General features: G+C 33.1%; 53 protein-coding genes and 3 tRNA genes (2 of these 56 running past the window's edge). 32 read left to right on the top strand and 24 right to left on the bottom strand.

Annotation, left to right across the window (positions count from 1 at the left end; all coding sequences use genetic code 11):
* From ettA to C8N41_RS12275, 6 genes are all read right to left on the bottom strand, one after another.
* Positions 1-685, bottom strand: the beginning of a protein-coding gene (ettA, locus tag C8N41_RS12300) for an energy-dependent translational throttle protein EttA (protein WP_092447449.1). The gene continues 1,007 nt to the left of window position 1, outside the view; the window shows 685 of its 1,692 coding nt (coding positions 1-685); the start codon lies at positions 683-685; its stop codon lies off the left edge, out of view.
* A 34-nt stretch (positions 686-719) separates the two neighbouring features.
* Positions 720-902: a CAL67264 family membrane protein gene (locus C8N41_RS12295; RefSeq protein WP_092447448.1), complete on the bottom strand. Its 183-nt coding sequence runs from the start codon at positions 900-902 to the stop codon at positions 720-722.
* 145 nt (positions 903-1,047) lie between these two features.
* Positions 1,048-1,485 carry a MarR family winged helix-turn-helix transcriptional regulator gene (locus C8N41_RS12290; protein ID WP_092447447.1) on the bottom strand — a complete coding sequence of 146 codons (438 nt, stop codon included), beginning with the start codon at positions 1,483-1,485 and terminating at the stop codon, positions 1,048-1,050.
* A 15-nt stretch (positions 1,486-1,500) separates the two neighbouring features.
* Positions 1,501-1,782, bottom strand: coding sequence for a GNAT family N-acetyltransferase (locus C8N41_RS12285; protein WP_115839455.1), 282 nt, complete (start codon positions 1,780-1,782; stop codon positions 1,501-1,503).
* A 2-nt stretch (positions 1,783-1,784) separates the two neighbouring features.
* Entirely contained in the window at positions 1,785-2,315 is a 531-nt protein-coding gene (locus C8N41_RS12280) for an NADPH-dependent FMN reductase (RefSeq protein ID WP_092447445.1), read from the bottom strand.
* A 16-nt stretch (positions 2,316-2,331) separates the two neighbouring features.
* Entirely contained in the window at positions 2,332-2,769 is a 438-nt protein-coding gene (locus tag C8N41_RS12275) for a DoxX family protein (protein WP_317124578.1), read from the bottom strand.
* Positions 2,770-2,829: 60 nt separating this feature from the next.
* Here C8N41_RS12275 and C8N41_RS12270 point away from each other — a divergent pair, with 60 nt between their 5' ends.
* Together C8N41_RS12270 and C8N41_RS12265 are read left to right on the top strand one after the other, a co-directional pair.
* Positions 2,830-4,458 (top strand): acyl-CoA carboxylase subunit beta, encoded by a 1,629-nt coding sequence (locus tag C8N41_RS12270; RefSeq protein ID WP_092447444.1) that lies wholly within the window; start codon positions 2,830-2,832, stop codon positions 4,456-4,458.
* A gap of 1 nt (position 4,459) precedes the next feature.
* The gene (locus C8N41_RS12265) at positions 4,460-5,764 is read left to right on the top strand and encodes an MFS transporter (protein ID WP_115839454.1); all 1,305 of its coding nucleotides are present in this window, start codon (positions 4,460-4,462) and stop codon (positions 5,762-5,764) included.
* Between the two features lie 13 nt (positions 5,765-5,777).
* Here the strand turns inward: C8N41_RS12265 and C8N41_RS12260 are convergent, their stop codons facing one another.
* The 6 genes from C8N41_RS12260 to C8N41_RS12235 all read right to left on the bottom strand — a co-directional run bounded on the left by C8N41_RS12260 (position 5,778) and on the right by C8N41_RS12235 (position 13,882).
* On the bottom strand, positions 5,778-5,960 hold the full coding sequence (locus C8N41_RS12260; protein ID WP_092447442.1) for a hypothetical protein: 183 nt from the start codon (positions 5,958-5,960) through the stop codon (positions 5,778-5,780).
* Positions 5,961-6,063: 103 nt separating this feature from the next.
* Positions 6,064-6,426, bottom strand: a complete 363-nt coding sequence (locus C8N41_RS12255) for a methylglyoxal synthase (protein ID WP_092447843.1) — start codon at positions 6,424-6,426, stop codon at positions 6,064-6,066.
* 1 nt (position 6,427) lies between these two features.
* On the bottom strand, positions 6,428-7,291 hold the full coding sequence (locus C8N41_RS12250; RefSeq protein WP_092447441.1) for an N-acetylglucosamine kinase: 864 nt from the start codon (positions 7,289-7,291) through the stop codon (positions 6,428-6,430).
* A 78-nt stretch (positions 7,292-7,369) separates the two neighbouring features.
* Positions 7,370-8,371: a type I glyceraldehyde-3-phosphate dehydrogenase gene (gene gap / locus C8N41_RS12245; protein ID WP_115839453.1), complete on the bottom strand. Its 1,002-nt coding sequence runs from the start codon at positions 8,369-8,371 to the stop codon at positions 7,370-7,372.
* A gap of 32 nt (positions 8,372-8,403) precedes the next feature.
* Positions 8,404-9,390, bottom strand: coding sequence for a 6-phosphofructokinase (pfkA, locus tag C8N41_RS12240; protein WP_115839452.1), 987 nt, complete (start codon positions 9,388-9,390; stop codon positions 8,404-8,406).
* 136 nt (positions 9,391-9,526) lie between these two features.
* Positions 9,527-13,882: a translocation/assembly module TamB domain-containing protein gene (locus C8N41_RS12235; RefSeq protein WP_170137122.1), complete on the bottom strand. Its 4,356-nt coding sequence runs from the start codon at positions 13,880-13,882 to the stop codon at positions 9,527-9,529.
* Positions 13,883-14,161: 279 nt separating this feature from the next.
* Here C8N41_RS12235 and tsaD point away from each other — a divergent pair, with 279 nt between their 5' ends.
* From tsaD to C8N41_RS12195, 8 genes are all read left to right on the top strand, one after another.
* Positions 14,162-15,184 carry a tRNA (adenosine(37)-N6)-threonylcarbamoyltransferase complex transferase subunit TsaD gene (gene tsaD, locus C8N41_RS12230; RefSeq protein ID WP_115839451.1) on the top strand — a complete coding sequence of 341 codons (1,023 nt, stop codon included), beginning with the start codon at positions 14,162-14,164 and terminating at the stop codon, positions 15,182-15,184.
* Between the two features lie 191 nt (positions 15,185-15,375).
* Positions 15,376-16,008: a peptidylprolyl isomerase gene (locus C8N41_RS12225; protein WP_092447437.1), complete on the top strand. Its 633-nt coding sequence runs from the start codon at positions 15,376-15,378 to the stop codon at positions 16,006-16,008.
* Entirely contained in the window at positions 16,008-16,712 is a 705-nt protein-coding gene (locus C8N41_RS12220; protein ID WP_115839450.1) for a 16S rRNA (uracil(1498)-N(3))-methyltransferase, read from the top strand. Before C8N41_RS12225 ends, C8N41_RS12220 begins: the two co-directional genes overlap by 1 nt.
* A gap of 4 nt (positions 16,713-16,716) precedes the next feature.
* Complete coding sequence (locus tag C8N41_RS12215; protein ID WP_092447841.1) at positions 16,717-17,358, top strand: DUF4159 domain-containing protein; 642 nt, start codon at positions 16,717-16,719, stop codon at positions 17,356-17,358.
* A 9-nt stretch (positions 17,359-17,367) separates the two neighbouring features.
* A complete protein-coding gene (locus C8N41_RS12210; protein ID WP_115839449.1) occupies positions 17,368-17,700 on the top strand; it encodes a hypothetical protein in 333 nt (110 codons plus the stop codon).
* A 237-nt stretch (positions 17,701-17,937) separates the two neighbouring features.
* Positions 17,938-18,444: a TrmH family RNA methyltransferase gene (locus C8N41_RS12205; RefSeq protein WP_115839448.1), complete on the top strand. Its 507-nt coding sequence runs from the start codon at positions 17,938-17,940 to the stop codon at positions 18,442-18,444.
* 132 nt (positions 18,445-18,576) lie between these two features.
* Positions 18,577-19,665, top strand: coding sequence for an AI-2E family transporter (locus C8N41_RS12200; protein ID WP_115839447.1), 1,089 nt, complete (start codon positions 18,577-18,579; stop codon positions 19,663-19,665).
* A gap of 7 nt (positions 19,666-19,672) precedes the next feature.
* The gene (locus tag C8N41_RS12195; RefSeq protein ID WP_115839446.1) at positions 19,673-20,851 is read left to right on the top strand and encodes a THUMP-like domain-containing protein; all 1,179 of its coding nucleotides are present in this window, start codon (positions 19,673-19,675) and stop codon (positions 20,849-20,851) included.
* Positions 20,852-20,865: 14 nt separating this feature from the next.
* On the opposite strand, the gene C8N41_RS12190 is transcribed toward C8N41_RS12195, so the two are convergent.
* Entirely contained in the window at positions 20,866-21,471 is a 606-nt protein-coding gene (locus C8N41_RS12190; RefSeq protein ID WP_092447431.1) for a hypothetical protein, read from the bottom strand.
* A 222-nt stretch (positions 21,472-21,693) separates the two neighbouring features.
* On the opposite strand from C8N41_RS12190, the gene C8N41_RS12185 reads away from it, so the two are divergent.
* From C8N41_RS12185 to C8N41_RS12170, 4 genes are all read left to right on the top strand, one after another.
* A tRNA-Ser gene (locus C8N41_RS12185) sits at positions 21,694-21,782 on the top strand.
* 54 nt (positions 21,783-21,836) lie between these two features.
* Positions 21,837-21,911, top strand: a tRNA-Pro gene (locus C8N41_RS12180).
* Between the two features lie 35 nt (positions 21,912-21,946).
* Positions 21,947-22,020, top strand: a tRNA-Arg gene (locus C8N41_RS12175).
* Positions 22,021-22,202: 182 nt separating this feature from the next.
* Positions 22,203-22,826, top strand: coding sequence for a LysE family transporter (locus C8N41_RS12170; RefSeq protein ID WP_115839445.1), 624 nt, complete (start codon positions 22,203-22,205; stop codon positions 22,824-22,826).
* Between the two features lie 16 nt (positions 22,827-22,842).
* On the opposite strand, the gene C8N41_RS12165 is transcribed toward C8N41_RS12170, so the two are convergent.
* Complete coding sequence (locus C8N41_RS12165) at positions 22,843-24,894, bottom strand: HD family phosphohydrolase (protein WP_092447429.1); 2,052 nt, start codon at positions 24,892-24,894, stop codon at positions 22,843-22,845.
* 114 nt (positions 24,895-25,008) lie between these two features.
* Here C8N41_RS12165 and C8N41_RS12160 point away from each other — a divergent pair, with 114 nt between their 5' ends.
* Together C8N41_RS12160 and C8N41_RS12155 are read left to right on the top strand one after the other, a co-directional pair.
* On the top strand, positions 25,009-26,187 hold the full coding sequence (locus C8N41_RS12160; RefSeq protein WP_092447428.1) for an acetyl-CoA C-acyltransferase: 1,179 nt from the start codon (positions 25,009-25,011) through the stop codon (positions 26,185-26,187).
* 9 nt (positions 26,188-26,196) lie between these two features.
* Positions 26,197-26,946 (top strand): C40 family peptidase, encoded by a 750-nt coding sequence (locus C8N41_RS12155; protein ID WP_115839444.1) that lies wholly within the window; start codon positions 26,197-26,199, stop codon positions 26,944-26,946.
* A 51-nt stretch (positions 26,947-26,997) separates the two neighbouring features.
* Here the strand turns inward: C8N41_RS12155 and C8N41_RS12150 are convergent, their stop codons facing one another.
* Both C8N41_RS12150 and gyrA read right to left on the bottom strand, forming a co-directional pair.
* The gene (locus C8N41_RS12150; RefSeq protein WP_092447426.1) at positions 26,998-28,284 is read right to left on the bottom strand and encodes a tetratricopeptide repeat protein; all 1,287 of its coding nucleotides are present in this window, start codon (positions 28,282-28,284) and stop codon (positions 26,998-27,000) included.
* A gap of 26 nt (positions 28,285-28,310) precedes the next feature.
* On the bottom strand, positions 28,311-30,857 hold the full coding sequence (gene gyrA, locus C8N41_RS12145) for a DNA gyrase subunit A (protein ID WP_115839443.1): 2,547 nt from the start codon (positions 30,855-30,857) through the stop codon (positions 28,311-28,313).
* 262 nt (positions 30,858-31,119) lie between these two features.
* Between gyrA and C8N41_RS12140 the strand changes: the two genes are divergently transcribed.
* Both C8N41_RS12140 and C8N41_RS12135 read left to right on the top strand, forming a co-directional pair.
* Entirely contained in the window at positions 31,120-33,669 is a 2,550-nt protein-coding gene (locus C8N41_RS12140) for an ATP-dependent Clp protease ATP-binding subunit (protein WP_115839442.1), read from the top strand.
* Between the two features lie 36 nt (positions 33,670-33,705).
* The gene (locus C8N41_RS12135) at positions 33,706-34,125 is read left to right on the top strand and encodes a hypothetical protein (RefSeq protein WP_249033271.1); all 420 of its coding nucleotides are present in this window, start codon (positions 33,706-33,708) and stop codon (positions 34,123-34,125) included.
* 247 nt (positions 34,126-34,372) lie between these two features.
* On the opposite strand, the gene C8N41_RS12130 is transcribed toward C8N41_RS12135, so the two are convergent.
* Complete coding sequence (locus tag C8N41_RS12130; protein WP_115839441.1) at positions 34,373-34,660, bottom strand: hypothetical protein; 288 nt, start codon at positions 34,658-34,660, stop codon at positions 34,373-34,375.
* Between the two features lie 13 nt (positions 34,661-34,673).
* Positions 34,674-36,203 carry a histidine ammonia-lyase gene (gene hutH, locus C8N41_RS12125; protein WP_092447422.1) on the bottom strand — a complete coding sequence of 510 codons (1,530 nt, stop codon included), beginning with the start codon at positions 36,201-36,203 and terminating at the stop codon, positions 34,674-34,676.
* Between the two features lie 126 nt (positions 36,204-36,329).
* Here hutH and C8N41_RS12120 point away from each other — a divergent pair, with 126 nt between their 5' ends.
* Entirely contained in the window at positions 36,330-37,682 is a 1,353-nt protein-coding gene (locus C8N41_RS12120; protein ID WP_115839440.1) for a TlpA family protein disulfide reductase, read from the top strand.
* 131 nt (positions 37,683-37,813) lie between these two features.
* Complete coding sequence (locus C8N41_RS12115) at positions 37,814-38,851, top strand: TlpA family protein disulfide reductase (protein ID WP_115839439.1); 1,038 nt, start codon at positions 37,814-37,816, stop codon at positions 38,849-38,851.
* A gap of 56 nt (positions 38,852-38,907) precedes the next feature.
* Here C8N41_RS12115 and C8N41_RS12110 read toward each other — a convergent pair whose 3' ends face one another.
* Positions 38,908-40,461 carry an NAD(P)H-hydrate dehydratase gene (locus C8N41_RS12110; protein WP_115839438.1) on the bottom strand — a complete coding sequence of 518 codons (1,554 nt, stop codon included), beginning with the start codon at positions 40,459-40,461 and terminating at the stop codon, positions 38,908-38,910.
* Between the two features lie 385 nt (positions 40,462-40,846).
* Between C8N41_RS12110 and thrA the strand changes: the two genes are divergently transcribed.
* The 12 genes from thrA (at position 40,847) to C8N41_RS12050 (ending at position 51,528) form a co-directional block, all read left to right on the top strand.
* A complete protein-coding gene (thrA, locus tag C8N41_RS12105) occupies positions 40,847-43,318 on the top strand; it encodes a bifunctional aspartate kinase/homoserine dehydrogenase I (RefSeq protein ID WP_115839437.1) in 2,472 nt (823 codons plus the stop codon).
* A gap of 4 nt (positions 43,319-43,322) precedes the next feature.
* Entirely contained in the window at positions 43,323-44,249 is a 927-nt protein-coding gene (locus C8N41_RS12100; RefSeq protein WP_115839436.1) for a homoserine kinase, read from the top strand.
* Positions 44,246-45,535 carry a threonine synthase gene (gene thrC, locus C8N41_RS12095; protein ID WP_115839435.1) on the top strand — a complete coding sequence of 430 codons (1,290 nt, stop codon included), beginning with the start codon at positions 44,246-44,248 and terminating at the stop codon, positions 45,533-45,535. The genes C8N41_RS12100 and thrC overlap by 4 nt, the downstream gene beginning before the upstream one ends.
* A 35-nt stretch (positions 45,536-45,570) precedes the next feature.
* Entirely contained in the window at positions 45,571-46,407 is an 837-nt protein-coding gene (locus tag C8N41_RS12090) for a DUF6503 family protein (RefSeq protein WP_115839434.1), read from the top strand.
* A gap of 172 nt (positions 46,408-46,579) precedes the next feature.
* On the top strand, positions 46,580-46,873 hold the full coding sequence (locus tag C8N41_RS12085; RefSeq protein ID WP_115839433.1) for a GNAT family N-acetyltransferase: 294 nt from the start codon (positions 46,580-46,582) through the stop codon (positions 46,871-46,873).
* A gap of 18 nt (positions 46,874-46,891) precedes the next feature.
* Positions 46,892-47,242: a ribose-5-phosphate isomerase gene (locus C8N41_RS12080; RefSeq protein ID WP_115839432.1), complete on the top strand. Its 351-nt coding sequence runs from the start codon at positions 46,892-46,894 to the stop codon at positions 47,240-47,242.
* Positions 47,243-47,362: 120 nt separating this feature from the next.
* Entirely contained in the window at positions 47,363-47,857 is a 495-nt protein-coding gene (locus C8N41_RS12075) for a TlpA family protein disulfide reductase (protein WP_115839431.1), read from the top strand.
* Between the two features lie 8 nt (positions 47,858-47,865).
* A complete protein-coding gene (locus tag C8N41_RS12070; RefSeq protein ID WP_092447412.1) occupies positions 47,866-48,633 on the top strand; it encodes a thioredoxin family protein in 768 nt (255 codons plus the stop codon).
* A gap of 14 nt (positions 48,634-48,647) precedes the next feature.
* Positions 48,648-49,637, top strand: coding sequence for a helix-turn-helix domain-containing protein (locus C8N41_RS12065; RefSeq protein WP_249033270.1), 990 nt, complete (start codon positions 48,648-48,650; stop codon positions 49,635-49,637).
* An 87-nt stretch (positions 49,638-49,724) separates the two neighbouring features.
* Positions 49,725-49,925 carry a hypothetical protein gene (locus C8N41_RS12060; RefSeq protein ID WP_115839429.1) on the top strand — a complete coding sequence of 67 codons (201 nt, stop codon included), beginning with the start codon at positions 49,725-49,727 and terminating at the stop codon, positions 49,923-49,925.
* A 2-nt stretch (positions 49,926-49,927) separates the two neighbouring features.
* Positions 49,928-50,794, top strand: a complete 867-nt coding sequence (locus tag C8N41_RS12055; RefSeq protein ID WP_211318199.1) for an SDR family oxidoreductase — start codon at positions 49,928-49,930, stop codon at positions 50,792-50,794.
* Between the two features lie 5 nt (positions 50,795-50,799).
* Complete coding sequence (locus tag C8N41_RS12050) at positions 50,800-51,528, top strand: siderophore-interacting protein (RefSeq protein WP_115839427.1); 729 nt, start codon at positions 50,800-50,802, stop codon at positions 51,526-51,528.
* Between the two features lie 117 nt (positions 51,529-51,645).
* Here C8N41_RS12050 and guaB read toward each other — a convergent pair whose 3' ends face one another.
* The 5 genes from guaB to C8N41_RS12025 form a co-directional block, all read right to left on the bottom strand.
* Entirely contained in the window at positions 51,646-53,118 is a 1,473-nt protein-coding gene (gene guaB, locus C8N41_RS12045) for an IMP dehydrogenase (protein WP_115839426.1), read from the bottom strand.
* A gap of 140 nt (positions 53,119-53,258) precedes the next feature.
* Positions 53,259-53,621, bottom strand: coding sequence for a DUF6686 family protein (locus C8N41_RS12040; protein WP_115839425.1), 363 nt, complete (start codon positions 53,619-53,621; stop codon positions 53,259-53,261).
* An 11-nt stretch (positions 53,622-53,632) separates the two neighbouring features.
* Positions 53,633-55,831 (bottom strand): PepSY domain-containing protein, encoded by a 2,199-nt coding sequence (locus tag C8N41_RS12035; RefSeq protein WP_211318198.1) that lies wholly within the window; start codon positions 55,829-55,831, stop codon positions 53,633-53,635.
* Positions 55,832-55,841: 10 nt separating this feature from the next.
* The gene (locus tag C8N41_RS12030) at positions 55,842-56,327 is read right to left on the bottom strand and encodes a DUF2271 domain-containing protein (RefSeq protein WP_115839424.1); all 486 of its coding nucleotides are present in this window, start codon (positions 56,325-56,327) and stop codon (positions 55,842-55,844) included.
* A 12-nt stretch (positions 56,328-56,339) separates the two neighbouring features.
* On the bottom strand, positions 56,340-57,671 hold the 3' portion of the coding sequence (locus tag C8N41_RS12025) for an ankyrin repeat domain-containing protein (RefSeq protein WP_115839423.1). The gene runs 147 nt beyond the window's last position; the window shows 1,332 of its 1,479 coding nt (coding positions 148-1,479); its start codon lies beyond the right edge, outside the window — the gene reads right to left on this strand; it ends in the stop codon at positions 56,340-56,342.

Raw genomic sequence — 57,671 nt, 5'->3', positions numbered from 1 at the left:
ATCTATCGTGCGTTACAGCAATAACGGTTCCTTTGTATTGCGCTAAATGATGCTCTAACCAATGTACAGATTCTGCATCTAAGTGGTTGGTTGGCTCATCTAAAAGTAAAACGTCTGGCTCTTGTAATAATAAACGACACAATGCCACACGACGACGTTCACCACCAGAAAGCACTCCAATTTTTTTATCGCCATCAGGAGTACGTAACGCATCCATAGCAATTTCTAATTTAGTGTCTAGTTCCCAAGCATTAGACGCATCAATTTGATCTTGCAATTCTGCTTGACGGTTCATTAATTTTTCCATCTTATCAGCATCGCTGTAGACTTCTTCTAATCCAAACTGATCATTAATACTATTATATTCATCTAGAATTGCAACAGTTTCAGCAGCTCCTTCACGGACAACTTCCATAACCGTTTTCTCATCATCTAATTGTGGTTCTTGCTCTAAATAACCTACAGAATAACCTGGTTGAAACACCACATCACCTTGATAGTTTTTATCAACTCCGGCTATAATTTTTAATAAGGTAGACTTACCAGAGCCATTAAGTCCAAGAATTCCAATCTTAGCTCCATAAAAGAAACTTAAATATATATTTTTCAATACTGGAGTATTAGCACCAGAAAAGGTCTTTGTAAGACCCGACATTGCGAAAATTACTTTTTTATCATCACTCATAATATATCGTAAAGTTATATTTTAAAATCGTTAATTATACTCTTCCTTTTAGAGCGTTAAACACCCATGCAATACAAAAAAATCCACCTCCAACAGCAGCAAATCCCCATCCTGCAACATCATCATAACGAAATGCTCCAAGGGCAATTAACCCAAATCCTACAAAAATCATAATCCATGTAGCCCAAGCTAACACAGTATTTTTATTCATTGCCATACTCAATCTTAGTTTTATTAGTTAGTAAATACAAATATCGTGAAATAAACCAAAAAAGCCCTTAAAAGTAGAAATGCTTTTAAAGGAATTATGCCCGAAAAATAAAGATTTTTAGTTTTTATAAATACTATTATCTAAAATAATATTAACGCATTTTATCTAAGAGGTTACTTAACTGTTCTGCTTCAGCTTCACTTAAATTTTCAATTAAATCTTTATTTAAATCGCTCGGAATTGTATCTAAAAGGTCTAATCCTTGTTTAGTAATTTCAATTTTAACCACACGTCTATCGTGTTCTGAAGGTAATCGCTTAATGAGATGTTTTGCGCAAAGTTTATCCATTAATCGTGTAGCATTTGGAGACCGCTCTAACATTCTATCTTTAATTGTTTGCACTTTTAAAGGTTGATTTGCGCCTCTTAAAATCCTTAAGACATTATACTGCTGTTGAGAAATACCATAGGCCTTAAAAGCTTCACTTTGACGACTCGAAATCCAATTGGCGGTGTAAATAATATTTAGAAGCGCCTTAACTTTAAAATTAGCAAATTTTGAATTAATATCCTTAGATAAATCTCCCATAGTCTCAATGTTTATTTATGCAATGATATCATTGTAGTCATTAGATTTTTCAAACACTTTAGCTACATATGGGCAACTTGCCTTAGCTTTTAAGTGATGATTTCTTGCATATGACGCAAGCTCGTCTATTAATTTTTGCCCAAGGTTTTGCCCTCTGTAGTTAGAGTCAATTTCGGTATGGCTAATATCAATAAGATGGTCATTCAGATAGGTGTATACTATTTCACCTATCTCTTTATCCTCATCAACGAGATAAACTCTGTTGCGATTTTTTGAAGTGTGGTGTTTAAGTTCCATGATTACAAATTGTCTTTAAATAGTTTTACCTTATTTAATAATTGTGTATTTAGAGTCGCATCAGTGATTTTACCATCAGCAAAATTTTCGTAAAATGAAGGTAACGAAAACTGTCCTACAATTTGCGCATCGTGTCTAGGAAACCGTTCAGCAGCCAACTCTAAAACAGAAGCTCCTCCTCTAGCTCCAGGTGATGTTGCCATAAGTAATAAAGGCTTGTTTAAAAAAGTCTTTTGTTCTACTCTAGAAGCCCAATCAAATATGTTTTTAAAGGCAGCCGTATAAGCACCATTATGCTCAGCTAAAGAAATTATAAAACCATCAGCTTCCCTTAAATGATTTATAAAATCTACAGCTTGCTTAGGAAAACCTTGGGCTTGTTCTCTATCGGAACTATAAATAGGCATTTCAAAATCGTTTAAATCTAACACCGTTGTACGTACACCTTCTGCCAATTCTGAGGCATAAATGGCTAACTGTTTATTAATTGAAGTACTACTATTACTTCCGGCAAATACGATAATGTGTTTCATATCTATTCTTTTAAATTTAATTATTCTTTTTATAAAAAATGTAAGATAAAATCAGTAAAATTAGAGCTATTAACGCTGCCATATGTTCACCATCACCAATCATAAAGTGTGCAAAAAAAGCAAGAATAAATGCAAATAAAAATCCAGAATATGCCCATTCTTTTAACGTTTTAAAGCCTGGTAACCACAACGCTATTAATCCTAATAATTTAGCAATTGCATAAGGATAAATAATGTAGGTTGGATATCCAAAATTTGTGAATGCGATTTCTATTTCATCATGCTTAAAAATATACATACTAATAGAAAATAACATTAATAAAGTTAATAAGCCTGTAGCTGCGTAATAGATAATTTTGTTCGTTTTCACTTTTAGGTTGTTTTTAGAAAACAAACGTAACACATTATCAAATAGTTTCCAAGGAAAATAATCCCATGTAATATTATTTAACAAAACATTCACTTTCCAAACATGGATTCGTTTCGTAAATTCGTGCAAAACAATTCTCTATTAATGGATATCAAATTCAACCAAAACGAAGACCACAATAAACTCCTAGTATCTGACTTAAAAAAACGCTTTGCAAAAGTAAAATTAGGTGGTGGCGAAAAAAGCATTGAAAAACATCACTCAAAAGGTAAAATGACAGCTCGAGAGCGTATTGATTACCTCTTAGACCCAAAAGCGAAAGCGATAGAAATTGGTGCTTTTGCTGGTGAAGGTATGTATGAACAATACGGAGGCTGTCCTTCTGGAGGTGTAGTGGTTAAAATGGGTTATATTAAAGGAAAACAGTGTATTGTTGTGGCTAATGACGCTACAGTAAAGGCAGGTGCTTGGTTTCCGATTACAGGAAAAAAGAATTTACGCGCACAAGAAATTGCAATTGAAAATAAGCTTCCTATCATTTATTTAGTAGATAGCGCTGGAGTCTTTTTACCTATGCAGGATGAAATTTTTCCGGATAAAGAACACTTTGGACGTATTTTTAGAAACAATGCCGTAATGAGTAGTATGGGAATTACTCAAATTGCTGCAGTTATGGGTAGTTGCGTTGCTGGTGGTGCTTATTTACCTATTATGAGTGACGAAGCCTTAATTGTTGATAAGACAGGTAGTATTTTCTTGGCTGGAAGCTATTTAGTAAAAGCTGCAATTGGCGAATCTATTGATAATGAAACTTTAGGAGGCGCTACTACCCATTGTGAAATTTCTGGTGTCACAGATTATAAAGCTAAGGACGATAAAGCCGCGTTAGATAAAATAAAAAGTATCATTGATAAGATTGGTGATTTTGATAAAGCAGGTTACAATAGGGCTGAATCTAAAAAACCAAAAGAAAATCCTGAAGACATTTACGGTATACTTCCTAAAAGTCGTGCTGACCAATACGATATGAAAGAGATCATTAAGCGTTTGGTTGATAATTCTGAATTTGACGAATACAAAGAGGATTATGGAAAAACCATTATTACAGCCTACGCACGCATTGAAGGTTGGGCTGTAGGTATTGTAGCAAATCAACGAAAATTAGTAAAGACAAAAAAGGGAGAAATGCAATTTGGTGGAGTAATTTATAACGACTCTGCAGATAAGGCTACACGATTTATTGCAAATTGTAATCAGAAAAAAATTCCATTGGTATTTCTTCAAGATGTAACAGGATTTATGGTAGGCAGTAAATCGGAACATTCCGGAATTATTAAAGATGGAGCTAAAATGGTAAATGCAGTGAGTAATTCTGTGGTACCTAAATTCACAATTGTTTTAGGAAATAGCTATGGTGCCGGAAACTATGCAATGTGCGGAAAAGCGTATGACCCAAGATTAATTGCAGCGTGGCCAAGCGCTGAATTAGCCGTAATGAGTGGTAACTCAGCTGCTAAAGTGTTGTTGCAAATAGAAACCGCATCTCTTAAGAAAAAAGGAGAAAAAATTACTAAAGAAAAAGAAGAAGAATTATTTAATAAAATTAAATCGAGATACGACGATCAAGTCTCGCCATATTATGCTGCATCGCGTATTTGGACAGATGGTGTTATTGATCCTCTAGATACTAGAACATGGATTTCCATGGGAATAGAGGCTGCCAACCACGCTCCTATTGAAAAACCGTTTAATATGGGAGTATTGCAAGTTTAATATGCAGAATAACACTACAAAAAAACAGCCTCTATATGTTATAATATTACTGATATTAGCAGCAGAGGCTGTTTTTATTTTACCCTTTGTCCTTCAACGTATTTTTAGAACAACATTTCTAGAATCTTTTTCTATAACCGACACCGAACTAGGTAGTTGTTTTGCTGCATATGGAATTGTAGCACTAGTTTCTTATCTTTTTGGTGGTCCTTTGGCAGATAAGTTTAAGCCTCATGTTCTAATGTCTTTTGCTCTTATGTTAACGGCCTTAGGCGGGTTTTATTTAGCGACCTACCCTAACCTTTATAATTTACATATTCTGTATGCTTTCTGGGGATTTACAACCATCTTTCTTTTTTGGGCGGCCATGATAAAAGCTACTAGAATATGGGGAGGAAGCAATAAACAAGGCATAGCATTTGGGTTCTTAGATGGAGGCCGAGGTTTAGTGGCTGCACTTTTTGGTTCTGTTGGAGTCATAATTTTCTCTCTATTTATTACCACAGACATAGAAATAACTACAATTGCAGAGCGTCGTTTAGCTTTTAAAGAAGTTATATCATACAGTTCCATTGCGGTTATGGGAATAGCTGTTATTACTTATTTCTTTTTAAGGTTCTCAGAAACGGAAAGCACAACATCTGAAAATCCATCTAAATTATTAACCTTAGAGAATTTTAAACTAGTGATGCAATATAGAGCCGTTTGGCTGCTGATGGTTATTATACTATGTGCTTATTATGGGTATAAAATGACAGATCTCTTCAGTAAATATGCAGAGGACGTTTTGGGATATAATAAAATTGAAGCCGCAAAAGTTGGCACTTACTTATTATACTTACGTCCTGCTATTGGAGTTGTCATTGGTTTGCTCGCAGATAGAACTAAAGCATCTCTTTGGATTATTATCGGTTTCCTTTTAATGACTGCGACAAGCGTTATATTCTATCTCGGAATTATTAATGACTCAACGACTCTTTTATTTATATTATCTATAGGAACTATGGCTTTAGGTGTCTATTCTACAAGAGTTTTATATTTTGCAACCTTAGAAGAAGCTAAAATACCATTGGCTGTTACAGGAACAGCAGTTGGTTTTATTTCTGTTGTAGGCTATACTCCAGATATTTTTGCAGGATTGGTAATGGGTTATTTTTTAGATGCCAATAAAGGTGCCGTTGGATTACAACATACCTTTGGTGTTATGGCATTAATTGCATTGGTAGGTCTAATTGCCGCAATATTGTTTTATACATTTACTACAAAAAAAGAGCGTAAAATACGCTCTTTAAATAATATGATATAACAAAAGTGAAGTTTTAAGCAACTCTACCTTCGCGTTTTGCTTTCTTTTCTTCTTTAATTTCTTTAAAACGCTCCATAGCTGAACCAAATACCCAGTACGGAATTACAAAAGTTAAAAGGAAAATCATTAACCAAAATCCTATAGTTAATATGGTTAAAAATGCTAAAAATCCTAAATATTGATCAAAGTCGAACATAATTCTTGTATCGTTTTCGTTTTGTTAGTACAAAGATATAACCAAAATATAAGTTTTACAATAGCCTTGCCCAGTTTTATTAACAGGTTATTAAAAAAAAGTACTAGATAGCCTTCATTAATAAATCTGCAGTAGCCGGATTTGTAGCTAAAGGCACATTGTGCACATCACATAAGCGCATTAACATTAATATATCGGGTTCATGAGGATGGCGATCTAATGGGTCTCTAAAAAATAGAACCATACCACATTTACCTTCTGCAACTCGTGCAGCGATTTGAGCATCACCTCCTAATGGACCAGACAGCAACGCATTGACATCAAATCCTGCCTTTGACACCTTTTCTCCTGTGGTACCTGTAGAAATTAAGTTAATATTTTTTTGACGTAAAATCTCGCGATGTTCATTTAAAAACTGAACCATTTCAGCCTTTTTACCATCGTGTGCGATGATTGCTATTTCCATATTACAAGTTTTTAACATGATAATCTACTAAACCTTCTATAGGTCTTCTTACAAAGTTACCGACTTTAAAGCCATATTCGTCTGCCACTTTCTTAATTTCATCTTGTCCAAAAAACGCAATAGAACCTGCAAAGTGCACTGGCACACCTGCATCTAATTCTTCCTTAAACTGAAGAATCATGTTCTCGGTAAACAAACGAATTCCCTTTGTTATAATATTACTAATGTATTCTGAATCTTTATTGATAAACATAAATTCTGCATGGTCTGCTAAATATGCACTTGGATTGGTTTGCTTATACAAATTGTATTTAATAAAATCTGCATCTAAATTATGCTTGTGAGCAAATGCGACACTAATTGTATCTGGCATTTTATTAAAGTAATAATCTCTAATTAATTGTTTGCCAAAATAATTTCCGCTGGCATCATCCATTAAAATAAACCCAAGACTATCTACACGCTGATGTAAATCCTTACCGTCATAATAACTACAGTTAGAACCGGTTCCTAATATGCATACAACAGCAGCTTCATCGTTGGTATCAATACATGCTCTTACCGCTGCATAGGTGTCTTCTCTAACTTCAACTTTAGCATTTACAAAATAAGACTCAAGGATTGATTTTAATAACAGCCTTGGCTTTTCTGTTCCGCAACCTGCTCCATAAAAATATATATGAGTAACCTCATCTGCAAGAGTCATCAATTCACTACTCTTACGAATTGTTTTATTCAGTTTTTTTTCTGCTACAATCGCAGGATTTAAACCTTTGGTTCTTATTTTATCGACAGTTTGATTTCCGTTTGAATCTATAGCTATCCAATCGCATTTTGTAGAACCACCATCTGTAATTAAAATCATAATAATCTATATAATAAAAAATTCCGTAGCCTATGACAATTCATAATTCTACGGAATTTTCAGAATTAATAATAAGTCTTATAAGCTATTTGCCTTTTGAGCTAAATCAATTAATTTGTTTGAATATCCAAATTCATTATCATACCAAGATATTAATTTGAAGAATGAAGCATTCAATTCTATTGAAGCATCAGCATCAAAAACACTCGTTCTTGTTTCGCTTACAAAATCTTGAGATACTACAGCATCTTCAGTATATCCTAAAACACCTTCCATAGATCCTTCAGCAGCTTTTTTCATTGCAGCTTTGATTTCTTCTAAAGACGTTTCTTTTTTAGTTTTAACTGTTAAATCTACAACAGAAACATCTACAGTAGGAACTCTAAATGCCATTCCTGTAAGTTTTCCGTCTAATTCCGGAATAACTTTACCTACAGCTTTTGCAGCACCTGTAGAACTAGGAATAATGTTATTTAAAGCAGAACGTCCTAATCTGTAGTTTTTACGAGAAGGCGCATCTACCGTAAATTGTGTAGACGTTGCTGCATGAATTGTTGTCATTAAAGCTTCATCAATTCCGAAGTTATCTTCAATTACTTTAGCAATCGGAGCTAAACAGTTTGTTGTACAAGATGCATTAGACACAATTGTATCGCTAGCCTTTAATGTATCATCATTAACGCCCATTACAAACATCGGTGCATCTTTACTTGGTGCTGAAATAACTACTTTTTTAGCACCACCATCTATATGATATTGCGCAGTCTCTAAAGTTGTAAAAATACCTGTACATTCTGCAACTACTGAGGCTCCTGCTTCATCCCACTTTAAATTTTTAGGATCTTTTTCTGCTGTTACACGGATTGTTTTTCCATCTACTACTAAGTGTCCGTCTTTTACCTCTACGGTTCCATCAAATCTACCGTGTACTGAGTCGTATTTTAATAAATATGCTAAATGTTCTACATCTAATAAATCATTAATTGCTACAACATCAACGTCATTACGCTTTACTGTTGCTCTAAACACTATTCTTCCTATTCTACCGAATCCGTTTATTCCTAATTTTAAATTTGCCATTTCTCTATTTTTAGTTTAATTTTTATTCTTATTTATATTGACATAATATCCGAAACTCTTAAAAGTTCCTTATTAATTTTTGATTTTCCTTTTACGGCCTGATCAAACGGTGTTAATTCTATAAGGTCATTTTTCATACCAACCATATAATTACTTTTTCCAGTAATTAAACTTTCTACAGCTTTAACTCCCATTCTACTCGCAAAAACTCTATCGAAACATGATGGCGGACCACCACGTTGCATATGACCAAGTACAGAAACTCTTACGTCGTAATCTTCCATGTTTTGATCGACGTAATCCTTAAGTTCGAAAACACTTTTACCTATTTTATCACCTTCTGCAACGACTACGATACTCGAAGATTTTCCAGATTTTTTACTTCGTCTTAATGATTCTACTAATCGGTCTAAACCTAAATCTTCTTCAGGAATTAAAATTTCTTCAGCACCACCAGCAATACCTACATTTAAAGCAATATGCCCAACGTCGCGTCCCATCACTTCAACGAAGAACAATCTGTTATGCGAACTGGCTGTATCTCTAATTTTATCGATAACATCTACAACCGTATTTAAGGCTGTATCGTATCCTAATGTATGAGTTGTACCAAAAATATCATTATCAATAGTACCAGGAATACCCATTACCGGAAATTCAAATTCTTTATTAAAGATCATTGCTCCTGTAAAACTACCATCACCACCAATTACTACCAAAGCATCAATACCCGCTTTCTTTAATTGATCGTAAGCCATTTGCCGACCTTCTTTAGTTCTAAATCCTTGCGAACGTGCCGACTTTAATATTGTACCGCCTTTGTTTATGATCCCTTTTACACTACGTGCGTCCATCTCTACAAAATCTCCTTCAATCATTCCTTGGTAACCTCTATAAATACCGTAGCATTTTATGTCATGGAAAGCACAAGTTCTTACTACAGATCTAATTGCAGCGTTCATTCCCGGTGCATCACCTCCAGAGGTTAAAACACCTATTTTTTTTATTGTTTGTAGCATTATTATAATTATTTACAGTAAAATTAAGAAACTATATATATATAAAAGTGACTATTATCATAAAAATAACAGGTAAAAAACAATTCAAACGTTTTCGTTAATAAGTATTTAATAATTATGAGAAAAAATCAAGAATTTAAGACTTTGATTTAGATTTTTTCTCTTTCATAGACATATAATCTGGTAATAAATCATCTTCACTATCCTTCTTTTTAGAAGGCTCTTTTTTCTCACTCTTAACGTTTTTGTTTTTACCCGAAAAGATAATTTGAAGGAATTCTTTAAACGAATCAAATTCAACATTGTAAGACAGACCGACACCTTGTGTATACCCTATTTCTTCACCAAAGTTTCTAATGCTGTTTTCCCTGTTAAACACTTTGGCTCTTAAGGTACCGTCTTCGTTTAGTAGTAAATCGATTTGTACATCTCCACTTATTACGGTTTGACTAGCGCTTCCGAATGGTACACCCACCTTACCATTTACCAAAATTTTATCACTTATTTTAGTTTGCAGTGTTAAACCAAATTTATTGTTTGTTTGCAGTTCTGGTGTGTCTTGTCCCAATTCAAAATCAATACCAATATCTAAATTGCCATTATTAGCACCAAAGAGATTATTTACGATACCTGTAAGACGTTCTGAAATCGTTCCTGTAAAATTCGCACCTCCTAGGCTACTTGAAAATCCTCCTGTCGCTAAAAATATTAAAGCTTGGTTATCGCGCTCATCTTTAGAAGACAATCGATAATCTAGCTCTGACTTTACCGTTGAGCTAACATTTGGAAATCTAAAATCGAATTGTGGATCTGGTTGTTCTAATTTGCCTGTAAGATGAATTTCAACTTCAACATCAATACTTTGATTTATAGGATTATCTAATAATACCGAAGGATTGGCATTACCTGCATATAATGCTTTCAGATTAATTTCGGCACCCATAGGGTCTCCTTCCCAAACAATACTTCCTCCTTGTTCTACAATAAATTTCTTTTCTACAAAGCCACCGTATTTAAAATTATATGTACCATCGTAAACCACAAAATCTCCCCACATATCAAAGGTTCCGTTGGTGTTTATTAGAAAGTTTAGTCCACCTACTCCACGACCTTTAATGGTGCTTCCGGCTTCTTTATCTATTACTATTTCTATGGTTGCATTTTGATTTATATTTAAATCAAAATCTAATACCAAACCTTTCACTTCAATGGTTTCGGATATTTCTCCTTTTAATCTTGTTGCTTTTTCTTCAGGACTTAAAAAATGAATAAATGAGTTATCACCAAAACTTTCAGAATCATTAAGTGGAATAAAAAATTCCGTTCCGGCTTCAGTTCTTCCATTAATAACTTTAATAGTTAGTTGGTCTGTTGGTCCTTTTATTTCTGCTTTTCCAGAAATAAAGCCTGTACCATAATATAACTCGTCCTCAGATTCTTCCGTGTTTAAAACTAAAAGTCTGTCTGTATTTAACTCTAAACCTAGTTTCCAATCCGAAAAATTATTATGCGCTATAAAACCATTTAAACTGCCTTTGGAGAAGTATTCAGAATCAGTCATGGAGACATCATTAAAGATAAACTGCTGACCTCTAAGCGATACTTTAGAATCAAAATCAAAACCGTAATCCACATTGAGATACGGAATAGATAAACCAGCTCTATCTAATAACAACTCACCGTAAATAGCCGGTTTATTTAAGCTTCCTGTTACATTGGCATACCCAGAAACCAAACCTCTAATATTGCTTATAACACCTTCGCCTAAGGGATTTAAAGGATCTAAAAGAAACTCTTCAAAATTAACGTTTAAGTCTATTTCTGGATTATTTTGAGCCACGTCTATAGTGCCTTTGGCATCTAAGGACTTTAAATTATCATTAACCAACGTGACATCTACATTATAATTTGTGATGGAATTATTCCCTTCAATAGCTGCTTTAAGGTTTCCTAAGTCGTAATCATTAACGAAAAAACCACTAATTTCTACATTAGATTTAGGTAAATAAACTCCTTCATTTTGTACAACATCTAATTTACCGTTTACTATACCTCTCAGTGCCAAACTATCTATACGTGGAGTAATCTTCACCAGTTCTACATCTTTAAAATCGACATTAAAAGTTTTATTGGTAGAATCTATGACTTTTCCAGAAACTAAGATTTCTTCATCTTCGTGTGTAATACTGATAGGAAAAATATCAAATGTTTTAAAATCCCTATCAAAAGTGACCTTATTTAAAGTATCCTTTTCAGAATTTAGAAGCCAATCGAAACCTTTAAATTTCACTTCAGATTTTCTTAATCCTACGACAGATTTATTGAATTCATCTATGGTGTAAAACATGCTTAGATTAAAATCATCGGCATTATTTGTTCCTCCTTTAAATTCAGATTTAATTAATAAAGTATCGCGTTTGGTAACATTAATTAGACTAAACTGAGAAGCATTATACACACCTGCACTTAGGCTATCTATTTCAACATAGGTGTTAAATAAAGGGTTACTATTATCAATATTAACATTGATGTTATTTGCAAAATAATCTTTGAATTTAATTTCTGGTGAATTAAATGTGAGTTCAAAACCTTTTTCATCTGTTTCAATTCTCCCTTCAATAAAGGTGTTTTTTCCTAATATTAAATCCTTAAAAAAAACTGTTGCGATTTTTGAATAAATATTAAATCTGAAGTCAATATACTGTCCTTCACTTACAGTATTAGGCACAAAATTGGTGTAAATACTTCCTACGGAATTCTCTACCAATCCTAGTATATCTTTTGTTTTAAATTGCCCTGTAATTTTACCATCAATAATATCTGGCGAGTCAATAGCTATTGTACGTTCATTATCTTTAAACGACGACACAATATCAAAATCCTCAAAAACATAATCATTATCTTGATTTTTATAAGTAGTGTTTTTTATATTAATCGCTCCGACAGCATTATCTAATGTAGTGCCTGTAGCGGTCATTGTAACCAAACCTCTAAATTCTGAAATGCTATCTCGCTTAACAAAATTTAAGTTGCTAAGATTAGCATAACCTACATTAGCTTTAAAATCGAATTTTTTAAGATCTTCGGAAAAATCGGCAAGTCCATTAAAATCGAGTTGAAGATTAAGATCTTCAACTTTTACAACTCCATTAAAAATACTATTTCCAAGGTCTCCAGAAAGCACAATATCTCTATAGGTATAATCATTATAATCGAGAACAAACACATCGCCTTTAACGTCTGTATTTAAATTTTCTAGAGTAAAACCTTTTCCATCAACATCTAAATTTAACGACGTTGTTTTCACTAAAGGGTCATTAATAAGTTCGCCGATATTAAATTCGTCTAATACAATATTTCCAACATAACTCGCATTGTCTATATTATCAATATCGGTAAGCTCTAGATTAGACTTAATAAACCCTAAATCTGTATTAATTTCAATATCTGCATCTACGCGCTTAGCCGTAATAAAGGAGGATCCTTTAATTTTAAAATTACCAACCTTAGAAATTACACTAGGAATAGAATTCCCTAACAATCGAGGCATTAAAGCGGTAAGGTCTCTATAATTAGAGGCTAAATTTTGAAAATCTCCTTGCAACGCAAAACTATCTTCTTCTTTACTGAATAAATTTTTGAATGTAATATCTCCAATAATTCTAGTATTAGAAGTGGTACTAATATTTAGATTTTTAGCCTCTAAATTATTTAACGTACCCGATAAATCGGCATTAAAATCTGCGTGTTGACCCGTTCCAAATTCATCAAAAAACACATTTAATTCCGTTAATGAAATGTCTGAGTCTCTAAAACTCGCAACCACATCGACTTTATCTGTAAAATATTTAAAATCTTCACGCTTATAATTAAATCTTAAATCACCTTTTAATTCTGACAACTCAGTAGAAATGTTTAAATCTCCAAACGTCATATGATCTAGCGTGTATTCAAAATTTGACATTAAATTCTTTACGGCAATACCTCTACTATCAATAAAACTAAATTTATTAATCCGAGCACTCACTTCTGGTCCATTAATTAAAAAATTAGTGGTGTTTGCATTTAAATCTGAGAATTCGAAAATTTTTGGAGTGTCTAAATTTTCATCAGTTAATCTAAATATACCTCCTTCAATTGAAACATCACTAGAAGAAAACAAAAACTCACTAGGACCAACTCTTGGGTTATCATTATCAAACTTGGCAACAAATACATCGAGATTGGTATCGGTTTCTCCTTTGTAAGTTTTTAAATTAAACATGACATTTTGAAGGTCAATATCACCAAAATTGAGTTTACTATTCAATAAATTCTGAAAACTGATAATAGAACTATTGAGTTCTCCAACACTGATTAGTGTATCTTGCTTATAATCTCTAATCAGTATTTCCTTTAATTCAATATCTCCATTGAGCTGAAGACCCACACGACCAATATTTATATCCGTTTTAAAGTCGTTATTAATTCTATCCGTTGCATATCTTCCCAATTTTGTTTGCACGGCCGGAATAGAGAGCACCAGAAACAAAATAAAAAACAGCAACAATATAATTGCTACTATTTTACTTAGTATTTTGAGAATTCGTTTGATAGATTTTATGAGATTTACTTTTTACACTAATAAACTTTAAAATGATCAGTTAAATTTGAAATATTTTAAAATTCATTTGGTACGATTTCTTATTACCTTTGCCTATACAATACGTTGTTAAATGCAGTAATGGACTTTAACTCGTAAAATTAACAATTATTGTGCCTAATATCGACTATGGAAAAAGAAAATATTTATATCCTAGGAATTGAATCATCTTGCGATGATACTTCAGCTGCTGTACTTTGTAACGATACAATTTTAAGCAATGTTGTAGCAGATCAAAAGATACATACTGAATATGGTGGAGTTGTGCCAGAATTAGCCTCGCGTGCGCACCAACAAAACATAGTTCCTGTGGTCCACCAAGCATTAGAAAAAGCAGGTGTAAAAAAAGAACAGTTGCATGCTGTTGCTTTTACTAGAGGTCCTGGTTTAATGGGCTCTTTATTGGTAGGAACATCTTTTGCCAAATCTTTAGCCTACGGCTTAGATATTCCCTTAATAGATGTTAACCATATGCAAGCTCATATTTTAGCTCATTTTATTGACGAAGAAAACCACAACAAACCTCCATTTCCTTTCTTAGCAATGACGATCTCTGGCGGACACACTCAAATTGTAAAAGTGAGCAATTATTTTGAAATGGAAGTCTTAGGCGAAACTATAGATGATGCTGTTGGTGAGGCCTATGATAAAAGTGGCAAAGTGTTAGGGTTAGGTTATCCTGCAGGACCAGAAATTGATAGACGAGCACAATTAGGAAACCCTAAAGCATTTCAATTTACAAAACCTAAAGTGGATGGTTTGAATTTTAGTTTTTCGGGATTAAAAACAAACATCCTCTATTTTGTACAGCGAGAAGTAAAAGCGAATCCTAATTTTATTACTGAGAACCTCAATGATATTTGTGCCTCTATTCAATATACTATTATTGGCATTTTAATGTCTAAATTAAAACTAGCCGTTAAACAAACAGGTATAAAGCATATTGCAATTGGTGGAGGAGTTTCTGCAAATTCTGGCATAAGAAAGGCCTTAAAAGATGCTGAGCAAAAATTTGGTTGGACAAGTTATATTCCAAAATTTGAGTACACTACTGATAATGCTGCCATGATCGCAATTGTGGGTTATTTGAAGTATTTAGATAACGATTTTTCTGATTTTGATGTCATGGCTACTGCACGATTAAAAATATAATATTTCAACTTAAAAGTAGTCACGATATAAACTTCTAAGTAGGACATAAACAAGCATTTTCTATAAAAAACAGTAAATAACATCAATTGTTAAAACATCTGTTAACATTCTTACCTTCTTTATTTCTATGCTATCTTAAAATTTAGTTGTTTTGTAGTAACCCTAAATCTAACTAAATTCAATTCTTAATTATGAAACACTTATTTGTCCTTTTACTTTTCATTCCTTTTTTTGGCTTAAGTCAGGAGTCTTTTGAAAAACAACTCGATTCAATTACAACTTCTGAGCAAGCTCAAACCTTTTTAAAAGAAAATAAACCCACGCATGGCAAGTTATTTACCTTTAACAAAGCAAAACATAAAACCAGACTAGCCAACGACCTTTTTAAGCTCTCAAAAGGAGGCAAAAAAGTTACTAGAACCGATTTTAAAAAAACCTTTTATAAAATTGTAGATAAAGGGGAGGTGGATTATTATAAATTCAACATCATTGTGATTGATGCTTCAAAGACATCAGATGAAGATGCCATATTAAAACGAGAAAAAGTTCTTTCCTTATATAAACAAGGATATCGATTTACAGATTTAGCAAAGCACCACTCTACCGGAAGTTCAGCAAAAACAAAAGGTGACACAGGTTGGATAAAAGCCGGTGATATGTCTGTAGCTTTTGATGACATTGCCTTAAATGAACACCATGCTATAGGTGATATTTTTTCTATAGATGACGTAGAAAACAAAAAATACTACTTGGTTGTTAAAACCGAAGACCGAACACCTATTGAAGAGATTACAGTATTAAAATTCACTGAAGATATTGAGTAATGCAACTATTTTATAATCCAAATATTTCGGAAAACGACGTTAATTTTAGTTTTGATAAAGACGAAAGTAGACATATTGCAAAAGTTTTGCGTAAAACTATTGGAGATACATTGCATATCACTAACGGAAATGGTTGGTTATTTGAAGCTGAAATCACTTTAGCAGATCAAAAGCATTGTAACGTTTCTATCTTATCTAAAAGCCTACAACCTAAACGCGAATACCGTTTACATTTGGCTGTAGCACCAACCAAAATGAATGACCGTTACGAATGGTTTTTAGAAAAAGCAACTGAAATTGGAGTTACAACCATCACCCCTATTATTTGCGATCATAGTGAGCGCAAAGTTGTAAAAATTGAACGTTTTGAGAAAATTATTCAGTCTGCTATGAAACAGTCGTTACAGTGCTATCTACCAAAACTTAATACTCCTGTAGCTTTTAAGGATTTTATAAATAAAGATTTCAATAGTCACATGTTTATAGCACATTGCGAAGAAACTGATAAAACATCTTTAAAATCTCAATTAAAACCAGGTTCAGATGTTACTATTTTAATTGGTCCAGAAGGAGATTTTAGCGTTAAAGAAATTGAAATGGCCTTGCAGCACCATTATATTCCTGTAACTTTGGGTGAGACACGCCTACGAACAGAAACTGCTGCTATTGCGGCTAGCCATTCTGTAGCGTTTTTAAATGAATAACTATATGAGACTTATTTTAACGCTATTTTTTTCACTATTTTCTATTGTACTATTTTCACAAGAAGTTGCTATTTTAAAATATAAAGGTGGTGGAGACTGGTACAGTAACCCAACAGCTTTACCTAATTTAGTAAAGTACTGTAATGATAATATTGATACTAATATCAATGAAAATATTCAAACTGTGGAAGCAGGAAGCATTGATATTTTTCAGTTTCCGTTTTTACATATGACAGGTCATGGAAATGTGTTTTTCAGTGAAGATGATGCCGAAAATTTAAGAAATTACCTCATGTCCGGAGGGTTTCTTCATATCGATGATAATTATGGAATGGAACCTTATGTAACGAAAGAGCTTAAAAAAGTATTTCCAAATAAGTCGTTAATTGAAATTCCTAAAAACCATAAAATATTTAGTTCGGCTTTTAATTTTCCAAATGGCTTACCTAAAATTCATGAGCACGATGGAAAAGCACCAAAGGCCTACGGTATTTTTCAAGATGAAAGATTAATACTACTGTTTACTTTTGAAAGTGACTTAGGAGATGGCTGGGAGGACTCAGAGGTCCATAACGACCCTGAAGAGGTTAGAGAAAAGGCTCTAAAAATGGGAGCCAATATTATAAAATATGCTTTTGAGCATTAGATATTGATCATGAAATTAAGTTACCGTTGCGAGTCTTGTAAAAAAGATAATACTGTAAAAACCAAAGCTGCGAATAGACATGGTTTGTTAATGGAACTAGGCAAAAATGAGTTTAATAAACGCTGTCTTCACTGCGGCCATTTTACTAAAAAACATATTAATAGATTATATGTAGATGACAATTACACCTATGTCATCATTGGGTTTGTACTTTCTGCTGTAATCACGTATTTACTTTGGGATTTGGGTTGGGTTTCAACACTAACAGGAGCCATTCCACTTTACTTCTGGATTGAAATGAAAAAGAAATCGAGTGCCTTTAATCGTACTATGGTCAAATAAAATTGAAGAGTTTTACATTACCATATAAAATAGTAGCTGCTATATTCATTTTATTGTTTACGTTTCAATCTATGACCTCTATTAATAGTCACAGCTATACTATTGGACTATCAAATTTTAATAAGGAGTGTCCAAAAGGCAATATTTGTTGTTTCAGAAATATTAACCACCTCATTTATACCTGCGGACAGATAAATCATCTAAGTTGAAATATCTTAATTCTTAAAACACATTACATTGAGCCAATTACATCATTATAATACAAACTTCCAGAAACAACAACATAACATAACCGTTATTTGTGATAATGTAAATAACGCTCCAAATATTGGAAGTTTATTTAGAATTGCAGATGCTTTTGGTATTGCAGAACTCATTTTTTGTGGTACCAATATTTCTCTAGGAAAGCGGATGACCAAAACCTCTCGTTCTACCGAAAAATATGTGAATCATCGTATAGCAGAAGATATAGAAACCCAGATAAAAGACTATAAAAGAAATGGTTATTACATCATAGCTTTAGAGATTTCTGAAAATAGCCAACCTTTAACTCATTTTAAATTAGAAACCAATCAACCTATTGTATTAATTTTAGGTGATGAGAATTTTGGGGTTTCTGATACCATACTTAGGCAATCGGATGCCGTGGTACATATAAATATGTTTGGAAATAATAGCAGTATGAATGTTGTACAAGCCACAAGTATTGCTCTATATGAATTAACAAAGCAGTTGAATGCATAATAAATGGTAAATTTATCTCAACATCTTTACTTATATTTATCACATTAAACATTTGTGTTATACGCAATGTAAACTCAGTAAATAAGGCTTCACAAATGTCTAGCTACCTATTAAAATTAACCCAACTAATACATGAATTCTAAAACCATAGCTAACGGTATTTTAAGAGCAATAGGCATTATTTTGGCTATAGTCCTCGTGTTATATTTTTTATTTAAAATTCAGTCTGTCATTATTTACATTGCCGTTGCGGTGGTAATTTCATTAATCGGTCGTCCTATTATTCTTTTTTTAAGACAACGATTAAAATTTAACAATACCATTGCTGTTGTAACCACAATGATCGTGCTCTTAGGTTTACTCGTTGGACTTATAGGGCTTTTTATCCCTTTAATTATAGAGCAAGGTCAGAATTTGGCCTTACTTAATATTGAACAACTGCAAGTAAACATTGAAAATCTTTATGACCAGATTATTACCTATTTTCAATTTAATCATATAGATATCGAGAAATCTATTGAAGATTCTCATATGCTTTCAAAATTAGATTTTGCTATTATACCCAATTTTCTAAATAGTATTGTCAGTGGTTTAGGAAGTTTTAGTATTGGCTTGTTTTCAGTACTTTTTATTTCGTTTTTCTTTTTAAAAGACAGTAAGTTATTTGAAGATGGTTTAATGACGTTTATTCCTTCTGGTAATGAAGAACGCTCTAAACGCTCTATTGCAACTATTAAAGACTTGTTATCGCGCTATTTTGTAGGGCTAATATTTCAAATATTAATCTTATTCGTAATCTACACTATAGTTTTACTGGTCTTTGGCATAGACAATGCCATTGTTATTGCATTTTTATGTGCACTCCTTAATTTGGTGCCTTACATAGGACCATTAGTCAGTGGTTTTTTAATGCTGTTATTAAGTATGTCTAGTAACTTAGGCGAAAGTTTTAGCGCTGTTATTTTACCAAAAACAACGTATGTGATGATTGGTTTTATTTTCGCTCAATTGGTAGATAACTTCTTTAGTCAACCTTATATTTTTTCAAAAAGTGTAAAATCGCATCCGTTGGAAATTTTCTTAGTCATCATCATCGCAGGTATTCTTTTTGGAGTTGTGGGTATGATTGTAGCCATTCCGACATACACAGCCCTAAAAGTCGTTTTAAAAGAGTTTTTATCAGATTACAACATCGTTAAAAAGCTTACAAAAAACTTATAATTTTAAATTGAATACCACATTACTACATATAGACGTTCAAGGTTATATAAATGAACACATCAATTCAGACACTTCTAAACTATTGTTAAAAGGCATTCCGTTTACATTTGTAGATTCAAAATTAGTTATTGAGCAAATTGAGGCAAAAAAACGATGCCAAAAGAAATTACCAACGTGGTTTGAAACTGAAAACATATACTATCCAAACCGGCTAAACATTGAGCAAACGTCTTCGGAAATTACTGCTAAATTTAAAGCACATTTGGTTTCAGGAAATTCATTAATTGATCTTACAGGAGGCTTTGGAGTTGATGCCTATTATTTTTCAAAACAAGTAGATTACGTTACGCATTGCGAGATTAATTCAGAATTATCTCATATTGTTCAACATAACACAGAAGCGCTTCATATTTCTAATATAGAATGCAAAAATGAAAATGGTATAGAAACTTTAAAAGCTATCGATAAGCCGTTCGATTGGATATATATAGATCCTTCTCGAAGAGACCATACAAAACAAAAGGTATTTTTACTCTCGGATTGTGAACCAAACATTAAAATACATCAAAAAACACTTCTAAAATATGCCCAGAACGTGATGATTAAAACGTCTCCTTTATTAGATATAAAGGCAACGTTGTCCGATCTTACTAACGTTAAAGAAATACATGTTGTTGCAGTTCAAAATGAAGTTAAAGAATTATTATGGATTTTAGAGCGTGATTATAATACCAACGTGGTAATAAAAACAGTTAATTTACAAAAATCGAATACACAACATTTCAGTTTTAATTTTAACGATGAATCGGATGCCAAGGTCACTTATAGCGATCCTCTTACCTATTTATATGAACCGAATGTTGCAATTTTAAAATCGGGTAGTTTTAATTCTGTTAGCGACCTTTTACGTATTGATAAATTACATAAACATTCGCATCTATACACGTCTAATAAGCTTATTGATTTTCCTGGTAGACGCTTTAAAATTAATAAAGTATTGCCTTATAGTAAAAAGAGTTTTTCTAAAGAAAAAATAACCAAAGCAAATATTACGACTAGAAACTTTCCATTGACTGTAAGTGATATCCGCAAAAAACTAAAAGTTAAAGACGGTGGTCACAGCTATGTATTTTTTACTACAGATTGCCATGACTCTAAAATTATCATTATTTGCTCTAAAGTGTAAATCCTTACAAGCATTTATTCATTGGGATTTAAAAATCCTTTTTGCAAAACCACCATATCCTTTCCCCAAAGCTTTACTAAATATGAAATATCTATAGGAAAGAAAGATGACGAACCGTCAGTATTATATTTTACAGGGCATTCTATTTTTTCACCATTCACTATTCGGCATTTATGTTCACCGTTATCAGAAATGAAAATATCACCCGAATCTAACTTTTCATAAACTTTTTTTAAATCGATAATCGCATATTTTAAAAACTGAGACGATTTACAAATATCACTTTTTGAGCAATCTAAAATTCCATAAGTAAAATAGTGTGCTTTCATTTTAAAATATTCTGATTCTTGTCGATCTAAGTGTTTATTATCATCTCGCCTATAACGAATAGTAAAGTCGGTAAACTCTTTATATTTAGCTTCTCTAAATCGCTCTTGCACTGTTTTTACGGTATCATCAGTAATAAAAACGTAGTCGATACCTACAGTCATATCAATAAATTTGGCATAGTTCTTCTTCAATTTCACCTCTTTCCAGCTTATTGAATTATAGATGTGAGGTAATGCGATATGTTTATGCACATAATCTGTAAATGCTCTATCTTTTTTATAACTAGACATAATAAAATATAAAAACGTGTAGCGAACGATAGTATTCAAATAAAAAACATGATCACTAAAAACCACCTTCGACACATATACATCTCTGATAAATATACACTTAAATAAATGATAAATGTTAACCTCAAAAAAAATATAAAAAAACTCAAAAAAATTGTTGCGTTCTTTAAAATGTTGCGTTACATTTGCATCCGCATTTAAGAGAATGTTCTTTTATATATTGGAGAGGTGCCTGAGTGGCCGAAAGGAGCGGTTTGCTAAATCGTCGTAGGTGGAAACACTTACCCAGGGTTCGAATCCCTGTCTCTCCGCAATTTTTACTGCAGCTTATGCGATTCTGTAAGTAAGATTAAGATAATCATTTTCGGGGTGTAGCGTAGCCCGGTTATCGCGCCACGTTTGGGACGTGGAGGCCGCAGGTTCGAATCCTGCCACCCCGACTTTTATTGAATTTTTTAGAGTGTTTACTCTAAATGGTCGCATAGCTCAGCTGGATAGAGCACCTGCCTTCTAAGCAGGCGGTCCTAGGTTCGAATCCTAGTGCGATCACAAGAAGCCTTACTAGAAATAGTGAGGCTTTTTTGTGTTTAGAGGTTAAATAGATTAATGCTTCACTATTATAAAAATTCTAAAAAATAAAATTATTTAGACACAATCGATTTGAGCTAATATTGTACTGTAACGGAACAACAACACCATATAATAAGTCGTTATTTGTAATAAAAAAACGAATGAACTTTTTTGTGTGCTTGGGCTTAGGTTTTATTGTCGCTACTTCCGGTAGTATTGTGCCTAGTTATTTAAATCTCACCGTTGTTAAGTACAGTTTAAAAAGCGGTAAAATAGCGGCCTTTTTTCTAATTGGTGGGTTTGCAACCGTCTTATTTTTTCAAGCTAATATTGGCGCCTATTTCTCTGATGTTTTAATGAAAAATTCAGAATACATAACGTTTATTCAAAAAATAGGCTCTGTGATTCTAATGCTATTATCCATTAATTTTTTCAGATTACATTTTAACTCTAAAGGTGGCAAAAAGAAAATTGAAATTAAAAAATCTAAAGCCTACTTAAGTGGTATTGGCTTATCGCTATTAAATACCATAGCAATTCCATTTTACTTTACATCAATTTCTTTACTTATAAGCTTAAATTATTTTGAATATTCCCTACAAAATAGCCTATATTTTTCAATCGGCTCTACCTTAGGATCCTTTACGTTATATGCCTTATATGCTATTGTTGCTAATAAAATTGAACATAAGCTGAATGCCATTGCCGATAAAATGAACTTAATTTTAGGGTGTCTTACCGCTATGGTATCTATAATTAATCTTATCTCAATATATGTAAGATAATTAGAATTCGTTTTAATTATTCAGGATACTCAATCCTTAAATGGTAAATATTGGCCAACTTAAATTTTAGTACTTTCTTTAAAGACTGAATTTCTTTAAACGTAATATCTGCATTTAAAAATTGACCACTTTCCATTTGTTTATTAATGATATTTTCTACAAAATCATTAATTTTAGTACTGGTCGGTTCTTTTAGACTCTTAGAAGCTGCTTCTACACTATCACACATCATAAGAATAGCGGTTTCTTTACTATACGGTGTTGGGCCAGGATAAGCAAAGTCATTAATATCTACATTGTCATTGGCAGCTTTTTCCTTCATATAGAAGTAATATACCAAACTTGTACCATGATGCGTTCTTATAAAATCGATAACGCGATCTGGCAAATTATATTTTTTTGCAATTTCAATCCCATTTAAAACATGGTCTATAATAACTTTGGCGCTTTCTCTATTAGATAGCTCATCATGCGGGTTAATTCCCGTACTTTGGTTTTCAGTGAAATATGTTGGATTATTCATTTTTCCGATATCATGATACAAAGCTCCTACTCTTACCAACATAGCATTGGCGCCAATTTCATTAGCTGCAGCTTCTGCCAAATTCGCCACGTTTAAAGAATGATGAAAGGTTCCAGGCGCTCTGTTAGATAATTCTTTTAAGAGTTTTGTATTAGTATCGGAAAGTTCTAATAATGACACATCAGACACTAAGCCGAATATTTTTTCGTAGATATAAATTAAAGGTTGCACAAATAATGTGGCCAATCCACAAAGAATGAACATGCCGAAAATTTGAAATTTTATACCTGTCAGTTGCCCTTCATGAATAACGAAAAAAGCAAAATAAGCAATGATATATATAAACGTAATCTGACCAACTGAAATGAAAAGATTGGCGCGTTTATATAATTCAGAAACGGTTAAAATCGTCACCATTCCTGCAATAATTTGAAGAAACATATACTCATAACTATTAGGCACCACAAAACCTAGAAGTAAAACTGTAAGTACATGTGTAAACAAACCTAATCTAGCATCGAAAAATGCTTTTAAAACAAGTGGTAAAACACATAAAGGCACCACATAGATATACTGAGAATTAAAGTTAATTACTAAAGTGCTCAATAATATCATTAGAGCAATATTGAAAAATATAAACGTTACTTTAGTATTATTTAAAAAAACCTCTTTTCTATAACGACTAAGAAATAGCAGAAGCATTAAAAGCGCTAACGCCACCAATAAGGTATAAGCTATGAGCACCCAGTTATAATTGGCAGAATTCCATACTTGCGATTCGTATTCCGATTTTAATGAACTGAGAATGTCATATTGGTTTTCTTCAATAACTTGACCTTTTGAAATAATTAACTGATCCTTCTCTACTCTACCTCGTGTTAGCGATATTCTCGATAACTCTTCCTCTAATGCTTTTTTAGTTAAACTTGAATTCAGCTTAACATTAGGTTTTATAACATCAAAAAATATAGAAATTATACGTTTTTTATCAGCTGTAGGAATGGAACTACCTAAATCCGATTCCACACGTTGTCGTAGATTACTCAATTCAAATAAACGACCATATTGAATTTCTTTCTCAACTTTATTTGACGTTACAAGCTTTACCGCTCTATCCTCATCATAATTGTAATCTGAATCTAAAACACCGACATCATATAGATTATTTACAATTGATTTTCCTTTTAGATACAGATCTGAATTTTCGATACTAAAATTACTTGAATCCTTAAACACCTGATTAAATCTCGTTAAATAATCAGAAAACACCTCGGCTTTTATCTCTCTATTTAATTCAAAATAAACGAGACTTCGACTTTTAATTTCATTTTTCTCAGAGTCAATTTCTGCTTTAGATTTTTTAATAGCGAAATTAAATGGTGCGTATAAATTTTCTGATTGCCAAGGCTTGCCTTTTTCAAAGGAGTATCTAAATTTTCCTGTTTTAGGAAATAGATATACAATAAATAATGTTGTTACTATAAACAACAAAATCTTATAGACTAAAGCGTGATTCTTATACCACTTATTGTAGAAAACATTCATATACAATCAAATGTAATAAATAATAAAATTTTAGACGGCTAATATCATTAATACATTCTCAAATCTCTTAAAAAATGTTTAATTTCGCATCAAATAACATCAAACATAATTACAATGAATAAAGACGTCGTTATCGTTTCTGCGGTTAGAACACCAATTGGAAGTTTTTTAGGTAGTTTATCTACAGTACCAGCACCTCGCTTAGGAGCTGCTGCAATTAAAGGAGCTCTAGATAAAATTAACCTAAAACCAGAATTGGTTGATGAAGTTATTATGGGAAATGTTGTGCAAGCTGGCACAGGACAAGCACCTGCAAGACAAGCCGCTATTTATGCTGGTCTACCAAATACAATTCCTAGTACTACTATTAATAAAGTTTGTGCTTCTGGAATGAAAGCTGTAATGCAAGCAGCCCAGGCTATTCAATTAGGTGATGCCTCTATTGTGGTTGCAGGAGGAATGGAAAACATGAGTTTAATTCCACATTATTACCATGCAAGAAGCGCTACAAAATTTGGACCAGCAACACTAGAAGATGGAATGCAAAAAGATGGTCTTGTAGATGCTTACGATAAAAATGCAATGGGAGTTTGTGCAGATGCTTGTGCTACTGAATATGAATTTTCAAGAGAAGATCAAGATGCTTTTGCGATTCAATCTTACGAACGCTCTAAAGCAGCTTGGGAAGCTGGCAAATTTAAAGATGAAGTGATTGCTGTGGAAGTGCCTCAACGTCGTGGTGAACCAAAAACAGTTGATCAAGATGAAGAATATTCTAATGTTAGAATGGATAAAATTCCGGCGTTACGCCCTGCGTTTACTAAAGACGGCACAGTAACAGCTGCGAACGCTTCTACAATTAACGATGGCGCTGCTGCGTTGGTGTTAATGAGTAGAGAAAAAGCAGAAGAATTAGGCTTAAAACCTTTAGCTACTGTGAAGAGTTATGCCGATGCCGCACACGAACCACATTGGTTTACTACGGCTCCTGCAAAAGCATTACCAAAGGCTCTTGCTAAAGCTAATTTAGAATTAGATGCTATCGATTTCTTTGAATTTAATGAAGCTTTTTCCGTTGTAGGTTTAGCTAACATGAAAATTCTAGGATTAAATGATAGCAACGTTAATGTAAATGGTGGTGCTGTTTCATTAGGACATCCTTTAGGTTGTTCTGGTGCACGTATTTTAGTGACATTAATTAATGTGTTACATCAAAACAACGCTAAACTAGGTGCTGCTGCTATTTGTAATGGTGGTGGTGGTGCGTCAGCAATGGTATTAGAACGCGCTTAATAACAACTTATGCAATACGGCATTTGCAATCTTGGAATTGTACCTATACGATTAGAACCTAGCGATACCAGTGAAATGGTAACGCAAGCGTTGTATGGTGACTATTTTAAAGTTCTTGAGCAACGCAAAAAATGGAGTCGTATTCGTTTTGCTTTTGATAAATATGAAGGCTGGATAGATAATAAACAATATCTCGAAATTGAAGAATTGCAATACAATCAGTTGAGTCAATCAGATATTAATTTATCTAATGATTTAATTGAATTTGTAGCAGATACATCAAATAATCTGTACCCAATTCCTGTAGGCTCTGATTTAAATGGTCTCAAATTATTAAATCACCATTTTGATGGCACATCAGTAACGGCAAAAAGTACGAAGGATAATATTATAAAATCTGCATTTTTATTTTTGAATGCTCCTTATTTATGGGGAGGCAAAACGCCATTTGGAATTGACTGTTCGGGATTTACACAGATGGTTTATAAAATAAATGGCTATAAATTATTAAGAGATGCTTCGGAACAAGCCACACAAGGAGAAGCTTTAAGCTTTATTGAAGAAAGTGAGCCTGGTGATTTAGCCTTTTTTGATAATGCCGAAGGCCATATCACACATGTAGGTATTATTATGGAAAACAACTATATTATACATGCACATGGAAAAGTTAGAATTGACCGACTAGATCATAGTGGCATATATAATACAGATAAAAACATACACACTCACAAACTGAGGGTCATAAAAAAAATAGTATAAAAAAAAGCGACTTTAAAAAAAGTCGCTTTTTTTTATGTCTTAAAAGTTTTACTAATTACCATTTGCAGAAGCTTCCATTGCTTCTACTTTAGTTCTCATTTCTTTAAATTTAGCTGTTTCACCTAAAGCGCTGTATATATTCATTAACGTTCTAGCGGCATCAATGTTAGTATTTTTCAACTCTAATGCTTTTTCTAAATAAGGAATTGCTTTTTCATAAACTTTAGTACGCTTTTCTTTTAATTCATCGTACTTAATATTATCAGCTTTACTGGTTCCTAAAGCATTCATTTCTTCAACAATCTTAGCTTCACCATCTAAAATAACCACTGCTATATTAGTGTAGGCATCAACATAATTTGGATTAATGGCTACAGCTTTTTCATAATATTTAATAGCTTCTTCTGAGTTTCCTCCCTCTGCAGCTAAAACTCCTAAATTATATTGTAACTCTGCATTATTAGGATCTTTTTCAGTTGCTTCTTCCATTAATTCTTTAAAGCGCTCTCTATTTCCCATTTTAAGGTAAACATTAGCTTCAGATAATAATAACCCTATATCATCTGGGTTTTCTTTTCTAGCATCTGCCATAGCTCCTAAAGCCTTTTCATTTTCGCCTTGAGAAACGTATATTAAAGCTATATTTTTAACTATTTCAGCGGTCTTAGAAGCACTTTTTTTCTCTCTAGGTAATTTGTGCAATTTGGCTTTAACCGAAAAATCTCTGGAAGCTTTATCTGAAAAGTTTTCTTCTTCACCAGTTTCAACATTTGTCGCATAATAATTCATTTCAGCACCATTGTACCCTAAGTTTTTTAGTTCGATATAATAGTCTAAAGCCGTTTCATAGTCTGGTTCAGAAACTGCAGATGAAGCCGCATAATATAAATACAATGTATCTTTTGGAGACATTCTATAAACTTTCTCAAAACGCTTTGCTGCAACTTTATAATCTTTCTTTGTAAAAGCCTCATTAGCTTTGGTTAAAAACGTATTAACCATACCTGTAGTCATTTCATTAGCTTTCTGGGTATATTTTAATTTACCCATTTTAGATTCTAAATCTTTTAAGTTCTCTAAACTTGTTATAGCCTCATCAATATCAGCATCACTACCATTACCATTTGCATATAATGCTTGCGCTTTTAGGTAATAAAATTTAGCTTTAGACTTATCGTCCATATTGCCAATTAAACCTTGCGCTGCAGAGGCTGCCGATTTAGCATCAGCATAGTTTGAGTTTTTTAGTGCTTTCTCAATTGCTTTTATCTCATTCTTTTGTGCAAAAGAGAACGAGGTAACTGCCATTACTAGCACAATTGTCATTAATTTTTTCATCTTGTATTTAATCGTTTTGTTGTTAATTATTCGCTTTCTGTGTCATTATTATCAATAGCCGTGCCACCTTCAATAGCATCTTCATTATCAAGAACTTCGGCATTTATATCTATTATATTTTCTTCAGCTTCGTCTTCTTTCATTACTTTAGCTACAGCCGCAATAGAATCATTTCCTTTTAAGTTAATAAGCTTAACTCCTTGCGTTGCTCTACCCATAACACGTAAATCGGCTACTGCCATACGGATTGCAATACCAGATTTATTAATAATCATTAAATCATCATCATCTGTTACATTCTTAATAGACACCAAGTTACCCGTTTTCTCTGTAATAGAAATAGTTTTTACACCTTTTCCTCCTCTATTGGTAATTCTATAATCTTCTAGACTTGAACGTTTTCCGTAACCATTTTCAGATACTACCAAAATGTTACTATCCATATCATCTACAGCAATCATTCCAATAACTTCATCCGTTTTTTCATCTTGAAGTCTAATACCACGAACACCTGAAGCATTTCTTCCCATTGGACGTGTTTTAGCTTCTTCAAATCGAATGGCTTTACCAGATTTTAAAGCCAGCATCACTTGGCTTTCTCCAGTGGTTAACTTAGCTTCTAGTAAAACATCATCTTCCTTAATTGTAATGGCATTAATACCGTTAGATCTAGGTCTAGAATATTGTTCTAAAGAAGTCTTTTTTACCTGACCTTGTTTGGTGGCCATAATCACATAATGATTATTAATATACGCTTCATCTTTTAAATCTTGAGTACAGATAAAGGCCATTACTTTATCATCTTGCTCAATATTAATTAGATTCTGAATAGCTCTACCTTTAGATGTTTTAGACCCTTCTGGAATTTCATAAACACGCATCCAGAAACATTTTCCTTTTTGTGTAAAGAACAACATGTATTGGTGATTTGTTCCTACAAATAGATGCTCTAAGAAATCTTCATTACGAGTTGTTGATGCTTTCTGACCAACTCCTCCTCTATTCTGAGTTTTATATTCCGTAAGCGAGGTACGTTTTATGTATCCTGCATGTGAAATGGTAATTACTACCTGAGCATCAGGAATCATATCTTCAATACTTAAATCTCCACCTGCATACTCTATTGTAGAACGACGATCATCACCATATTTATCTCTTACAACTTCTAATTCACCTTTTATAATATCCATTCGACGTTCTTTTTTATCGAGAATATCTTTAAGGTCAATTATTGTTTTCATAATTTCATCGTACTCTGCACGTAATTTGTCTTGCTCTAAGCCAGTTAACTGACGTAAACGCATCTCTACAATAGCTTTCGCTTGGATTTCAGAGAGTTTAAAACGTTCAATCAAATTATTTCGAGCTTCTTCAGCATTAGACGACGCACGAATAATTTTTATCACTTCATCTATATTATCAGAAGCTATAATTAAACCTTCTAATATGTGAGCACGCTCTTCAGCCTTACGCAATTCGTAAGTTGTTCGTCTTACAACAACATCATGTCTATGTTCAACAAAATAGTGTATTAAATCTTTTAAATTTAATAACTCTGGTCGGCCATTAACAAGCGCAATATTATTTACACTAAATGAAGTTTGTAACGCAGTGTACTTAAATAACTTATTAAGCACAATGTTAGGGATAGCGTCACGTTTTAACACGTATACAATTCGCATTCCATTTCTATCCGATTCATCACGAATAGATGCAATACCATCCATTTTTTTATCGTTAATTAAATCCGCAGTCTTCTTAATCATGTCGGCTTTATTAACTTGATAAGGGATTTCTGTAACAATAATACATTCTCTACCTTGCACCTCTTCTATTACCGCTTTTCCTCGCATTACGATTCGTCCACGACCAGTATGAAAAGCTTCTTTTACTCCATCATAACCATAAATGGTTCCACCAGTTGGAAAATCTGGCGCTTTTATATGCTGAATGAGTTCATCAATCTCAATATCATTATTGTCAATATAAGCAATGGTACCATTCACCACTTCCGTTAAGTTGTGTGGTGGCATATTTGTTGCCATACCAACAGCAATACCAGATGCTCCATTAACTAATAAGCCAGGTATACGTGTTGGAAGTACTGTAGGTTCTTCTAAAGTATCATCAAAATTTAATTTATGATCTACAGTCTCTTTATCAATATCAGCTAACATATCCTCTGAAATCTTGCGCATACGCGCTTCTGTATAACGCATTGCTGCAGGACTATCGCCATCAACAGATCCAAAGTTACCTTGACCATCTACTAACATATAACGTAAACTCCATTCTTGAGCCATACGTACCATTGTATCATAAACAGAGGTATCACCATGAGGGTGATACTTACCTAAAACTTCACCGACAATTCTTGCTGATTTCTTATGCGCACTATTTGCTCTAATTCCAAGTTCGTGCATACCGTAAAGTACACGTCTATGAACTGGTTTTAAACCGTCTCTTACATCTGGTAACGCACGTGACACAATGACCGACATTGAATAATCAATGTAGGCCGATTTCATTTCATCTTCAATGTTAATTGGAATGAGTTTTTCTCCTTCTGCCATATATAATTTTAATTAGTTTTATCGTAAGTTTTCGTAACGCGCTAAGATAACCAAAATACTACTGTTTATAGATAAAAACTATTCAATTTTTGGGATTTTTTATTAACAATATTTGATATCTTTTTAGTTAATAAGTATCTCTATAAATCCTTTGATTTAAATCACTTTTTTAGTCTCTTCGTTTATGACATATAATTAAGGTATGGTTTTTGCCTTATACTCAATATGTTTTTATTATTTTTAAAGCAGAAAGGAATATAGTATGGATGATAATTTTTCCCCAAGAGTTAAAGATGTTATTGCTTATAGCAAAGAAGAAGCCTTGCGATTAGGCCATGATTTTATTGGTACTGAGCATTTAATGCTTGGCCTTTTAAGAGATGGTAATGGTAAAGCTATAGATATATTAAGTGCCTTAGATGTAGATCTAAATCACTTAAGGCGTAAAGTAGAGATTTTAAGTCCTGCTAACCCTAATATAACAACGACATCTAACGAAAAAAAGAACTTACACCTCACTAGGCAGGCAGAGCGTGCATTGAAAACAACTTTTTTAGAAGCTAAACTGTTTCAAAGTACCTCTATTAATACTGCACATTTATTGTTGTGTATTTTAAGAAATGAAAATGACCCTACAACCAAGCTTTTAAACAAGCTTAAGGTAGATTATGATAACGTTAAAGAAGAATTTAAATCTATGATTACAAGTGAAGATGATTATTTAGACACTCCAAAAGCAGAATCGTTTTCTGATGATGATATAAATGAGGAAGAAGAAGCTAAGCAGAATCCATTTGGTGGACCAACTAGCAAAACGAATAAAAAGTCGAAAACACCGGTTTTAGATAATTTTGGAAGGGACTTAACTGTACTGGCGGAAGAGGATAAATTAGATCCTGTAGTTGGTAGAGAAAAAGAAATACAACGTGTATCTCAAATTTTAAGTCGAAGAAAGAAAAACAACCCTCTATTAATAGGAGAGCCTGGCGTTGGTAAATCTGCCATTGCCGAAGGTCTTGCCTTGCGTATTGTAAAACGTAAAGTTTCGCGTACCTTATTTAATAAGCGCGTGGTTACCCTAGACTTAGCAAGTTTAGTGGCTGGTACAAAATACAGAGGACAATTTGAAGAACGTATGAAAGCTGTTATGAATGAGCTAGAAAAGAATGACGATATCATTCTATTCATAGACGAAATTCATACCATTGTTGGTGCTGGCGGAGCCACTGGAAGTTTAGATGCTTCCAACATGTTTAAACCTGCATTAGCGCGAGGTGAAATACAATGTATTGGTGCCACAACTTTAGATGAATACAGACAATACATTGAAAAAGATGGCGCATTAGAACGACGTTTTCAAAAAGTTATTGTTGAACCAACTTCTGTTGAAGAAACGATTGAAATCCTTAATAATATTAAAGGCAAATACGAAGAACACCACAATGTAGATTATACCGCAGAAGCTATTGAAGCTTGTGTAACGTTAACGAGTCGTTATATGACCGAGCGTTTTTTACCAGACAAGGCTATTGATGCTTTAGATGAAGCTGGTTCTCGTGTACACATTACTAACATTGATGTTCCAAAACAGATTCTTGAACTAGAAAAGAAACTTGAAGAAGTTAAAGAAACTAAAAATAGCGTTGTTAAAAAGCAGAAATATGAAGAAGCCGCTAAGCTTAGAGATGATGAAAAACGCTTAGAAAAAGAGCTGACTACTGCTCAAGAAAAATGGGAAGAAGAGACCAAACAACATCGTGAAACCGTTACCGAAGACAATGTAGCCGACGTTGTTTCAATGATGACAGGAATACCTGTAAATAAAATTGCGCAAAAAGAGATCACCAAACTCTCTCAATTACCCGATTTAATTAAAGGTAAAGTCATAGGTCAAGATCAAGCTGTTGCAAAAGTAGTGAAAGCTATTCAGCGTAATAGAGCTGGACTAAAAGATCCGAATAAACCAATTGGTTCATTTATATTTTTAGGACAAACAGGTGTGGGTAAAACACAGTTAGCAAAAGTTTTAGCACGCGAACTATTTGATAGCGATGATTCTTTAGTACGAATTGACATGAGTGAATACATGGAGAAATTCGCGATTTCTCGTTTAGTTGGTGCACCTCCAGGATACGTTGGTTATGAAGAAGGTGGGCAGTTGACCGAAAAAATAAGACGTAAACCTTATGCTGTTGTTCTTTTAGATGAAATTGAAAAAGCGCATCCAGATGTCTTTAACATGCTACTACAAGTATTAGACGATGGATATTTAACTGACAGTCTAGGTCGCAAAATAGACTTTAGAAACACTATTATAATTATGACTTCTAACATTGGTGCCAGAAAATTAAAAGATTTTGGCTCTGGTGTAGGTTTCGGGACTGCTGCTGCTTTAGCTCAAGAATCCGATCATGCCAAAGGAGTTATTGAAAATGCACTTAAAAAAGCCTTTGCACCTGAATTCTTAAATAGAATTGATGATGTTATTGTTTTCAACGCATTAGAACAAGAGGATATTAGTAAAATTATTGATATCGAAATGGCTAAGCTTATTGAGCGTATTAAAGATTTAGGTTACGACCTAAAACTTACCGATAAGGCTAAAAATTATATTGCTGAAAAAGGTTTTGATAAACAATATGGAGCAAGACCACTTAATAGAGCGATTCAGAAATATGTTGAAGATGCACTTGCAGAAGAAATAATCAATTCTAAAATTCACGAAGGTGACTCTATCACCATGGACTTAGATGAGGAAAATAATGTTTTAAGCATTAAAATTAAATCTTCTAGCAAGACAACAGAATCGTAATTAATAAATTACATAAATAAAAAAAACTCTTTCTTTATGAAGGAGTTTTTTTTATCTTATACTACTAAAAATCAAATCACTAAAATGAAAAACACCCTAAGCTTGGATTTTTGTGATGTTGTGATATACGACCACTACATCATTGTAACCATTAAAGAAGGGACTATTCTTACACCAGAACACAACAATACGCTTATTAAAATCACAGAGTCCTATTTCGAAGAATCACCATTTGTTTATATTTCAAATAGAATAAATTCATATTCCGTTAATCCAGAGATTTATTATAAAACAGTTCAAATTAATTCGTTAAAAGGCTTTGCTGTGGTTTCACAAGAATATAAAGCAAAAATAAATGCGCAGATAGAAAAAATGTTCTTTAAAAAACCTTTTGAAATTTTTTCTGAAATTGAAGATGCTGTGACATGGGCTAAAACCTTAATTAAAAGAGACTAAAATTGAATAATTAGAAACTCTTTAATTTATTAGTCTTCACGTTTATATTAATCAAACGGATCCGTATACACATGGTTTATTTCTCCACCTGTTATAACCACATCGTTTCCTTCTATTGTAGCACTTCCTGAAAATGTAGCACTAAAGCATGTGTTTTTGTTAACCGTAACGTGACTCTCTAATTGCGACTGTACAAAATCACCTTCAGCTGAAGTTGCATTTTCAACACGTAAATAATTAAATTCCTCTACGAATTAGTACCCGTTTCTTTGTATGGAAGTTTTAACGTCACGGCATACGTATTTTGCTGAGGAGAATAATAACCGCTAGATAAGTATAAACTTAACGTATGTCCAGATCCATCATTATCCAAATCTATTCCACGGCCAAATATTTCAAAATCCATGATTTCACCATTAATCGTCATGGTCGCACTCTCAATTTGAGGACAAGATGCCACATCATCATCACTAGAGCATGCATTTAAAATCCAGAAACTACACAAAAAGGGTAAAATATAGTTTATGCTTTTCATGCTACACTAGTAATTACTTAAGATTATAAGAATTTAAAAACAACTCTTCTATTTCTATATCCACATCCTTTAAAAACTGAATAGAGGCTTCAATAGAATCATGTAATACTTCATCTGCTTTTATAAATGGTACAACTTTTCGGTATTGTTCTAAAAAGGATTCTAATAAAGGTGAGGTTTTTAAAGGTCTTCTAAACTCAATGGCTTGCGATGCATTCATCAATTCTATAGCAATTACACGCTCTACATTTTTAACTAAAGTATAGGCTTGTGTTGCCGCATTTGCACCCATGCTTACATGATCTTCTTGTCCGTTACTAGACACAATGCTATCTATACTCGCAGGTGATGCCATTTGTTTATTGGCACTCACAATACTCGCTGCCGTGTATTGCGGAATCATAAAGCCAGAATTTAATCCTGGATTATCCACTAAAAATGCAGGTAAGCCTCTTAAACCAGACACCAATTGAAAAACACGACGTTCTGAAATATTTCCAATCTCTGCCATTGCAATTTTTAAATAATCTAAGGCCAAGGCCAATGGCTGACCGTGAAAATTTCCACCAGAAATAATCAAATCTTCTTCATGAAATATATTAGGGTTATCGGTAACCGAGTTGATTTCTGTTAAAACCACTTTTTCTACAAAATCTAAAGTATCTTTTGTAGCTCCATGAACCTGAGGAATACAACGGAAAGAATATGGGTCTTGCACATGTTCTTTTTCGCGAGAAATTAACTCACTTCCTTTTAGAAACTCATTAAAACGCCTTGCTACTTTTCGTTGCCCAGGATGTGGTCTTACCGCATGTACCAAATCGTGAAAAGGGTCTATACGACCGTCAAATGCATCTAATGAAATACTCGCAATGATATCTGCCAAATAGGATGTTTTATGCGACATTAATAATAGATACACACCATATGCACTCATAAATTGAGTTCCATTTAATAAGGCTAAACCTTCTTTCGCCTCTAAAGTAATAGGTTCCCAGTTGTATTCTTCTAATAGTGTTGCTGCGTCGTATTCTTTATTTTTATGCACTACTTTTCCTTTCCCTAATAACGGTAATGCCAAATGAGCTAGAGGAGCCAAGTCGCCTGAAGCACCTAAAGACCCTTGCGTAAAAACAAATGGAAAAATATCGTTGTTAAAAAATTCTATTAGTCGCTCTACAGTGGCTAACTGTACTCCACTGTGACCATAACTCAACGACTGAATTTTTAATAGTAACATCACCTTTACAACAGATTCTGGTACACGTTCACCTGTTCCACAAGCATGAGACATTACTAAGTTCTCTTGTAATTGACTTAAATCTGCATCTGAAATTTTAACATTATAAAGTGACCCAAAACCTGTATTAATACCATACATTGGTTTTTTTTCATTGGCCAATTTTTCATCTAAATACGTCTTACATTGCTGTATCTTTTGTGCAGATGCTTCTGATAGTTTTAGTTTTTTATTTTCATAAAAAATATTGTAAATCGTTACAATATCTAAGGCATCAGAAGAAATGATATGATAATTATCCATGAAGTCTATTTTAAGGTCCTCAAAATTGAGAATTATTTTGGATTCTACCATGAAATAATTAATATTTCATTCCATTCTTATCATTATTTTAGATTCTGTATTTTTGAGATTAAATAAATTATTTTTATGAAAAAAATACTAGCTATTCTTATTATAGTCTTTTGTTTTTCGTGTAAAGAAAACACAAAAGAGAACTACACCTTATTTTCTGGAAAAATTGAAAACCCTAAAGATGTGAAAGTCTCCATCTTAAAAGGTCGTAAAAAAGTGAAAGAAATCCCTTTACAAAAAGACGGTTCTTTTGCAGATACATTAAGAATTGAATCCGGATTTTATAATTTAAGCCACGGAGGAGAAACTTCTGAAATGTATCTTACAGCACAAGACAATGTAAATGTAACATTAAACACAGAAATGTTTGATGAAACAATCACTTATACTGGCTTAGGGTCTCAAAACAACAACTATTTAGCGGCAAAATATATGGCCAACGAAAATGCCAATATTAATGTGGCTGAGTTATATACTATGGAGGAATCTGAATTTCTTTCTGCAATAAATGACATAAAAACTACAAAACTAGAGCTCTTAAATAATCAAAAAGATTTAAATACAGAATTTGCACGTATTGAAGCGCAAAATATAGAATACGATTATTTAAGTTTTATTCAAAATTATGCTTCGGGTCATAAATATTATACCAAAAACCCAGAATTTAAACCTACTCCAGAATTTTTGAAACCTCTTGAAAATTTGGACTACAGTAATCAACATGACTACACAACTATTAGTAATTATAAAAGTTTAGTACAAAATTATTACACAAGAAAAATAAATAAAATTGATAGTATTAGTGACATCTTTGAATGGATTAATAAAACTGCTTTTCCTGAATTAAAAGAAGATTTAGCTAACACTCTCCAATACCGTATCGTTCCTAATAATGAAGACAATAAGGCTTATTACGAAGGGATTATGTCTATATCTTCAGATAAAGCGTTTAAAGACAAACTGACCAAAAATTATAATAATATACAAAAACTCAGCAAAGGTCAGCCTTCTCCTAAATTTGAAAATTACGAAAACCACAACGGAGGAAGCACATCCCTAGACGATCTCAAAGGACAGTATGTTTATATTGATGTTTGGGCAACTTGGTGCGGACCATGTATTGCTGAAATCCCATCTCTTAAAAAACTTGAAACACAATACCACGATAAAAACATTGCTTTTGTTAGCATATCTGCAGATGTTGAAAGTGCCTATAACAAATGGGTAGATATGGTAAAAGAAAAGGAATTGAGTGGCATACAGCTCATCGCTGATAACAATTTTAAATCGCAATTTATTGTCGATTATGTCATTAATACCATTCCTCGATTTCTACTTATAGATCCTGATGGAAAAATTATAAATGCAGATGCGCCAAGACCTTCTGACCCAAAACTTATTGAATTATTTAATGAATTGAACATCTAAATTATTTACATCTTACACATTTTGCAAAAGCCTTCGAAAGAGGGCTTTTGGATTTCAAAAATTTTATAATAATTTTAAAATAGGCCTTATTATATTATGTCTATTTTTGCGACCTAATAAAAAAACGAGTTATGAAACGATTACTATCACTTTCCATTGCAATCTCTTTATTTGCATGTAAAGGAGAACCTAAAGATTATGTTACACTTTCTGGAAAAATCAATAATCCTGATGAAAGCAAAACACTAAAAATTTTTAAAGGAAGAGACTACGAAAAAATCATACCTCTTAACGATGATGGTTCTTTTAATGATACCCTAAAAGTTGTAGCTGGAGATTACAATTTACAACACGGAAAAGAATACGGTCAAATTTATTTAGAAAACGACAATGAAAGTGCTTTTGAAACAGACTACAATTCGTTTATGGATTCTATGGTTTTTAAAGGAGATGCCTCTGATTTAAACAACTTTTCGGTACAGTCGTTTATCATTTCTAAAACGTATTTTACAGAAGAGTTGGTCGCCTCTAATGATATGAGCCAAGTTGATGACGCAATCGCGGCTTATAAATCTGCCTACGAAGACTTAAAAATAAAATATACAGATGTAGATTCTATGCATGTTTCAATGATGGATATGAATATTGATAAAACAGTGCAGCAGATTACTAAGTATATGGAATCTAAAATGGCCAGAATTAAAGCGTTTCCTAAAGGATCGGCATCACCTGCTTTTGAGGACTACGAAAATTTTGCTGGTGGTACAACATCGCTTTCAGATTTAAAAGGTAAATATGTATATATCGATTTATGGGCAACTTGGTGTGCACCTTGTATTAAGGAAATACCGTCTTTAAAAGCATTAGAAAAGGAGTACGAAGGAAAAAACATAGAATTTGTTAGTATTTCTGTGGACGAAGGTAGAGGTTATAACAATGATCCTGCTGAAGCTTATAAAGGCTGGAAAAAAATGGTAAATGATAAAGAATTAGGTGGTATACAATTAATTGCTGATAATGGTTTTAGATCTCAATTTATACAAGATTATAAAGTTACTGGTATTCCTAGGTTTTTATTAATAGATCCTGATGGAAACATTGTGAGCGCAGATGCTCCAAGACCTTCTAACTCTGCTCTTATCAGTTTATTTAATGAGTTAAATATCTAATAGAATTTGTTTTAATATTAAAAAAGCCTGTTTAATTATCTTAAACAGGCTTTTTTTTATTGTTTTTGTTGTGTCTCTTCTTTAGGCTGCTCTGGTTGTTTAAACAAATCAATATATGCTTCACCAATCTTTTCAATAATATGACTCGCTATTAAACTTTGATAACCGTAATCTTCAAGGGAGATATCAGCAGATTTCCCATGTAAATACACAGCAAAAATAGTAGCAGCTAAAGGTGTATAGCCTTGAGCTATTAATCCTGAAATCATTCCGGTTAGCACATCACCACTTCCTGCAGTTGCCATACCAGGATTTCCAGTGGTATTAATATACATTTTATTCTTGTTAACAGTAATAGAATGTGCTCCTTTGATTAAGACAATAACATTATATTTCTCAGAGAATGCTTTAACTTTTTCTAGCATTTCAAAATCATCAGACCACGTTCCAATAATGCGCTCTAATTCTTTTAAATGTGGTGTTAATACCGTTTGCTCTGGTAACAGATTCAACAATGTTTTATTTCTAGACAAAATGTTTATACCATCCGCATCAATAACTAAAGGTATGGTATTCTTTTTCAAAAATGCTGCAAATGTCTTAACTGTATCTTCAGAAGTACCGAGTCCTACTCCAACACCAATAACAGTTGGTTGTATATCGAAATTAATATTAGAAATATGAGTTTCATGTTCATCAGTAATGACCATAACTTCTGGTACAGCGGTTTGCATACTATGATAACCACATGTAGGAATATAAACTGTTACCAATCCTGCTCCAGAATTCAAAGCAGATCTACTAGCTAAATTAACCGCTCCTATTTTACCATAGCTTCCACCTAGAATCATAACGTGTCCAAAATCTCCCTTATGTGCAAACTTTTGTCTCGGTTTGTAAAGTGGTAATACTTCATGCTTAGCAATCAATTCAACTTCCGTTTCCGTTTCTCTAAGATAATCGCGATCTATACCTATATCCAAAACTTCCCATTGTACCGTAAATTTTTGGGTTCCAGGCAAAAAGAATGCTAACTTTGGTGATTGAAAACTTAAGGTATAACCTGCATAAACTACAGCATCTTCATCATCTACAGCTCTATCTGTAAATAAACCAGATGGGATATCGATAGATAAGGTAAACGCTTTAGATACTTTAAATTTTTGAAACAAATGCTTTACCCAATCATTAGGAGGTCTGTTTAGTCCTATTCCAAATACAGCATCTACTATAATATCATCACCTCCAATTGTAATTTCAGATAAATCTTCCTTACAACTCAACATGTTTGGCCATGTTTTACTTACAGATTTAATACGGTCGTAATTAATTAAAAAATCTTTAGAACGCTTATCGCTGCAATTTACAATATAGCACACCACATTATATCCATGTGTTACTAAGTGTCTAGCCAAAACAAGTCCATCTCCACCATTATTGCCAATACCACAAAATACATGAATCGGCACTTGTGCGCCTTGCATACGTGCATGCATCCAATTAAAAATTTGTGTACCAGCACGTTCCATTAAATCTGTAGAGGAGATATTTTGGCGCTCTGTAGTTAACTTATCCCCTTCGTAAATTTGTTCTTTAGAAAATAATTTCATGTATTACTATGTGTTTTATTATAACTGCAAATATGACCTCCATAATTTAATTTTACTCAACTTAAAACTTATAATTATGAATTTGACATATAATGTTTTAAAAGATTTTGAAAATAACAAGTTTTGTTTCATTTTTAATAATAAGAAGCGGTATTTTTAACAAATCCCTAAAAAGAAACGAATTGTTTTTTTATTGTTATAAAAATAATACATTTGAAATGTAATGAAGAAAATATTTAACATATCAGCCATTTCTATTTCACAGTCTATGTGCATGTCTATGTTTATTATTTCAACAGGTATTACCCCTTGGGGTAATTTATAATATGCTCTCCGTCCCTTATTGTCTATACAGACATTTTTATTCTCTTAAATTTTTTATAATATGAAAGTTCTCAAATTTGGAGGAACATCAGTTGGTTCAGCCGAAAACATAAATAAAGTCATTTCAATTTTAGACCAACAATCTAAAACAACACCTATAGCTGTTGTAGTTTCTGCTGTTGGCGGAATTACAGATAAATTATTAGAAGCTGGCACTTTAGCTTGCGATAAAAACATAGATTACAAACAAAAATATGATACGATTTGGTCAATTCATAATAGTGTCATTGAAGGTTTATTTTTAAACACAGATAACCCAGCTACACAGCAACAGCAAGATGTTTTGTCTGATTTAATTACTGAAAAATTAAATGATCTAAAAAGCCTTCTCGATGGTATTTATCTCATCAATGAATTGTCTCCAAAAACCAAAGACAAATTATTAAGTTTTGGTGAAACTTTATCATCAACGATCATTTATCACACCTTAAAATCAAGAGGTTTAGATGCAGATTTAAAAAATTCTCAAGAGCTCATTATTACAGATTCTAACTTTAACAATGCTACAGTCAATTTTGATATTACAAATACAAATATACAATCGTATTTTAACTCAAATTCTAACGCTATTGTTCTTTTGCCTGGATTTGTGTCTAAGTCTGTAAATAATGACATTACTACATTAGGTCGCGGAGGTTCAGATTACACCGCTGCAATTATAGCAGCTGCAATGGAGGCTGACGAATTACAAATATGGACCGATGTAAGTGGTATGTTTACAACCAATCCAAAATTAGTAAAACAAGCCTCTCCTATTGTTGAGTTATCTTACCAAGAAGCTGTTGAATTGTCTCATTTTGGTGCCAAAGTATTATATCCTCCAACCGTAATGCCTGTATTAAAAAAGAAAATTCCGATTGTCATAAAAAACACATTAGATCCTAATGCTATCGGAACAACTATCACCCAAAATATTGCTCCTAATGGAAATTCTCCGGTAAAAGGCATTAGTAATATCGATAATGTCGCTTTACTCACCTTACAAGGTAATGGCATGGTAGGTGTTCCGGGTTTTAGTAAACGTTTATTTGAAACGTTAGCGCAAGAGAAAATTAATATTATTTTGATTACACAGTCGTCTTCAGAACATACCATTTGCTTTGGTATATCTGATCGCGACGCTGAGCGTGCAAAAATCGCTATCGATACCGTTTTTGAATATGAAATAGCACTACAAAAAATAGATCCGATTGTTGTAGAGACCAACTTATCCATTATCGCAGTTATAGGTGACAAAATGAAAAACCACCAAGGTATTAGTGGAAAAATGTTTAGTACACTTGGTAAAAATAATGTTAATATTAGAGCAATCGCTCAAGGCGCATCCGAACGTAATATTTCGGCTGTAATTCATAAAAATGATGTAAAAAAAGCATTAAATAGTTTGCACGAGCAATTTTTTGAAATTAAGACCAAGCAAATCAACCTATTTATTACAGGTGTAGGTAACGTAGGAGAGCGACTTATTGAACAGATAAAACAACAAAAAGCTTACTTAAAAGCCAATCTAAAAATCAATTTAAGAATTGCTGGTTTATCAAATTCGAGAACCATGATTGTTGATGATGAAGGCATTAACTTAAACCACTGGAAACACGAACTTAAAAATGGTGAAAAATCTAGTTTAGAGGGCTTCTTTGAACATGCTAAAAATCTAAACTTAAGAAATTCCGTTTTTGTCGATATCACGGCAAATGAAGCCGTAGCTAATATTTACAGTAACTATTTAAAACAAAGTATTTCTGTTGTTGCATGTAATAAAATTGCTTGTTCTGGTAAGATGGAATATTATAATGAGCTCAAAACATTATCCAGACAATACAATGCCTCATTTTTATTTGAAACTAATGTTGGTGCTGGTTTACCTGTTTTAGATACCTTGAGTAACCTCATAACCTCTGGCGATAAAGTAAACACCATTCAAGCCGTGTTATCTGGAAGTCTTAATTTTATATTTAATAACTTTAATGCAGATACTACTTTCTACGATGTTGTAAAACAAGCACAAGAAGAAGGCTATACAGAACCAGATCCTAGAATAGATCTAAGCGGTATTGACGTAGCTCGAAAAATTTTAATCTTAGCACGAGAAAGTGGTCTTGATATAGAATTATCAGAACTTGAGAGTGATAGTTTCTTAACAGAAAATGCCATAACCTCTAATACGGTTGATGATTTCTTTAAAACACTAATAGAAGATGAAGGCTATTACCAAAGCCTATTCAAATCTGCGCAAGAAAATAATTGCCAACTAAAATTTGTTGCTGAACTTAATGATGGCAAAGCAAAAGTGGGTTTAAAAGAAATTCCTGAAGGTCATCCGTTTTATAACTTAAAAGGAAAAGATAATATAGTTATGTTCTATACCCAACGTTACCCAGAACAACCTTTAATTGTTAAAGGTGCAGGTGCAGGTGCAGATGTTACAGCCTCTGGATTGTTTGCTGATATTATTAGAATCGCTAATAACTAATTTAATGAATAAAGAAATTAGAATATTTTCTCCGGCAACTGTGGCTAATGTAGCTTGTGGTTTTGATGTTTTAGGTTTTTGTCTGGATACCATTGGAGATGAGATGGTAATTAGACAAACCGAACAAAAAGGAATTAAAATTACTGCAATTGAAGGTTATGATTTACCTTTTGAAGTCGAGCAAAATGTTGCTGGAGTTTCTGCTTTAGCTATGTACAATTCGCTACAACCAGATTGTGGTTTTGAAATTGAAATTTATAAAAATATAAAACCTGGTAGTGGTATTGGAAGCAGTTCTGCGAGTGCAGCAGGTAGTGTTTTTGGAATGAACAAATTATTAGGAAAACCATTAAATAAAACACAACTCACCCACTTTGCCATGAAAGGGGAAGCTTTAGCGAGCAAGTGCGAGCATGCAGATAATTTAGCGCCTGCTATATTTGGAGGATTTACACTGGTAAAAAGTGCCTCACCATTGCAAATTTTGCAATTGCCTACTCCATCAGATTTATTTGTCACTTTAATTCATCCACAGATAGAAATTAAAACTTCAGAATCTAGAGCAATTTTACCCAAAGAAATTCTCTTGCAAAATGCCATTATACAATGGGCAAATGTAGGTAGTTTGGTCCATGCATTGCATACTTCAAACTACGATCTAATTAAAGATGCATTATGCGATGTGGTCATTGAGCCTTATCGCAAACAATTAATTCCACATTTTGATGACGTTAAAAACGCAGCCATGAAAGCAGGCGCATTAGGTTGTGCAATATCTGGTTCTGGACCTTCAATTTTTATGTTGAGTAAGGGAGAAGATATTGCCAAATCAGTCCAAAAGGCAATAAAAAAAGTCTATGCGAAAACAAATATTGCATTTGAAACTTATGTTTCTAAAATTAACACTGAAGGTATAAAAACAATATTATGAACTATTATTCACTAAACAAAAAAGCTCCTAACACAACCTTCGAAGATGCCGTTGTAAGAGGACTAGCGCCAGATAAAGGTTTATATTTTCCTGAATCAATTACACCATTAGAGCCTTCCTTCTTTGAAACCATTGAAGACAAATCAAACACCGAAATAGCTTTCGAAGCCATAAAACAATTTATAGTTCCCGAGATTCCGGAAGACGTTCTTAAAACAATTATAGAAGATACGTTAAGTTTCGATTTTCCAATAGTCGACGTGAGTGAAAACATATCAACTTTAGAACTATTTCATGGCCCAACAATGGCATTTAAAGATGTTGGTGCACGTTTCATGGCGCGTTGTTTGGGATATTTCAATAAAACCAACACCAAGAATGTTACCGTTTTAGTCGCCACTTCTGGAGATACTGGAGGTGCGGTTGCTAATGGTTTTTTAGGAGTGAAAGGGGTAAATGTGGTTATTCTATATCCTAGCGGAAAAGTTAGTGATATACAAGAAAAACAACTCACTACCCTTGGTCAAAATATTACGGCGTTAGAAGTTGATGGTGTTTTTGATGATTGCCAAGACATGGTAAAAAAAGCATTTATGGATTCAGATCTAACTAGCAAAATGCAACTTACGTCGGCGAATTCAATCAATATTGCACGTTGGTTACCTCAACTTTTCTATTTTATGTTTGCATATAAACAGTTAAAATCTAGAAACAAAGCCCTTGTCTTTTCTGTTCCTAGCGGAAATTTTGGAAATATTTGTGCTGGTATGGTAGCTCAAAAATTAGGCTTACCTATTAAACATTTTATTGCCGCTAATAACGCGAATGATACGGTTGTAAATTATATGCTTTCTCAAACGTATACACCCAAACCATCTGTACAAACTATTAGTAATGCCATGGATGTTGGTAATCCGAGTAATTTTATTAGAATACAAGAACTTCATCAAAATGATTTTGATACGCTTAAAGCAAATCTCTCGTCATATAGCTATACAGATGAAGACACAAAAGCTGCACTTTTAGAGCTTTATAGCGATTATAATTATATAGCAGATCCACATGGTGCTGTAGGTTATTTGGGTGCTAAAGATTACCTAAAAAAGAATGAAGCTCATGTGGTATTTTTAGAAACCGCACATCCTACAAAATTTTTAGATGTCGTTGAAGATGTTATAAAAGAAAATGTAGATTTACCTGAACAGATAGAAGCGGTTATGCATAAAGAAAAAGTAGCTATTGCTGTTAATTCTTATGACGACCTGAAAGGTTTTCTACTAAGCTAACGACTGTTATTTTAACCCATATAATTATACTATTAATGAAACATCCCTTTATCACAAGCCTAAGTTTAATACTCCTTCTAGTCTCTTGTAAAAATGACATCCAAACAAAACCTGAAACGAAAAAGAGTAAGGTTACGCAAAACTTATCTCCAGAATTTGAAAACAAAGGACATGAGTTAGTCTATAAGATGGTGCAAAATGCAGGAAATTATAATACGCTCAGGGCACTTAAAGATGTAACTTATACATATACCTACCAAACTCCAGACGGAAAAACGGATCGTTCTAATGAAAAATATATTTTTGACGGTGAATTATCATATGGAGCTTATCAAACACACGAGCGCACATTACCTAATTTAGAAGGCTTAATAGAACAAGGCTTTGATGGATATAACTACTGGTTAAAACATAATGGAGACGTATTAACAGATGATACCTATTTAAAAAGAGTAGCATTTAACAGACCTACAAATTTTTATTGGTTTACCATGTTTCAAAAATTATTAGATCCTGGTCTAAATTATGAGTATATTGAAGAGAAAACCATTGAAAATAAAACTTATGATATTGTAAAAATTACGTTTAATTCAAAAGACAATAAGCCAACAGACATCTATCAATTATATATTAATAAAAAGACTGCTTTAGTAGATCAGTTTCTTTTTACTGTGGCAGATTTTGGTAAGATGGAAACTCCAAACTTAATGGTTTTAGACTATGAAACTATTGAAGGGCTACAGATACCTACAAAACGAAAATATAAACTTTCAACATGGAATGCCGATGTCAGCGACGCACCATGGGTTAATGTAAATTGGACCGATATTAAGTTTAATACAGGTTTAACACCCAAAGATTTCAAAATATAAACCACCATTCATTGTTCACTCACCCACATTTTAAAACGGAAAGATTACTTATCAGACCAATTGATAAAGATGATGCAGCATTTGTTTTAGAATTAATGAAAAGGCACTTCCTCAGTTGGAAAAATATGGCTATGGAAACAATGTTATTGTAAAAATTTAAGATCAGACTAAATTGGGTACTTGTGGTTTATATCATAGAGAAGACCGTGAAGATCCTGATATAGGTTTCGCTTTTCTACCCAATTTTATAGGAAAAGGATATGCCTTTGAAGCTGCTCAGCGTTTAATGGTTGCGGCTAAAGAAAGTTATGGATTATCAGATTTAAGTGCTTATACTCTTAACACCAATTTAGGATCCAAAAAACTATTAGAGGGCTTAGGGTTTAGTGTAAATGGCCTAAGCCGATTACCAAATAATGAAGAAGAATTACTGCATTACTTTTGCACGTTAACGGAAGTCCTATAAGGAATAAATTAAAGATTCATGGCGAAAACGCTTTACACCATTTATGTTATAGAGTTATCAAAGCGTGTATATACCAAGAACGCAAAATTTAGAAATGCTAATCCACAGTTTAATGGAGTTTTAGAGTGTTTGTATGTTGGCATGACTAGCAAAACACCTAAAGAGCGATTCTTACAGCATAAAACTGGCTATCGAAATAAAAATGGCTATAAATTATCGGCCAACATTGTTGAAAAATATGGCACCTATTTACGTCCAAGTCTTTATAATCATATTGATCCTTTTGTTACAAGAGCTGAAGCTTTAAAAGCCGAAGAACAAATTGCGCTAGAGTTGCGACGTGAAGGTTATGCCGTTTGGTATAATTGATGAAATTTTTACTTTTACATTAAACCATTTGTCACCGACAAAGTCTAACTTTAATTAACTGAACCATACATTTTGAATATTTTAAAAACCAAAACTCTCAACCCTCTAGTATATGTCGTCTTGACATTTATTTTTTTTATAAGTTGTAAAGACAGCACCCCTGAGGTAGCAGAAAAAAAATCCACAAAACTCAATATTACTCAAGAAATTCCAGTGTATGATTTTAGTGAATTTGAACCACTACTCTACACGGATTCTAATACAACGTATCTCATCAATTTTTGGGCAATGTGGTGTGCGCCTTGTGTTAAAGAATTACCATACATTGAAGCCTTAGCTGCTAAACACCCAGATGTAGAAATTATTTTAGTAAGCTTAGATTTTCCAAAAGATATAGAGACAAAACTTAAACCTTTTTTAAAGAAAAAAAATATAACTCAAAAAGTAGTACTATTGGATGATCCGGATTCTAATACTTGGATAGACAAAATAGATCCTAATTGGTCTGGTGCCATTCCATTTACTATTATATTTAATAAAGATGAACGTTTGTTTTTTGAGCGTTCATTTGAAAATTTAGAAGACATAGAAAACCAATTCAAAAAACTTAATTAAAATAAAAAATGAGAAGAATTAGTGTATTATTCGCCATAATCGGTTTATCCGCAAGTGTACTTATATCATGTAAAAATGAAGCAAATCAACAAGGAGAATCTTCTGCTGAAAATCAAAAAAGAGAACATAAAGGAGAGCGTCCGCCTCACAATGGAGACCACAAAGAACCACCACATGCTGGTGATAGAAAAGGTCCACCTAGAGGAGGTAGCCCAGAACAAACCAAAACACTCGAAGAAATAGGCGGTTATAACATTGGTGATGTTGCTACTAACTTTAATCTAAAGAATGTAGACGGCTCTATGATCTCTTTAGATCATTTTGAAAATGCAAAAGGATACATTGTAACCTTTACTTGTAATGAATGTCCGTTTTCTAAACTATACGAAGACCGTTTAATTGCATTACATAATGAATATGAGCCGAAAGGTTATCCGGTTATTGCTATTAATCCAAATAGTCCTGAAAACGAAAAAGAAGGCTATGAAGCTATGCAAGCACGTGCTAAAGACAAAGGATTTACATTTCCCTACTTAGTAGACGAAGGTCAAAAAATCTATCCTCAGTATGGAGCCGTAAGAACACCTCATGTCTTTTTATTAGATGCTGAACGAAAAGTGCAGTACATTGGTACAATAGATGACAACGCTAAATCACCAGAAGATGTAAAAGTCAACTATGTTAAAGATGCCATTGAGGCTTTAGAAAAAGGAGAACAACCTAATCCAAATTTCACAAAAGCGATAGGCTGCCCTGTAAAAGCTAGCAAAGCATAATGTAACTCCTTATAATGATAAAAAAACAGCATCCAATCGATGCTGTTTTTTGTTTTGAGAATACTCCAAATACATCGTTATCCTATAACTTATTCCTTTTTAATTGTTATTTTTATTTCAAATTAAGTCGTCATTTACAAATGAATGATTATCCAAATATAGCTTTTAAGAGTAGCGAAGGATCTACAGATATTGAGTGTATTCCATTAACTGAATTATTTTCAAGGATAAAAAAAGATCCCAATCATAATCCACATCAGCCACATCGCATTTCTTTTTTTGCTTTATTAATTGTAACGGAAGGCACTGGTGTACACCAAATAGATTTAAAAACCTATAAAATCAAAAAAGGTGCTGTCCTTAAAATTGCAAAAGGTCAGGTTCACGCTTTTCAAGACTATCCTAAATACGACGGTTATTTGGTATTATTTACAGAAGACTTTGTTCTAAAATATTTCTCAAAATCTTCAATTGATTTTATTTCGCATTTATACAACTATCATATTTCAGATCCGTTAGTTGAAAACAGTTCTTTAACCGACTTTTTCTTAGCGCAACTTACCTCAGAAATAGAGAGTAAATACAGTTATGCTCAAAAAGAAATTATTGCTAAAATATTAGAGCTTTTTCTATTAAAATTAGAGCGTGAAGCTCATAAAGTACCTTTAGATACCTTTAATAAAAAGCACCAAAGCCTTTTTATTAATTTTAAAAATTTGGTAGAAAACAACTATACTAAAACCCGAAACGTCAAAGACTACGCTAAACTACTCAACATTTCCACAAAGCATTTAAATACCATAGTGCGAGCAAGCACTTTAAATACGGCGAAACACTTTATTGACCATTATGTTGTTTTAGAAATTAAACGGGTTATTTTTAGTAGCACACTAAGTCTTAAAGAAGTAGCCTTTAAAAATGGGTTTGATGAAGTTACTAATTTTACCAAATTTTTCAAAAAACATACAGGTGTTTCACCTAAACACTTTAAGTCTTCTCTATAGAATAGGTTTCATATTTACCATTTTTAACATCGCATTTACCTTTTACAATCTTAGATATAATAAGACCTTTGTTAAAAACAAATTATTATGAGCGAAGTTGCAAAATGCCCTACATGTGGTAGCCATTCTAGAATAAAAGTAAAAGATGGCCTTACGGTTTATAAAGCCGTCCAAGATGAAGAAGCTTTCAAAAAGATTCAACAGATGAAAAAAGCAATGGAAAAATTTAAATCCAAAGCCGAAGCTCTTCAAACGGAGTTAGACGAACTAAAATCTAAACATTCATAATTATGAACATTGCAGTAACATCAGCCAGTGGTCATTTAGGTACAGCCATTGTAAAGGCACTTTTAAAAGATACTAAAGCCGAAAACATCGTAGCCATTGCGCGTACACCCGAAAAAGCAAAACATTTAGGTGTAGAAGTTAGAAAAGGCGATTATAATAGTCGTGAAGATTTTGATGCAGCATTAAAAGATATTGATGTTGTATTATTGGTGTCTGGCATGGACGAACCGCAGAAAAGAATTCAACAACACCGAAATGTTATTGAAGCAGCCAAACAAAACGGAGTACAAAAAATAGTATATACCAGTATTGTTGGGGCTGAAGAAAACAATGCTTTTAGTCCTGTAGTTCAAAGTAATCGTCAGACAGAAGAAGATATTCGTAATTCAGGATTACAATGGGTTATTGGTAGAAATGGTATTTATATTGAACCTGATTTAGAATATATAGACACGTATGTAAAAGAAGGGGAAATAAGAAATTGTGCCGATGACGGAAAATGTACGTATACCAGTCGTGAAGAGTTAGGTGATGCGTATGCAAAACTATTGTTAGAAGAAAAACACAATGGTAAAACTTATAATTTAGTTGGCGACGCTATTACTCAAAAGCAATTAGCAGAGGCTATTAATAAGGTGTACGACACCACTTTAGATTACAATGCGGTTTCTATAGAAGCCTATAAAACAGATAGAATATCGGAATTAGGTGAGTTCCTTGGTACTATCATCACAGGTATTTATGAAGGCATAAGAAATGGAGACAATAATGTCCACTCTGATTATGCCGAAGCTGCTGGAAGACCGCATAAATCGGCTTTACAGTTAGTTGAGCGTTATCACCAAACTCATGTAAAAAATAAAAAATAAGCCAATTGAGCCTTTTAGAAAATATATTAAAAACCGTGGTCTTAGAACAAGCGACTATTATAGAAAAAATGGTACTTTCTAAAGGCACGTATGGTCTCCGTCTGCAAAATGATAGTATAATTAAAACCCATTTTACACCTGGTAGCTTTTTAAGAATGGCTATCGGTATAGGTAATGAAAAACTGTCTATGAAAGACAAAATACGAAGTTACAGCGTATGGGATATTGATAAAACTGAAGGCATAATTGATGTAGCCATTGCTACACATAGTAACGGAGTTGGTGCAGAATGGGTAAAAAACTGTAAAGAAGGCGATACGGTATATTACAAATGGAAAAAAGGCAATTCTATTGCCGATGATTCGGCTGATAGCTATATTATGGTAGGTGATCTTTCTGCCCTATCGCATTTATATATGATTAACCGAAATATAGGCAATAACAAACAAATAGAAAGCCTCATATATAATGCTGATAAAGCTGAATTATTTTCAGATACCGATGGGAGTTATCCGCTTAATTTTTTTGAATTACCAGAAAACCCATACCAAGAAATTATCGCTAAATTAAAAACCATAACACCAACTCTAAAAGGTAAAACAATGGCTTATATTGCTGGAGACAGCAGAACATGCTTGGCATTACATCACTTTTTTAGAAAAGAATTAGGTTGGGATACAAAACGCATAAAAACAAAACCTTTTTGGAACCCTGAAAAAAAAGGACTAGAGTAATACTTAGAAAATATAAACTTAATAATTTCCCTAACGCTTCCTACTAACGAAAAACAGCACCGATTATGGTGCTGTTTTTATTTTATATCATTAATATTCTGTCTTAACAGAAATCATTTATCTCGAATAATTTGGAGCTTCTTTTGTGATGGTAACATCATGTGGATGACTTTCATTGATACCAGAACTTGTAATTTTAACAAACTGTCCGGTTTCCTTTAAAGTTTCTATATCCTTTGCACCGCAATAGCCCATACCTGCTCTAAGTCCACCGATAAATTGATGAATACTTTCAACTAATTCTCCCTTGTATGGCACACGACCAACGATACCCTCTGGCACTAATTTTTTAATATCGTCTTCAACATCTTGAAAGTATCTATCTTTACTACCTTGCTTCATGGCTTCAACAGATCCCATACCTCTGTAAGACTTGAATTTTCGTCCTTCATAGATAATCGTTTCACCTGGACTTTCTTTAGTTCCTGCTAACAGCGATCCTAACATTACCGTATCGGCACCTGCAGCAATAGCTTTAGGAATATCTCCGGTATAACGTATACCACCATCTGCAATTACAGGCACACCAGATCCTTTAATAGCCGCAGCTACTTCTAATACTGCAGAAAACTGAGGAAAACCAACTCCAGCCACAACTCTGGTTGTACAAATCGATCCTGGACCAATACCAACTTTTACAGCATCGGCTCCCGCTTCAACTAAATATTTAGCCGCTGCACCTGTAGCAATGTTTCCTACGATGACTTCAAGCTTAGGGTACTTCTGTTTAATTTCTTTTAAAACAGAAACTACACCTTTTGTATGCCCATGGGCTGTATCAATTATCACTGCATCTACTCCTGCACTTACCAAAGCAGAAGCTCTATCTACAGCATCACCAGTAACACCTATAGCAGCTGCAACACGCAAACGACCGTAGGAATCTTTATTAGCATTTGGTTTCTGCGTTACTTTTGTAATATCTCTAAAGGTAATCAGTCCCTTTAAAATGTAATTATCATCTACAATTAATAATTTTTCAATTTTATTCTGTTGTAGAATTTGTTCGGCATCTTTTAAAGAAGTTCCTACAGCAGCCGTCACCAAATGTTCTTTGGTCATAACATCTATAATAGGTTTATCGTTTTCATGTTCAAAACGTAAATCTCTATTAGTTACAATCCCTTTTAAAGTACCGTAATCATCTACAATTGGAATACCACCAATGCTATGTTCAGCCATATTTGATTTGGCATCAAAAACCGTGGCAGTTAATGGTAGGGTAACAGGATCTATAATCATACCACTTTCGGCACGTTTTACACGACGCACTTTATCGGCTTGTTGTTCAATAGTCATGTTTTTATGCAATACACCTATTCCACCTTCTTGCGCCATGGCAATCGCCATTTTACTTTCTGTAACCGTATCCATAGCTGCAGAAATTACAGGAATGTTAATGGTTATATTTCTAGTAAATTTAGTAGTAATACTAACTTCGCGAGGAAGAATTTCAGAGAATGCTGGAACTAAGAGTACGTCATCATAAGTAAGACCTTCTCCAACAATTTTATTTTCGTGTGCTGTCATTGCAATTAAGATTTAATTGCGCACAAAGGTAAGGATTATATATCAACCAAGTGGGCTAATCTTAACATTTGAACATTATTTTAAGATTAATTTTCAATTTAAGACCTAAGAACTTAAAATCGTCAATGAACAAACCAAAATTAGTTTAGAATAAGGCGGTAATCTATATCATCTACCGATATGAATTTTATGAAATGGTTTTCTTCATAGTCATCATAACTCAATAGCGTTTGCAATTCTTTTAACTCTTGCCTGTTAAACATTATCACCAGATTTTCCTGTGTAGAAGGTAATGGAATTTTTCTTTTAACGGTATAATCATCATATTTTTCTTCCCAATATTCGGCATCAATTTGATCTAAATACAATTTTAAACGCTCTAATTCGTCTTGTTTTAAAACAAAAAACAAATTATTATATGCTAAGTGAAAAAGATCACAATCGTTACAATATAATAACTCTCCTCCATTTACTTTAGATAATACTTTTATGTTTTGGCACATGGTTTCAACTTTTAATAACAGTCCATTTTTAATTGGTTATTAGCTTCAAACGTACTTAAAGGTGTGTTGAGTTGTTTTAGGGTGATGGTATGAATGGTTTCTAATACTCTATTTTGCATCGCTACAGATCCACAAATCATAACCACACCATTAGCTTTTAAAACCTTACTGATTAACTCTTGGTGGTTCAAAATAAGATCTTGTACGTAAAATTTATCTTTCTGTTCTTGTGAATAAGCCACTTTAAAGCTAGTCAACGTTTTTTTATATAAGGCTGCATCAATGAAAGTCTCATACATTCGTAAAGAATCTTTGGTACGTCCGCCCCAGAATAAATGTGTTTTTATAGCTGTTCGTTGCTCGTTTATCATTCCTAAAAATGGGGCAATTCCTGTTCCATTCGCAATCATTACTACCTCTTTGGCATCTTTTGGAAAATAAAAATCTAAATTGTGCTTTACCTGAGCATTGACAATCTCATTAATTTTTAAATTATTAAAGTAATTAGAACAGACGCCAAATTCGTGTTTTTTAATGCTTAGAAGAATGTCTTTTTCAATTTTTCCGATGGAATATTGACGTTCTATAAAATCGACCTCAGGATAAAGTGACAACAAATCACCTGAGGTAAACTTCACCTTTTTAGTTGGTCGTAATTGCACTAAAAAGGAATCATCAATGTTGGGCTCAGATTTATGAATCACCTTAAACGCCTTTAATTTTTTTAAATTGATTTGAGGTTTTTGAAACTTAATCTTTAAATCGTGATGGGTTTGAGCATTCCATTGCGTTATCCAAGATTTAAAAGCCTCAAAAGATTGGTTGTTAATTTTAAATAGTGGCAAGTGTTCCGTGAAATACGTTTTATTTTGAAACATCGCATCGACATCTATGGCGTATTTACAATATTCCGGATACATTAACGACCCAAAACCTACAACGGCATAGTGAAGGGGTTGCTTCTGCTTAACATTTTGAAATAATTTTACAAAATTTGAAGCACTAATAGGCGCTTCACCTTCACCATAGGTTGCGGCAAAAACGACGAGATATTTTGCTTTATCATAAGTTGAATAGTCGTTTAAAGTCGCCATAAAAACTGAATGCCCTACATCTATTAAAGCATCATAAAATAGCGTTGCCGAACGGAATGTGTTTCCCGTTTCCGAACCTATTAAAATGATATATTCTGCTTCGTCTTTTTTAAATATATTCTTAATTTTTGACGTCGATTTTCGTCGTCTTAGTGTCATGGCAAAGCCAGAATACATAAAGAACATTATCGCTACACATGCCAATAATAACACTATTGCCCAGATGATGGTGCCTTGACCTGTATGTAAAATTAAACTCCAATACGAAGCCAATGCCACAAATGAGATATCTTGATGGCTAACAATGGCGCCAGTATATTGATTGACGAGCAATTCTTTATCGTTGAGCTTAACGGTGAAATAATCTTCAATATCATCCGAAAATGGAAACTCTATATGCGTTACATTTTTTAATCTTGTATTTTGAAATAAAGGAATATCTCTTAGTAATAACCGCTGTTCTACCTCCTCTTGTTCAGGATACTGATGTGAAATTTTACTATCTGGTAATACATCGAACTTTTCGAGCGAGAGAAATACACCTGTGAGCGTAATTATCACTATCGGAATTAAAGCATATTTTCCGATGACCACATGGTAATATTGTTCAAAATTCTCTTTTACGACTTTAGAAAAGAAACGTTTAATACCTCCTTGTCGTTTTAATATTAATTTGATTCCTGTGACTGCAATAACAAACAATAAAAACGATACCACACCAATTAAAACACGACCTGTTGTTTTTAAAAATAAGGACCGATGTAAGTTTGTAGCGAATTCAAAAATCGGTGCTTTCTTTATTAGATCACCTAATTTTTCGCCTGTAATAGGGTGCACATAAAACGTTTCACTTTCTCCTTCTTTAGTAATTACAGAGGCTATTAAGAAATCGTTTTTATCTTTTTCTAAAGTAAAGACTTCGTCATACTCTTGTTGCAAAACGCTCAACGTTTGGGCCAGAGAAACATCTTCTGCCCCATCTATAGCATACGGCTGTATTTGATTTGAGATAGGCTCAAATGCCAAAATAGCACCTGTTACCGATGCTATTAAGATGAATAAAGACGACATAATAGCCAATACTAAATGGCTATACCTCCAAATGGAAATGGTCATATTATTAGTTTTATTGAGGCATCATACGAATGTATCGGATAAACCCAGATCCTTCTACTTTAGACTTTACACTCTGTGACGTTAGCTCTAGCTCTACATCACTTTCGTAATATTCTTGGTCTTCAACTGCTGATTCAAAACGAAGTTTATAACCTTTATCTAATTTATCGTTATCGATTTCAATAACATTAATGGTACGTTCTCCTCCACTTACAGTAGCACCAGTAATAGCATCAATATCAGTACGACGTTTTCCGTAAAAACTCCACCATGACTCTATAGTGTTGTACCATTCATCATCATCACCTATGACGTTTAAAGTCTCTATATACTCGCCTTCCGGATTTAACAAAGAAATCACGATATATGCACCTTCACCTGTATAGTTTGTCATTTGAATCATACATTTATATTTTGTAGATTCTACTGGTTTTGTAAAAGATACCAGACTAAATACGATAACACACAACAGGGCTATTGAACGTAAATTTTTCATATTTAAATTATATTACTTTAAAAATTTGATTGAAATATTATGCTTTTTGAGTAATTCGTTTTCAGCAGCTAAATCATAAGCTGTTTCTTCAAAATCTGTAACGAGGTCTTTTTTAGCACCTTGTTCTAATAAAAACTTTAAAATTGTATCATCCTTAGCTTTTAATGCCGCAATATGTAAGGCGGTGTTGCCTTCACTGTTTTTAGCATTAATATCTAGATTCATTTTTTCTGCTATTTTTAAGACGTCTAGACTATTTTTCTCAACCGCTAAATGGTACCAGGTATTTCCATTCTTTTGCACTTGAGATACATCGACATTATTCATTTCTAAAACTTCAAGTTTTTTTATGAACTCATCTTTATTTCGAGCAGAATAAGAATCAACTAAATAATAAGCGATATTATTTCCTTTTTGATCAATAATCGTGGTTTTGTAACCTTCTTTAATTAAAAACGCAACCACATCTGCAGAATTATTTGAAATAGCCAATGTTAATGCCGACTGTCCTTTTTTATTTGTTATATTCTTAGTCTTAACAAAGCCTTGTAAAAAATCTACCACTTCTAAAGTATTGTTAGCTGCTGCATTCATAAAAGCAGTATTTCCTTTAGTATCTGTTGCATTAATATCTAAGCCTTTATTTATAAAGAATTTAACGATGTTTATATCTTTATTTTTAGCAGCCACAATATGTAATGGTGACACTCCTTCGGTATCTGTAACATTTGGGTTTAAACCTACACTCTCTAAGTATTCATAAACTTCGATGCCATTACTTGTACCCCGAGCACCATTTGCTGCCATTATAAAGGCTTGATCCGTACCTTTTAAGCCTTTTTCTAACAAGGAATTTAACATCTTAATTTGTCCTTTTGTAGCGACATAATTAAAGATACCATTACCCTCGTTATCCGTACTTTTTATAGATAAACCTTGAGATTCAAAGTAAGAAATTAACTTAAAATCGGTATCATTCGGTGCGGCTAATAATAGCGCATTCGCTCCATTTGGATTTGTTTGCTGCAAGACATCTGGATTAGATTTTATAAGTACATCATATACTTCTGTATTTTGTTGTCCGGCACCAGCTGCAAAATTGATAATGGTATTACCTTTATCATCTGTAATATCGGTTTTAGCACCATTTTTTATGAGATAGGTTACTAAATCTACATTACCTTTATAAGCCGCCCAAAAAATGTAAGTTCTACCATCGTGGGTTAATTTATTAACGTCATTCCCTTTTTGAGACATGAGGTAAATAATACTTTTTAAAGGTGCATCTTGCAACGTTGCATATACAACTCCATCAAAATTATTTCCATTGGCTTCTGAAGGATT

Source organism: Winogradskyella sediminis (assembly GCF_003387355.1).
Lineage (GTDB): Bacteria > Bacteroidota > Bacteroidia > Flavobacteriales > Flavobacteriaceae > Winogradskyella > Winogradskyella sediminis.
The sequence above is the reverse complement of the archived record's forward strand: the minus strand, read 5'-3'. Positions and strand labels throughout refer to the sequence as shown.

Excerpts from the sequence above, each read along its gene's own strand:
- C8N41_RS12295 (WP_092447448.1), bottom strand. The coding sequence starts at position 902 with ATGGCAATGAATAAAAATACTGTGTTAGCTTGGGCTACATGGATTATG.
- C8N41_RS12290 (WP_092447447.1), bottom strand. The coding sequence starts at position 1,485 with ATGGGAGATTTATCTAAGGATATTAATTCAAAATTTGCTAATTTTAAA.
- C8N41_RS12285 (WP_115839455.1), bottom strand. The coding sequence starts at position 1,782 with ATGGAACTTAAACACCACACTTCAAAAAATCGCAACAGAGTTTATCTC.
- C8N41_RS12280 (WP_092447445.1), bottom strand. The coding sequence starts at position 2,315 with ATGAAACACATTATCGTATTTGCCGGAAGTAATAGTAGTACTTCAATT.
- C8N41_RS12270 (WP_092447444.1), top strand. The coding sequence starts at position 2,830 with ATGGATATCAAATTCAACCAAAACGAAGACCACAATAAACTCCTAGTA.
- C8N41_RS12265 (WP_115839454.1), top strand. The coding sequence starts at position 4,460 with ATGCAGAATAACACTACAAAAAAACAGCCTCTATATGTTATAATATTA.
- C8N41_RS12260 (WP_092447442.1), bottom strand. The coding sequence starts at position 5,960 with ATGTTCGACTTTGATCAATATTTAGGATTTTTAGCATTTTTAACCATA.
- C8N41_RS12255 (WP_092447843.1), bottom strand. The coding sequence starts at position 6,426 with ATGGAAATAGCAATCATCGCACACGATGGTAAAAAGGCTGAAATGGTT.
- C8N41_RS12250 (WP_092447441.1), bottom strand. The coding sequence starts at position 7,291 with ATGATTTTAATTACAGATGGTGGTTCTACAAAATGCGATTGGATAGCT.
- gap (WP_115839453.1), bottom strand. The coding sequence starts at position 8,371 with ATGGCAAATTTAAAATTAGGAATAAACGGATTCGGTAGAATAGGAAGA.
- pfkA (WP_115839452.1), bottom strand. The coding sequence starts at position 9,390 with ATGCTACAAACAATAAAAAAAATAGGTGTTTTAACCTCTGGAGGTGAT.
- tsaD (WP_115839451.1), top strand. The coding sequence starts at position 14,162 with ATGGAAAAAGAAAATATTTATATCCTAGGAATTGAATCATCTTGCGAT.
- C8N41_RS12225 (WP_092447437.1), top strand. The coding sequence starts at position 15,376 with ATGAAACACTTATTTGTCCTTTTACTTTTCATTCCTTTTTTTGGCTTA.
- C8N41_RS12220 (WP_115839450.1), top strand. The coding sequence starts at position 16,008 with ATGCAACTATTTTATAATCCAAATATTTCGGAAAACGACGTTAATTTT.
- C8N41_RS12215 (WP_092447841.1), top strand. The coding sequence starts at position 16,717 with ATGAGACTTATTTTAACGCTATTTTTTTCACTATTTTCTATTGTACTA.
- C8N41_RS12210 (WP_115839449.1), top strand. The coding sequence starts at position 17,368 with ATGAAATTAAGTTACCGTTGCGAGTCTTGTAAAAAAGATAATACTGTA.
- C8N41_RS12200 (WP_115839447.1), top strand. The coding sequence starts at position 18,577 with ATGAATTCTAAAACCATAGCTAACGGTATTTTAAGAGCAATAGGCATT.
- C8N41_RS12190 (WP_092447431.1), bottom strand. The coding sequence starts at position 21,471 with ATGTCTAGTTATAAAAAAGATAGAGCATTTACAGATTATGTGCATAAA.
- C8N41_RS12170 (WP_115839445.1), top strand. The coding sequence starts at position 22,203 with ATGAACTTTTTTGTGTGCTTGGGCTTAGGTTTTATTGTCGCTACTTCC.
- C8N41_RS12165 (WP_092447429.1), bottom strand. The coding sequence starts at position 24,894 with ATGAATGTTTTCTACAATAAGTGGTATAAGAATCACGCTTTAGTCTAT.
- C8N41_RS12160 (WP_092447428.1), top strand. The coding sequence starts at position 25,009 with ATGAATAAAGACGTCGTTATCGTTTCTGCGGTTAGAACACCAATTGGA.
- C8N41_RS12155 (WP_115839444.1), top strand. The coding sequence starts at position 26,197 with ATGCAATACGGCATTTGCAATCTTGGAATTGTACCTATACGATTAGAA.
- C8N41_RS12150 (WP_092447426.1), bottom strand. The coding sequence starts at position 28,284 with ATGAAAAAATTAATGACAATTGTGCTAGTAATGGCAGTTACCTCGTTC.
- gyrA (WP_115839443.1), bottom strand. The coding sequence starts at position 30,857 with ATGGCAGAAGGAGAAAAACTCATTCCAATTAACATTGAAGATGAAATG.
- C8N41_RS12140 (WP_115839442.1), top strand. The coding sequence starts at position 31,120 with ATGGATGATAATTTTTCCCCAAGAGTTAAAGATGTTATTGCTTATAGC.
- C8N41_RS12135 (WP_249033271.1), top strand. The coding sequence starts at position 33,706 with ATGAAGGAGTTTTTTTTATCTTATACTACTAAAAATCAAATCACTAAA.
- C8N41_RS12130 (WP_115839441.1), bottom strand. The coding sequence starts at position 34,660 with ATGAAAAGCATAAACTATATTTTACCCTTTTTGTGTAGTTTCTGGATT.
- hutH (WP_092447422.1), bottom strand. The coding sequence starts at position 36,203 with ATGGATAATTATCATATCATTTCTTCTGATGCCTTAGATATTGTAACG.
- C8N41_RS12120 (WP_115839440.1), top strand. The coding sequence starts at position 36,330 with ATGAAAAAAATACTAGCTATTCTTATTATAGTCTTTTGTTTTTCGTGT.
- C8N41_RS12115 (WP_115839439.1), top strand. The coding sequence starts at position 37,814 with ATGAAACGATTACTATCACTTTCCATTGCAATCTCTTTATTTGCATGT.
- C8N41_RS12110 (WP_115839438.1), bottom strand. The coding sequence starts at position 40,461 with ATGAAATTATTTTCTAAAGAACAAATTTACGAAGGGGATAAGTTAACT.
- thrA (WP_115839437.1), top strand. The coding sequence starts at position 40,847 with ATGAAAGTTCTCAAATTTGGAGGAACATCAGTTGGTTCAGCCGAAAAC.
- C8N41_RS12100 (WP_115839436.1), top strand. The coding sequence starts at position 43,323 with ATGAATAAAGAAATTAGAATATTTTCTCCGGCAACTGTGGCTAATGTA.
- thrC (WP_115839435.1), top strand. The coding sequence starts at position 44,246 with ATGAACTATTATTCACTAAACAAAAAAGCTCCTAACACAACCTTCGAA.
- C8N41_RS12090 (WP_115839434.1), top strand. The coding sequence starts at position 45,571 with ATGAAACATCCCTTTATCACAAGCCTAAGTTTAATACTCCTTCTAGTC.
- C8N41_RS12080 (WP_115839432.1), top strand. The coding sequence starts at position 46,892 with ATGGCGAAAACGCTTTACACCATTTATGTTATAGAGTTATCAAAGCGT.
- C8N41_RS12070 (WP_092447412.1), top strand. The coding sequence starts at position 47,866 with ATGAGAAGAATTAGTGTATTATTCGCCATAATCGGTTTATCCGCAAGT.
- C8N41_RS12065 (WP_249033270.1), top strand. The coding sequence starts at position 48,648 with ATGATAAAAAAACAGCATCCAATCGATGCTGTTTTTTGTTTTGAGAAT.
- C8N41_RS12060 (WP_115839429.1), top strand. The coding sequence starts at position 49,725 with ATGAGCGAAGTTGCAAAATGCCCTACATGTGGTAGCCATTCTAGAATA.
- C8N41_RS12055 (WP_211318199.1), top strand. The coding sequence starts at position 49,928 with ATGAACATTGCAGTAACATCAGCCAGTGGTCATTTAGGTACAGCCATT.
- guaB (WP_115839426.1), bottom strand. The coding sequence starts at position 53,118 with ATGACAGCACACGAAAATAAAATTGTTGGAGAAGGTCTTACTTATGAT.
- C8N41_RS12040 (WP_115839425.1), bottom strand. The coding sequence starts at position 53,621 with ATGTGCCAAAACATAAAAGTATTATCTAAAGTAAATGGAGGAGAGTTA.
- C8N41_RS12035 (WP_211318198.1), bottom strand. The coding sequence starts at position 55,831 with ATGACCATTTCCATTTGGAGGTATAGCCATTTAGTATTGGCTATTATG.
- C8N41_RS12030 (WP_115839424.1), bottom strand. The coding sequence starts at position 56,327 with ATGAAAAATTTACGTTCAATAGCCCTGTTGTGTGTTATCGTATTTAGT.